The sequence below is a fragment of the Peribacillus sp. SRI_006 genome (assembly GCF_057586375.1).
Window position 1 is genome coordinate 56,740 of sequence record NZ_JBYCZT010000012.1, and the last position, 57,671, is coordinate 114,410.

The 57,671-nt window shown below is 41.1% G+C and carries 57 protein-coding genes, 2 pseudogenes and 1 riboswitch (2 of these 60 only partly in view); of the genes and pseudogenes, 12 read left to right on the top strand and 47 right to left on the bottom strand.

Annotated elements, in window-relative coordinates; all coding sequences use genetic code 11:
* The 7 genes from AC2YHV_RS18135 to AC2YHV_RS18165 all read right to left on the bottom strand — a co-directional run.
* On the bottom strand, positions 1 to 800 hold the 5' portion of the coding sequence (locus tag AC2YHV_RS18135; RefSeq protein ID WP_487373760.1) for a methionine ABC transporter ATP-binding protein. 217 nt of this gene lie to the left of the window's left edge; 800 of the gene's 1,017 nt are visible here — the first part of the coding sequence; it begins with the start codon at positions 798 to 800; the stop codon falls past the left edge of the window.
* Between the two features lie 80 nt (positions 801 to 880).
* Positions 881 to 1,054 carry a hypothetical protein gene (locus AC2YHV_RS18140; RefSeq protein WP_487373761.1) on the bottom strand — a complete coding sequence of 58 codons (174 nt, stop codon included), beginning with the start codon at positions 1,052 to 1,054 and terminating at the stop codon, positions 881 to 883.
* Positions 1,055 to 1,156: 102 nt separating this feature from the next.
* A riboswitch (SAM riboswitch) is annotated at positions 1,157 to 1,268 on the bottom strand.
* A gap of 141 nt (positions 1,269 to 1,409) precedes the next feature.
* A complete protein-coding gene (locus AC2YHV_RS18145) occupies positions 1,410 to 1,883 on the bottom strand; it encodes a GNAT family N-acetyltransferase (RefSeq protein WP_487373762.1) in 474 nt (157 codons plus the stop codon).
* A gap of 67 nt (positions 1,884 to 1,950) precedes the next feature.
* Positions 1,951 to 2,319, bottom strand: coding sequence for a nuclear transport factor 2 family protein (locus AC2YHV_RS18150; RefSeq protein ID WP_487373763.1), 369 nt, complete (start codon positions 2,317 to 2,319; stop codon positions 1,951 to 1,953).
* Between the two features lie 307 nt (positions 2,320 to 2,626).
* Positions 2,627 to 2,884, bottom strand: a complete 258-nt coding sequence (locus AC2YHV_RS18155; RefSeq protein WP_487373764.1) for a hypothetical protein — start codon at positions 2,882 to 2,884, stop codon at positions 2,627 to 2,629.
* Positions 2,885 to 2,889: 5 nt separating this feature from the next.
* A complete protein-coding gene (locus tag AC2YHV_RS18160; RefSeq protein ID WP_278089611.1) occupies positions 2,890 to 4,200 on the bottom strand; it encodes an amidohydrolase family protein in 1,311 nt (436 codons plus the stop codon).
* Between the two features lie 176 nt (positions 4,201 to 4,376).
* Positions 4,377 to 5,354, bottom strand: coding sequence for a zinc-dependent alcohol dehydrogenase family protein (locus AC2YHV_RS18165; RefSeq protein WP_487373765.1), 978 nt, complete (start codon positions 5,352 to 5,354; stop codon positions 4,377 to 4,379).
* Positions 5,355 to 5,538: 184 nt separating this feature from the next.
* Here AC2YHV_RS18165 and AC2YHV_RS18170 point away from each other — a divergent pair, with 184 nt between their 5' ends.
* Positions 5,539 to 5,877 (top strand): YmaF family protein, encoded by a 339-nt coding sequence (locus AC2YHV_RS18170; RefSeq protein ID WP_098863897.1) that lies wholly within the window; start codon positions 5,539 to 5,541, stop codon positions 5,875 to 5,877.
* 97 nt (positions 5,878 to 5,974) lie between these two features.
* Here AC2YHV_RS18170 and AC2YHV_RS18175 read toward each other — a convergent pair whose 3' ends face one another.
* The 23 genes and pseudogenes from AC2YHV_RS18175 to AC2YHV_RS18285 form a co-directional block, all read right to left on the bottom strand.
* Entirely contained in the window at positions 5,975 to 6,763 is a 789-nt protein-coding gene (locus AC2YHV_RS18175; protein WP_063575205.1) for an ABC transporter ATP-binding protein, read from the bottom strand.
* 15 nt (positions 6,764 to 6,778) lie between these two features.
* Positions 6,779 to 7,792, bottom strand: coding sequence for a FecCD family ABC transporter permease (locus tag AC2YHV_RS18180; RefSeq protein ID WP_487373767.1), 1,014 nt, complete (start codon positions 7,790 to 7,792; stop codon positions 6,779 to 6,781).
* On the bottom strand, positions 7,789 to 8,793 hold the full coding sequence (locus AC2YHV_RS18185) for a FecCD family ABC transporter permease (RefSeq protein ID WP_487373768.1): 1,005 nt from the start codon (positions 8,791 to 8,793) through the stop codon (positions 7,789 to 7,791). The genes AC2YHV_RS18180 and AC2YHV_RS18185 overlap by 4 nt, the downstream gene beginning before the upstream one ends.
* Before the next feature lie 85 nt (positions 8,794 to 8,878).
* Entirely contained in the window at positions 8,879 to 9,847 is a 969-nt protein-coding gene (locus AC2YHV_RS18190; protein ID WP_487373769.1) for an ABC transporter substrate-binding protein, read from the bottom strand.
* A gap of 514 nt (positions 9,848 to 10,361) precedes the next feature.
* Complete coding sequence (locus AC2YHV_RS18195; RefSeq protein WP_487373770.1) at positions 10,362 to 11,588, bottom strand: MFS transporter; 1,227 nt, start codon at positions 11,586 to 11,588, stop codon at positions 10,362 to 10,364.
* Positions 11,589 to 11,690: 102 nt separating this feature from the next.
* The gene (locus AC2YHV_RS18200; RefSeq protein WP_283929258.1) at positions 11,691 to 11,882 is read right to left on the bottom strand and encodes a Spo0E family sporulation regulatory protein-aspartic acid phosphatase; all 192 of its coding nucleotides are present in this window, start codon (positions 11,880 to 11,882) and stop codon (positions 11,691 to 11,693) included.
* Positions 11,883 to 12,103: 221 nt separating this feature from the next.
* Positions 12,104 to 13,471 (bottom strand): amidase, encoded by a 1,368-nt coding sequence (locus AC2YHV_RS18205; RefSeq protein ID WP_487373771.1) that lies wholly within the window; start codon positions 13,469 to 13,471, stop codon positions 12,104 to 12,106.
* 49 nt (positions 13,472 to 13,520) lie between these two features.
* The gene (locus AC2YHV_RS18210; protein WP_255294591.1) at positions 13,521 to 14,702 is read right to left on the bottom strand and encodes an MFS transporter; all 1,182 of its coding nucleotides are present in this window, start codon (positions 14,700 to 14,702) and stop codon (positions 13,521 to 13,523) included.
* Between the two features lie 595 nt (positions 14,703 to 15,297).
* A complete protein-coding gene (gene hisD, locus AC2YHV_RS18215) occupies positions 15,298 to 16,551 on the bottom strand; it encodes a histidinol dehydrogenase (RefSeq protein ID WP_487373772.1) in 1,254 nt (417 codons plus the stop codon).
* 63 nt (positions 16,552 to 16,614) lie between these two features.
* Positions 16,615 to 17,853: an ester cyclase gene (locus AC2YHV_RS18220; RefSeq protein WP_053536252.1), complete on the bottom strand. Its 1,239-nt coding sequence runs from the start codon at positions 17,851 to 17,853 to the stop codon at positions 16,615 to 16,617.
* Between the two features lie 57 nt (positions 17,854 to 17,910).
* The gene (locus tag AC2YHV_RS18225; protein ID WP_400448755.1) at positions 17,911 to 18,687 is read right to left on the bottom strand and encodes an HpcH/HpaI aldolase family protein; all 777 of its coding nucleotides are present in this window, start codon (positions 18,685 to 18,687) and stop codon (positions 17,911 to 17,913) included.
* Between the two features lie 69 nt (positions 18,688 to 18,756).
* A complete protein-coding gene (locus AC2YHV_RS18230) occupies positions 18,757 to 19,455 on the bottom strand; it encodes an alpha/beta fold hydrolase (protein ID WP_487373773.1) in 699 nt (232 codons plus the stop codon).
* Positions 19,456 to 19,457: 2 nt separating this feature from the next.
* Complete coding sequence (locus AC2YHV_RS18235) at positions 19,458 to 20,081, bottom strand: cupin domain-containing protein (RefSeq protein ID WP_098863906.1); 624 nt, start codon at positions 20,079 to 20,081, stop codon at positions 19,458 to 19,460.
* Between the two features lie 52 nt (positions 20,082 to 20,133).
* Complete coding sequence (locus tag AC2YHV_RS18240; protein WP_487373853.1) at positions 20,134 to 21,567, bottom strand: aldehyde dehydrogenase family protein; 1,434 nt, start codon at positions 21,565 to 21,567, stop codon at positions 20,134 to 20,136.
* 4 nt (positions 21,568 to 21,571) lie between these two features.
* Positions 21,572 to 22,759, bottom strand: coding sequence for an iron-containing alcohol dehydrogenase (locus AC2YHV_RS18245; protein WP_487373774.1), 1,188 nt, complete (start codon positions 22,757 to 22,759; stop codon positions 21,572 to 21,574).
* A 35-nt stretch (positions 22,760 to 22,794) separates the two neighbouring features.
* Positions 22,795 to 23,562 carry an SDR family NAD(P)-dependent oxidoreductase gene (locus AC2YHV_RS18250; RefSeq protein ID WP_223255775.1) on the bottom strand — a complete coding sequence of 256 codons (768 nt, stop codon included), beginning with the start codon at positions 23,560 to 23,562 and terminating at the stop codon, positions 22,795 to 22,797.
* A gap of 207 nt (positions 23,563 to 23,769) precedes the next feature.
* Entirely contained in the window at positions 23,770 to 24,795 is a 1,026-nt protein-coding gene (locus AC2YHV_RS18255) for a LacI family DNA-binding transcriptional regulator (protein ID WP_098863908.1), read from the bottom strand.
* Positions 24,796 to 25,568: 773 nt separating this feature from the next.
* Positions 25,569 to 26,414 (bottom strand): HAD family hydrolase, encoded by an 846-nt coding sequence (locus AC2YHV_RS18260; RefSeq protein ID WP_268937611.1) that lies wholly within the window; start codon positions 26,412 to 26,414, stop codon positions 25,569 to 25,571.
* Positions 26,415 to 26,532: 118 nt separating this feature from the next.
* A complete protein-coding gene (gene ulaA, locus AC2YHV_RS18265) occupies positions 26,533 to 27,801 on the bottom strand; it encodes a PTS ascorbate transporter subunit IIC (RefSeq protein ID WP_063575201.1) in 1,269 nt (422 codons plus the stop codon).
* 31 nt (positions 27,802 to 27,832) lie between these two features.
* Positions 27,833 to 28,099 (bottom strand): PTS sugar transporter subunit IIB, encoded by a 267-nt coding sequence (locus AC2YHV_RS18270; protein WP_053536259.1) that lies wholly within the window; start codon positions 28,097 to 28,099, stop codon positions 27,833 to 27,835.
* Positions 28,100 to 28,116: 17 nt separating this feature from the next.
* Positions 28,117 to 28,383, bottom strand: coding sequence for a PTS sugar transporter subunit IIB (locus tag AC2YHV_RS18275; RefSeq protein ID WP_048883162.1), 267 nt, complete (start codon positions 28,381 to 28,383; stop codon positions 28,117 to 28,119).
* Entirely contained in the window at positions 28,380 to 30,446 is a 2,067-nt protein-coding gene (locus AC2YHV_RS18280) for a BglG family transcription antiterminator (RefSeq protein WP_487373775.1), read from the bottom strand. The genes AC2YHV_RS18275 and AC2YHV_RS18280 overlap by 4 nt, the downstream gene beginning before the upstream one ends.
* 371 nt (positions 30,447 to 30,817) lie before the next feature.
* Positions 30,818 to 31,145: pseudogene (locus AC2YHV_RS18285) on the bottom strand (NADPH-dependent FMN reductase); the annotation flags it as partial.
* Between the two features lie 219 nt (positions 31,146 to 31,364).
* Between AC2YHV_RS18285 and AC2YHV_RS18290 the strand changes: the two are divergent.
* Both AC2YHV_RS18290 and AC2YHV_RS18295 read left to right on the top strand, forming a co-directional pair.
* A complete protein-coding gene (locus AC2YHV_RS18290; protein WP_063575198.1) occupies positions 31,365 to 32,456 on the top strand; it encodes a low temperature requirement protein A in 1,092 nt (363 codons plus the stop codon).
* Positions 32,457 to 32,553: 97 nt separating this feature from the next.
* Positions 32,554 to 32,982 (top strand): annotated as a pseudogene (locus tag AC2YHV_RS18295) (MarR family winged helix-turn-helix transcriptional regulator).
* Positions 32,983 to 33,029: 47 nt separating this feature from the next.
* On the opposite strand, the gene AC2YHV_RS18300 reads toward AC2YHV_RS18295, so the two are convergent.
* Together AC2YHV_RS18300 and AC2YHV_RS18305 are read right to left on the bottom strand one after the other, a co-directional pair.
* On the bottom strand, positions 33,030 to 34,385 hold the full coding sequence (locus AC2YHV_RS18300; protein ID WP_487373854.1) for a DHA2 family efflux MFS transporter permease subunit: 1,356 nt from the start codon (positions 34,383 to 34,385) through the stop codon (positions 33,030 to 33,032).
* A gap of 35 nt (positions 34,386 to 34,420) precedes the next feature.
* Entirely contained in the window at positions 34,421 to 34,981 is a 561-nt protein-coding gene (locus AC2YHV_RS18305) for a TetR/AcrR family transcriptional regulator (protein WP_262871398.1), read from the bottom strand.
* 190 nt (positions 34,982 to 35,171) lie between these two features.
* On the opposite strand from AC2YHV_RS18305, the gene AC2YHV_RS18310 reads away from it, so the two are divergent.
* Positions 35,172 to 35,504, top strand: coding sequence for a hypothetical protein (locus tag AC2YHV_RS18310; protein WP_487373776.1), 333 nt, complete (start codon positions 35,172 to 35,174; stop codon positions 35,502 to 35,504).
* Positions 35,491 to 36,141 carry an O-methyltransferase gene (locus tag AC2YHV_RS18315; protein WP_487373777.1) on the top strand — a complete coding sequence of 217 codons (651 nt, stop codon included), beginning with the start codon at positions 35,491 to 35,493 and terminating at the stop codon, positions 36,139 to 36,141. The genes AC2YHV_RS18310 and AC2YHV_RS18315 overlap by 14 nt, the downstream gene beginning before the upstream one ends.
* Here AC2YHV_RS18315 and AC2YHV_RS18320 read toward each other — a convergent pair.
* From AC2YHV_RS18320 to AC2YHV_RS18340, 5 genes are all read right to left on the bottom strand, one after another.
* Positions 36,122 to 36,343, bottom strand: coding sequence for a hypothetical protein (locus AC2YHV_RS18320; protein ID WP_487373778.1), 222 nt, complete (start codon positions 36,341 to 36,343; stop codon positions 36,122 to 36,124). The two genes, AC2YHV_RS18315 and AC2YHV_RS18320, sit on opposite strands and share 20 nt — an antisense overlap.
* Positions 36,344 to 36,473: 130 nt before the next feature.
* Positions 36,474 to 36,629 carry a DUF1540 domain-containing protein gene (locus AC2YHV_RS18325; RefSeq protein ID WP_082854535.1) on the bottom strand — a complete coding sequence of 52 codons (156 nt, stop codon included), beginning with the start codon at positions 36,627 to 36,629 and terminating at the stop codon, positions 36,474 to 36,476.
* Positions 36,630 to 36,773: 144 nt separating this feature from the next.
* Positions 36,774 to 38,567 (bottom strand): carbon starvation protein CstA, encoded by a 1,794-nt coding sequence (gene cstA / locus AC2YHV_RS18330; protein WP_063575196.1) that lies wholly within the window; start codon positions 38,565 to 38,567, stop codon positions 36,774 to 36,776.
* A 141-nt stretch (positions 38,568 to 38,708) separates the two neighbouring features.
* On the bottom strand, positions 38,709 to 39,455 hold the full coding sequence (locus tag AC2YHV_RS18335; protein WP_487373779.1) for a LytR/AlgR family response regulator transcription factor: 747 nt from the start codon (positions 39,453 to 39,455) through the stop codon (positions 38,709 to 38,711).
* Positions 39,452 to 41,209 (bottom strand): LytS/YhcK type 5TM receptor domain-containing protein, encoded by a 1,758-nt coding sequence (locus tag AC2YHV_RS18340; protein ID WP_487373780.1) that lies wholly within the window; start codon positions 41,207 to 41,209, stop codon positions 39,452 to 39,454. Before AC2YHV_RS18340 ends, AC2YHV_RS18335 begins: the two co-directional genes overlap by 4 nt.
* 375 nt (positions 41,210 to 41,584) lie before the next feature.
* Between AC2YHV_RS18340 and AC2YHV_RS18345 the strand changes: the two genes are divergently transcribed.
* The 3 genes from AC2YHV_RS18345 to AC2YHV_RS18355 all read left to right on the top strand — a co-directional run bounded on the left by AC2YHV_RS18345 (position 41,585) and on the right by AC2YHV_RS18355 (position 43,143).
* Positions 41,585 to 42,280, top strand: a complete 696-nt coding sequence (locus tag AC2YHV_RS18345) for a response regulator transcription factor (RefSeq protein WP_487373781.1) — start codon at positions 41,585 to 41,587, stop codon at positions 42,278 to 42,280.
* A gap of 315 nt (positions 42,281 to 42,595) precedes the next feature.
* Entirely contained in the window at positions 42,596 to 42,916 is a 321-nt protein-coding gene (locus AC2YHV_RS18350) for a YbjQ family protein (protein WP_034304199.1), read from the top strand.
* A complete protein-coding gene (locus AC2YHV_RS18355) occupies positions 42,916 to 43,143 on the top strand; it encodes a hypothetical protein (RefSeq protein WP_053536275.1) in 228 nt (75 codons plus the stop codon). The genes AC2YHV_RS18350 and AC2YHV_RS18355 overlap by 1 nt, the downstream gene beginning before the upstream one ends.
* Before the next feature lie 83 nt (positions 43,144 to 43,226).
* Here AC2YHV_RS18355 and AC2YHV_RS18360 read toward each other — a convergent pair whose 3' ends face one another.
* The 5 genes from AC2YHV_RS18360 to AC2YHV_RS18380 form a co-directional block, all read right to left on the bottom strand.
* On the bottom strand, positions 43,227 to 43,688 hold the full coding sequence (locus tag AC2YHV_RS18360) for a carboxymuconolactone decarboxylase family protein (RefSeq protein WP_054399644.1): 462 nt from the start codon (positions 43,686 to 43,688) through the stop codon (positions 43,227 to 43,229).
* A gap of 84 nt (positions 43,689 to 43,772) precedes the next feature.
* Positions 43,773 to 44,642, bottom strand: a complete 870-nt coding sequence (locus AC2YHV_RS18365) for an RNA polymerase sigma-70 factor (protein WP_487373782.1) — start codon at positions 44,640 to 44,642, stop codon at positions 43,773 to 43,775.
* Between the two features lie 246 nt (positions 44,643 to 44,888).
* Positions 44,889 to 45,593, bottom strand: coding sequence for an LptM family lipoprotein (locus AC2YHV_RS18370; protein ID WP_487373783.1), 705 nt, complete (start codon positions 45,591 to 45,593; stop codon positions 44,889 to 44,891).
* A gap of 299 nt (positions 45,594 to 45,892) precedes the next feature.
* Positions 45,893 to 46,069: a hypothetical protein gene (locus tag AC2YHV_RS18375; RefSeq protein ID WP_164468801.1), complete on the bottom strand. Its 177-nt coding sequence runs from the start codon at positions 46,067 to 46,069 to the stop codon at positions 45,893 to 45,895.
* 374 nt (positions 46,070 to 46,443) lie between these two features.
* Complete coding sequence (locus AC2YHV_RS18380) at positions 46,444 to 47,340, bottom strand: LysR family transcriptional regulator (protein WP_400448772.1); 897 nt, start codon at positions 47,338 to 47,340, stop codon at positions 46,444 to 46,446.
* A gap of 134 nt (positions 47,341 to 47,474) precedes the next feature.
* Here AC2YHV_RS18380 and AC2YHV_RS18385 point away from each other — a divergent pair, with 134 nt between their 5' ends.
* Complete coding sequence (locus AC2YHV_RS18385; protein WP_063575189.1) at positions 47,475 to 48,458, top strand: DMT family transporter; 984 nt, start codon at positions 47,475 to 47,477, stop codon at positions 48,456 to 48,458.
* Positions 48,459 to 48,468: 10 nt separating this feature from the next.
* Positions 48,469 to 48,612, top strand: coding sequence for a YrzO family protein (locus AC2YHV_RS18390; protein ID WP_134402094.1), 144 nt, complete (start codon positions 48,469 to 48,471; stop codon positions 48,610 to 48,612).
* 72 nt (positions 48,613 to 48,684) lie between these two features.
* Here AC2YHV_RS18390 and AC2YHV_RS18395 read toward each other — a convergent pair whose 3' ends face one another.
* The gene (locus AC2YHV_RS18395) at positions 48,685 to 50,589 is read right to left on the bottom strand and encodes an endonuclease MutS2 (RefSeq protein WP_487373784.1); all 1,905 of its coding nucleotides are present in this window, start codon (positions 50,587 to 50,589) and stop codon (positions 48,685 to 48,687) included.
* 718 nt (positions 50,590 to 51,307) lie between these two features.
* Between AC2YHV_RS18395 and AC2YHV_RS18400 the strand changes: the two genes are divergently transcribed.
* Both AC2YHV_RS18400 and AC2YHV_RS18405 read left to right on the top strand, forming a co-directional pair.
* A complete protein-coding gene (locus AC2YHV_RS18400) occupies positions 51,308 to 52,609 on the top strand; it encodes an aminotransferase class V-fold PLP-dependent enzyme (RefSeq protein WP_487373785.1) in 1,302 nt (433 codons plus the stop codon).
* Between the two features lie 19 nt (positions 52,610 to 52,628).
* Positions 52,629 to 53,882: a dicarboxylate/amino acid:cation symporter gene (locus AC2YHV_RS18405; protein WP_487373786.1), complete on the top strand. Its 1,254-nt coding sequence runs from the start codon at positions 52,629 to 52,631 to the stop codon at positions 53,880 to 53,882.
* 68 nt (positions 53,883 to 53,950) lie between these two features.
* On the opposite strand, the gene AC2YHV_RS18410 is transcribed toward AC2YHV_RS18405, so the two are convergent.
* The 4 genes from AC2YHV_RS18410 to AC2YHV_RS18425 form a co-directional block, all read right to left on the bottom strand.
* Positions 53,951 to 54,823, bottom strand: a complete 873-nt coding sequence (locus AC2YHV_RS18410; protein ID WP_487373787.1) for a MurR/RpiR family transcriptional regulator — start codon at positions 54,821 to 54,823, stop codon at positions 53,951 to 53,953.
* A gap of 487 nt (positions 54,824 to 55,310) precedes the next feature.
* Positions 55,311 to 55,463, bottom strand: a complete 153-nt coding sequence (locus AC2YHV_RS18415) for a hypothetical protein (RefSeq protein ID WP_153246156.1) — start codon at positions 55,461 to 55,463, stop codon at positions 55,311 to 55,313.
* Between the two features lie 187 nt (positions 55,464 to 55,650).
* Complete coding sequence (locus AC2YHV_RS18420; protein WP_487373788.1) at positions 55,651 to 57,369, bottom strand: adenine deaminase; 1,719 nt, start codon at positions 57,367 to 57,369, stop codon at positions 55,651 to 55,653.
* A 16-nt stretch (positions 57,370 to 57,385) separates the two neighbouring features.
* Positions 57,386 to 57,671, bottom strand: partial view of an ABC transporter ATP-binding protein gene (locus tag AC2YHV_RS18425; protein ID WP_048687495.1) — the 3' end only. It continues 779 nt past the right edge of the window; the window shows 286 of its 1,065 coding nt (coding positions 780-1,065); its start codon lies off the right edge, out of view — the gene reads right to left on this strand; the stop codon is at positions 57,386 to 57,388.

A 57,671-nucleotide genomic window follows, 5' to 3' on the forward strand; every position in this document is an offset into this window, starting at 1 on the left:
ATTTTCCAAATAATCGGGATGTGGGACCCTATGCTTTTTAAGAAACTTTGTGGAATTTCGTCATGTATGACCGTTCTCACGAAGTTTTTTGCAATATCCGTTTGCGGCTTGGCAAAAACTTCGAAAACCGAACCTTGTTCAACGACGCAGCCGCCCTCCATGACCGCTACCTTATTGCAAATTTCCCGAATGACAGACATCTCATGAGTGATTAGCAGGATGGTGATATTGTATTCTTTATTAATTTTTTTTAAGAGCTGCAGAACTGCACTCGTTGTTTGTGGATCCAATGCCGACGTAGCTTCATCACACAATAAGATCGATGGATTCGTAGCCAATGCCCTCGCAATGCCGATCCGCTGCTTTTGCCCGCCGGATAATTGTTCCGGATAACTCTTTGCTTTGCTCGATAGGCCAACGAACTCCAACAGCTCGCCTACACGTTTTTGAATTTCCTTAGCCGGAGTTCCCGATAAAACCAGCGGCATAGCAATATTATCAAAAACAGTCTTTGAGTTTAATAAGTTGAAATGCTGAAAGATCATCCCGATTTTTTTCTTTTCAGCCCGTAATTCCTTCGGGCTTAATTTGGTTAAATCCTTGCCACCAACAATCACCGAACCATCTGAAGGATGTTCAAGCAAATTGACCAACCTGATCAACGTACTCTTTCCGGCCCCGCTATAACCGACTACCCCGAATATATCCCCCTTTTCCACTGTCAAATCAATGCCTTTCAAAGCCTCGACAGTCTGTTTCTTTGTTTGATAAATCTTTTTAACACCTTGAAACTCAATCATCCAATCTCCCCCCATGCTGTTTATTTGTACGAATTCCTTATCCAGAGAGAAGAGCTTTGCAACGTTTCATAATGATAGGGTTAAAATTCAGGAGTGAAACTGCGAAATTCACGAGTAATTACGTGAAACTCACGAGTAACTGCGCCAAACTCACGAGTAATTCTGCAAAATTCACGAGTAAATCCACCAAACTCACGAGTAAATCTGCCAAACTCACGAGTAATTGCACCAATTCTCCAAATAACCATATACATTTTGAATAAACAAAAGAGGCCCCTTCCGTCATCAGACAGAAGAGGCCTCTTTTAGACATAAAAAAGAGTAAACTCTTAAATTAATTATCTAAGAAAAGCTCCTTCTTATCTTTCAAACTTTCGTCCGTTGGAATTAGCACAGTATTTTTACAAAAGTAAAAACCCGCTGCCGAGGTATCATAGGGCCAAGTCCCTCCACATCTCTTGATAAGAATTAACGTTATATTTAATTATGTCCTTCACTATATATTCTAATTTCGCTAAAGTCAACCTTATTTTTCATCGCCATAAATAGTTTCATAGTATAGTGAATCGATACTTTTTTGTTATATCAATATATTTTATATTTCTACTTTTATAATGATTTGCTCATTCTCCATACAGGGTATTTTTCATTTTCTTCCCTTATCTTCACCATGCCTGAATTCGTATATAAAGAAATCGCCCTTTGATTATCCGGAGAAACCCTTAAGTGATATTCGGATACATTAAATTGCCTGAAAAAGTTTTCTGCGTAGCGAACCAATTCCTTGCCAAGGCCTTTACTGCGGTATTCGGGAATAAGATAAAATAGATTCACATAGCCAATTTCAGTTCCTTCATACTCCCGAATATGAAGTTCCATTTGTCCAATCGGTTCTTGGTCCTTTTCAATGATCACCTGTCCATCTGGAAATTTGCGGACCCTTTCTTCCATTCGTTGCAGATAGGCATGTTCATCTCCAAAACCCGCATCAGTTCCAAAACTTGCAATAAAGGAATCTTTCCGGAATTTAATGATAGTATCTTTATCTTTGTCCGTATCAATGGTACGAAAGATCAACTTCATCCACCCTTATCATTTTAGTGAAATAGTTTTCAAGCAGGGAAAACTTTCTTTTTCATAAATAAAAGTCTTAAAAGGGCCCTTTTGTTTTTGTGCCTTGATGAAAAAACATCTGCCATCTTCCATTCGCACATTTCCAGATTGAACTTCTTAAGGTATGTTCCAGCTTATCTTCATCAAAAATCCGGTATGTAATTAACACGGTATCATCAGACAATGGATGCATCTCAAATTGACTTAGGGTCATGTTCACTGCTCCGGCTCCCTCTTGCCCAATAAAATCGCTTTTTGACCATATGTTACCCGAATTGCCGAACTCAAAGAAATCATCTTTCAATAATGATGAAAGCTCTTCTCGAGATGTACGAACTTCAGATTTTAACAATTTCTCCTCCAGCTGATACAAATGCTCTTTTAATAATGAAGATTCCCTGTCCATTCATCTTGTCCTCCTTTTTCAACTATTGTTGAAGTTCATGATCCATGCTGGCAAAGATTTTATATCCAGTTGGTTTGGTTATAATTGCGGTCAGCAGCACTTTTTTCTTTTTTTGTTTGGCTGTTTTTCCATACTTTGTTGCTATTTACCAAGTAATGTAGAGTGGTTGATTTCCCCTCCAGATGCTCGCTTTCCTTGGTGCGGGCGGTGAGCCTCCTCGGCGTAAACGCCTGTGGGGTCTCACCTGTCCCGCTGCTCCCGCAGGAGTCTCGCACTTCCGCTCCAATCAACCTTAAATCGTTTCGTTTTAAAAACAACAATCTTTACGAAAAGAGCCTTTCTTTTTTAACCGTTTTTGCCGTCCCCATTTTATTACTATTTTTAGCTGGCTGACTTCGTGACTGGACTCACAGCGGATTTCTAAGTAAACCATATATTCCACAATACTAGCGGCCATTCCTTTTTTACTGCCATTCGATACCTCTAAATAGTTACTCCCCCAACCCATAAAAAAAGGAGCTGCAAATGGCAGCTCCTTCTTCTGTGCATCCGGTTGTTTTCCCATCAGTGTTATCGTGATAGGGTTCCTTGCAGACGGTTGGTTTCGGCGATTACTTTTTCTTCATCGATCGTTAAGCAGCGGCCATCTTTCACGACCACTTTTCCATCAATGTATACATCACATACGTCATTTCCGCGTGCTGCATAGAGCAGGTGCGAATAGGCTTCACTCAGTGGCTGCAGGTGTTCTTTGTTATATGGGTAAATGGTGATGAAATCTGCTTTTTTACCAGCTTCCAGTGATCCTGTGTGACCCATGCCTATCGCTTCGGCGCCCATTCTTGTGGCCATGGCGAGTGCTGTTTGGGCAGGGAATTTTGTGGCATCCTTATACATTCCTTTTTGCAGTAATGCGGCTGTCCTCATTTCTTCGAACATATCGAAGTTGTTATTGGAGGCGACGCCATCCGTTGCCACTCCCACCTTAATGCCTGCATCAAGAAGGCTGACGACATCTGCTATCCCAGATCCGAGCTTCAGGTTACTGATTGGATTATGGGCAACGCGAACATCATGCTGTTTTAGGATCGCCCGCTCTTCATCATTAAGGACCACACCATGTGCCATGACGGTGGGCTGATCGAACAGGCCTAGACGGCGGAGGTGCTCGACTGGACGGGATCCGTAACGTTTTTCGATGTCGAGGATTTCAAAGTCCGTTTCCGATACGTGGATGTGCACCATCAAATCATTCTCTTTCGCAATTCGTGCACTTTCCATGATCGCTTCAGGCGTGCAGGCATATGGGCTATGTGGTGCGACCATGGTAGTCAGGCGGCCATCGGCAAATGCTTTATAGTTTTTTGAAAACTGCTCAGCCCCCATGAGGTTCGCTTTTTGGTCTTTTTCGGTACCCAAGCTGAAAATCGTATAGGAAAAGGCTCCGCGCATTCCTGTTTCGCCTATCGTCTCCATGACGGCACCGGCATCTATTCCATTAGGATTGAACATATCCGAAAATGTCGTTGTTCCTGATTTCATCATTTCCATAATGCCTAGCTGTGAACTTACAGAGGCGATTTCCGTTGTAAACTGGCTTTCGATCGGCCATATTTTCGTTTCAAGCCATGGCTTCAGCAGCATATCGTCCCCGATACCGCGTAAAAGGGTCATTACAATATGCGAATGGGCATTCACAAGGCCTGGCATGATCCATTTCCCGCCAAGGTTGACCACATGATCTGCATCTGCCAATTGCTGTTCATCATGCTGGCCAATGTAGGATATGGTATGATCTTGTACAATCATCATGCCGTTTTCAATGATTTGGTTTTCCTTGTCCATCGTAAAAAATGTAGCATTCACATATATTGTTTTCATAAGTATTTCCTCCAAAGTCGTATCAGTATCAACATGTCCTATTCCGCATTCTAAACTAGCACCTTACAGGTAATCAAGTAATTCCATATTATCAGGGGCCATTTCACTTTACCTTAGGAACCTATTGGAAGAGCACCAAGATAAATGCTTCAATTAAGTGGTTATCCATTGTGAAATCAGCTGCTTAAAAATATCTTCCCTTTATTGCTCGTGACAATAATCGCTTCCTTAACATCTTGAAGGCTGTAGTGGGAATCGGGCATCATGAACTTCAACTTTTCATCAGCAATGAACCCCATCAAAAGGTTAAATGTTTCCTGCCAAGTTCGAATGGAAGCCTGCTGATTCCAATGCCGAAGATGAAACATTTTAACATCCACTTTTGTCCTTCGTGAAATTTCCGCCCAATTCACAGGCTGTCCTGATAAAAGGCCAATCGTCAATAAGATGCCATTAGGCCGTACACAAAAAGCCAGTTCTGAACCATCGATGCCGCCCACTGAATCTATGGCCGCTTTCGCGCCGCGTCCATTCGTCATTTCAATCACAGTATCATGCAATGATGATCGGGATGTATCGATCACATATGAAGCACCAAGTTTAAGCAGTTCTTCCGTATACTTATCGTTTCTCGTTACAGCAATCAGCTTAAATCCAAGAATCTTGGATAACTGGGCGAGTATACGGCCAATGGAAGATCCGCAAGCATTTACGAGTAATACATCATCCGGTTTCAAAGTTAATACTTCTGTACAGATTAGCCATGCGGTTACCGGATTTATATATAATTGCGCTGCTATATGGTCTTCAATCGAATCCGGAATGACGATGGCCAGCTCCGCTGATGTTTTAACAAAATCCTGCCAGGTCCCTTCACCGCGCAAGGGCAGAACACGCTTGCCTATCAGCTCTTTCGAAACTGCTGGACCCACTTCTTCAACAATGCCGACCCCTTCATAACCAGGTATGGAAGGCAAGGGGATTCGGTGGGAATAGGCACCGCGAATGGGCAGCAAGTCAGACGGATTAATGGGACGTGTGATCATCCGGACGAGGACTTCCCCCTCGAAAGGTCTTTGAATACATTTATTTTCAACCTTTAAAACCGTTTGCGGATCCCCAAACTCATAGAATTTAATACATTTGGCTTCCAAAATAATAGACTCCTTTAATATATAAGTCTTTCCATTTTAACATTTAACTGTGGAATTATTATATTATGATTCTGGTTTTCCACGTTTTAATCCCTCCTTCATAAATTTGTCGTTAAGAATCTTCTTGTTGTTCCAAGCATATGTTTTATAAAAGTTTTTTTATTATGTACAAGGGGTGAAGAGATTGAATAAGGTAGGAAAAAATGATTTTGTATCTGGGTTTGTACCACATCACAATCATGGATCTGTTGATTATACTTCCATAGCGGACGGCCATGTCCATCAATGTTTAGATGTAACATCCCCGCCAATTTCAGCACAAGAGGGAGGACATATTCATTATACTGAAGGATATGTGTTATTTGAGGATGGACATTCCCATTATTATAAGGCATATTCGGGACCGCCCATTCCGGTTGGAAATGGAATGCATGTTCATTACTATGATTTTTATACAACGGAAGATGATGGGCATAGACATAGAATTACAGGGGTCGATCAACCTGCCCCAGGAAATAAATAAGAACAAAAAAACATCAGGGGGATGGGAAATCCCCCTGATGTTTTTTTGCCTTCGATAGACTCTAAATGCATCTCTAACTTTATTAGAAATAGTTTTTCTAATCCTGAGATAAACCTATGGGAATGCATAGAGGCGTTTGATCAACAGGGTTTTCAATAATGCAGCATTCCAGTCTGAAAACGTCCTTGATCATCTCTTTTGTGAATACCGTTTCAGGCGGTCCCTCTTTATAGATTTTTCCCTGCTTGATGCTAATCAGATGATCGGCATACTGTGCCGCTTGATTCAAATCATGCAGAACCATGACAATCGTGCGTCCATACGTTTCGTTTAAATCGCGCAGTAATTCCAATATTTCAATTTGGTGCGCTAAATCCAGATAGGTTGTCGGTTCATCTAACAGTAAAAGGTCGGTTTCTTGTACCAAGGCCATCGAAATCCATGCTCTTTGCCTTTGTCCTCCAGATAAGGCATCCAATGTCCGATCAGCGAACTCCGTCATTTTTGTTGCTGATAAGGCACGTTCGACAATCCTATGATCTTCTGGGGTTTGTCTGGAAAATAAGCCTTTGTGCGGATGCCTGCCATAATAGCATAGTTCTTTAACGGTTATATCTTCCGGAGCTTCCGGAGCTTGGGGTAAGATGGCCAATTTCTTGGCCACTTCTTTGGAAGATTGCTGATGAATGGACTTTCCATCTAAATAGATCGTGCCTTGCTGCGGCATCAATAATCTAGCTAGGGACCGCAGAATCGTAGATTTGCCACAACCATTGGAACCAATGATTATACTGATCTTACCTTCAGGAATTTCCAAATCGATATTATCAATGATTTGAGTTGCCCCATAAGAGAGCGAAAGATGCTCTGCTGATAATGTTGTCATGATATTCAGCCTTCCTTATGTTATTTTTCTTTCACGGCGCAATAGATATAAAAAATATGGTACACCAATCACCGCAGTGATAATACCGGCGGGGATTTCTATTGGAGGGAACAATCCTCTTCCCAGGCTATCGGCAACAAGTAGAAAGATAGAACCCAAAAGAGCTGAAGCGGGAAGTAAAACCTTGAATTTTGACCCTACCACTCTCCTCGCAATATGGGGAGCGATCAAACCAATGAACCCGATTGAACCAACCGCAGCTACACAGACTCCGATCAATATGACTGAAACGCTTAACAATATATAACGCAGTAATTTTGACCTTTCACCGAGACCTGTGGCCATATCGTCTCCAAGGCTCAGTACATCCATTTTTGAAGTTAATGCAATCAATACCGGTACAAGCATAAGACATGGTAGCAAAATGAATACTTGATCCCATCCTCTTCCCCAAAGACTGCCAGTCAACCACAGCAGTGTCGTGTTTACATCATCCGGGAACTTGACCATGAAATACTCTATGCCAGCTTGACATATGGCCCCTAAAGCGATTCCGACCAAAGCTATCGTATTTGGTTGAGCTCCTTTTTTATAAACAAATATCATCAAAATGGCAGCCATGACCGCCGCTCCGATAAATGCTGAAAGAGGCAGTATGATAATGGGCGATTGCGGAAATAAAACAATGACGATAACTGCTGCCAATCCTGCCCCTTTTGTTACCCCAATCACATCTGGAGAAGCCAGCGGATTTCGAAGGACCCCTTGAAGAATGGCTCCGGCTGTTGCCAATCCGGCCCCCACTATCACGGCAATCAGAATGCGCGGTATGCGATAGTTGTGCAGAATGAATGTCTGACTTTGCATGCCATTTCCAAGGAAATTTTGGAGAATTTCTAAAGGTGAAATATAAATGGCCCCTAAGCCCAGGCTCACCATTGCTAAAATCAGCACGGTAACCGAGAGCAACAGGATAATGGAATAAGGGGGCAAAGTTGATTTCAACCCAAATGTCCGTTTTAGTTTCATTGCTTAATATTCCTCCCTCTCTTCGCTAAATAAAGGAAGAATGGCGCACCGATCATAGCGGTTACGATGCCTACCGGCGACTCAAAAGGATAAGCGATGAAACGTGCGAGAATATCTGCGTACACTAAGAGTAAAGCGCCGAATAATGCAGAAAAAGGGATGATCCTTCGATAATCCCCGCCCACCAGCCTCCTAACGATATGAGGAATGATCAATCCCACAAATCCCACTGGGCCTGCGACGGCAACCGAAGATCCTGCCAAAATGATCACCAATATTCCTGCTAAAATACGGATTCGGTACACCCGCTGCCCAAGTCCCTGCGCCATATTTTCTCCTAAGACAAGGATGGAAACAGATCGAGAGAACATGGCAGCAACAAGCAGCCCGAAGATAGACCAAGGAAGAATCATGTTCACGTGGGCCCATGTTTTTCCATTAATTGACCCGACTAACCAATAGAGCACATCTTTCGCTTGTTCATTAAAGATGATCATGCCTTGCGTTAAAGAAGATAAAAAAAAGTGAACAGCCATTCCAGCCAATGCCAGCTTCACTTGGGTCATTCCTCCTCCCGAAGCAAAAGAATAGACTGCCATCCCTCCCACTGCTGCACCAATGAATGCAACGCAAACTAGAGACACGGAAGAAAGGTTAGGAAAGAAAACAAAAGCTGACACAATAAAAAATGATGCACCGGCATTAACACCAAACACTTGTGGAGAAGCTAATGAATTCCGGGTAATAGCCTGCATGAGAGCACCCGCTACCGCTAAATTGGCACCGACCAATGCTCCAACTAAAGCTCGTGGCAATCGAAGAGTCCTTATAATAGTCTGTTCCTTGGACGAGTCGGCCTCAAAAAAGGACTTCAAAACCATTGATGCATCAATATCGGACGCTCCCACAGAAATACTCGTCAGGATGCCTAAAATTAACAAAACGATCCCAGCTATAGCCGTACATAATACTTTCAGTTTACTTCTACCTACAGTTTCCATTTTCTATACAACACACTTCCTGACAAAATTTAAACCTAATGGAAAGCGAAGTAAGAATGGGATCTCTTACTTCGCTTTTGTTCGTCTATTCTTCTCCAAGCATGTTTAAAGTGTCTTTAGCAATGGCCTCCGCTGATACAACACCGCGGTATCTCGTCCATAAGTCTCGATCAACACTATACACTTGTCCGTTTTTTACAGCTTTCAAGTCTTTCCAAAGTGGATTGTCTTTCCACTCATCAGTAAGTAACTTACCCTCATTGTTCGCTAAAAGCAACACATCCGGATCGATCTCGACAAGCTGCTCAAGGTTCATCTCGGCATGTGGCTGTTTCTGCTGAATGGCATTTTTCAATCCCATGCGCTCAAGCAATTCTCCATCATAAGAAGATGAAGTATGGGCTTGGAATGAAGTATCTCGTACAACTGCTGGTAAAACCGTCATATTTGAATCAACAGTAAGCTTTGATTTAAGTTCCTTAATCGTTTTTTCATGCTCACTCAATCTTTTTTCTGCAGCATCTTCCTTATTCACTGCCTTTGCAATCGTTTTAAAAGAATCCAGGTTTTCTTGATAGGTAGATTCCCGGCTTTTTAAGACGATAGTAGGAGCAATCTTCTGCAAATCTTTATAAATCCCTTTATGCCGCTCAGCATCTGCAATGATTAAATCCGGCTGTAAAGAACTGATCACCTCTAAATTAGGCTGCTCGCGTGTTCCTACAGAAGTATAATCCATCTCTTGCCCTACAAGTTTTGTAATCATCTCTTTTTTGTTGTCATCCGAAATCCCGATAGGTTTTATCCCTAGGGCATTTAAAGAATCAACGAAAGATAACTCAAGCGTAACGATTTTTTTAGGAGTATCTTTCATTTCCGTTTCTCCCATTTCATGCTTAATCGTCCTTATTTCTTGATTACTTGTTTTGGCAGAAGTCTTCTCTGCTTCTGTTGTTTTTTGAGAATTATTACATCCTGATAACATCACCATAATAGCAAGTAACAGGATGAATGCTCCTCCCCCAAACGTTCTTACTTTTCTAAATTCCCTCATATTTTGCACCCTTCCCGTCACCTATACCTTCTTCACGAGTTAATCATAATTGAAAATGATTATCATTATCCTGCTGTTATGATAAAGTCATAGATTGATACCGTCAATATTAATGAAATTTTGTGAATAAAAATCATTATGGCCATTAAGACAATCTGCATGCATTTTATTGATAACGTGAAGTAAATTGGACCCTATGAAAGTCTTAGATTATCAAGGTTTACCAGCGTCGATTGGAACGTAGGGCACTCGCTTTCCGCGGGCGGTCCGCGAGCCTCCTCGGCATGCGCCTGCGGGGTCTCCCCTTGACGCGCTTTTCCCGCAGGAGTCTCGCACCTTCCGTTCCAATTATTAATTTTTAGGTAAAACATTTTTTGTGTACAAAACCAAATATTAATTAATATTAATTTGACGCTCAGCCTTAAATGACATAGTCGTTTTATTAAATATAGCATCCGACTCAAACTAAAAAAGAGCAAACCCGTTAAGGGTCTGCTCTTTCCTGTTTCAAAAATCATTTTCTATTAATCAGCATCTCTTCAAGAGGAAATTCTTCATTGGAAGCTTCTTTTTTTGAGCGTTTTATGGAGGTTTTGATAAGTATGGTTGAAGCAATTGATAATGCCCCCATGATCAGGTAACCTGTGGATCTCGAAAACACTTCAATCAAGATGCCAATTAGGACGGGTCCCAAAAACATTCCAGCCGAATATAAACTTTGGAACAGGCCCATTCTCGTAGATTGTTTAATCTCCGGGATATTTTCAACAGCCCAGGAAGTGACGACCGTAAAGATCAGCCCGTAACCGAAACCTTGGAATGCTTGCAATAGGAAAAGCATCGTTAAATTTTCAGCATAAGGAATCAATATGATGATGACCCCTTGTAATACCGCTCCCAAAATCGCCGTATTCATTAAACCGATTTTTTTATAAAAAAGGGCTCCGCATAATCCTGCGGCTAAGCCATATATGATCAGGTGTGTGTTCGCCAGCATGCCAATCAATAGCGGATTTGCTCCAAGGTCGGTTGCAACTAAAGGTGTGAACGTATCCCTTGTTCCGATGGTGACCATCAAAGCAATCGTTGCCAAAACGGATATGACCCAGATTTTTTTATCGGTGATTTGCTCGACAAGTATTTTCTTATCATATTTTACTTTTACCCCTTTAATGCTTAGGTCTTTTGTGAAAAATGTTAAAACGAGTGCAAGTATGGCGGCGGCCACCGCTACTAAAAAGCTATACCGATAGCCATAACTATTGGCCACTAATGCACCGATGGTTGTCCCTAGAATGGAGCCAACCGGCGATGCAACACCCAATATCGCCACTGCTTTTGCAGCTTCCTTCACACCAAAATAAGAGGCAAACATAACATTGTAAATAACCCAGGTGGAACCTGTTAACCCGTCCGAAATTTTCCCAAGGTACAATGTGGTTGCATTCGGTATGAAAAAGGCTAGCGTCCACATTACAATGGTTATCAGCAACCCGATTTGGATAAACAATCTTCGTTTATGCAGCATATCCGAAAATACGCCTATCGGAAGTCGTGTCAATAAGGCCACAATTCCTGAAATGCCGATTATACTGCCTATAATAACTGAATCGAACCCAAGATCTTTAGCATAAGAGGAGATAAATGGATCAAATGCGGTAATCGTGACAAAGAACAACAAGCTAATGATAAAGAATAAGATGGTTTCTTTCCGATTATTAATTTTATTCGTTTTGTCCATATATTCCACCCTTTCATTCCCCTCCCTTTCGTCCCACTGGACAGAAAGGCGATGCTATTAGTATTTACACTAATTCTCCTAACTTGCTTCAAGGAAACACTATCAAATCATTGTTTGATGGCGAGGATTGATTTCCTCTATGATATTTTGCATCCTTAAAATATCCTCATTCAAATGCTGGCTGATCTTTATAACCTCCGGATGAGAGGTTCCTTTATTCTTCGTCAATACATACATATCCTGGCGGTGCCCATCTATCATCTTACTTAATTCTAATACTGTCTTTAAGATCATTGATCTTGTATCCTTTCCTATTAAAACAAGTATCATTAAGGGTAGTTCTGTGGTAAATTCAAATATCGAAATATTTTTTATATAGCGTGATAAAATATACGAGTTTCATAATAAGTTGGGAGAACTAGCAAATAATAAATGTACCATTACTACTTACTCCCAGTTTTTCAACTCACCAATAGAAGATCAGAGCAATCGGTCCTGGAGCCAAAACCATTTAATCATTGCATTTTAAAATGCCTCTCAGAGTAAAAACTTGTCAAGGCATATTGCTCATAAGCATACCCAGCACGAAATAAGAGGTCTTCTCTATTGTGATTGGCGATTAACTGTAATCCGAGAGGAACTCCAGGTTCTGTAAGCCCAAAAGGGATCGATAACGCCGGATGCCCTGTGATGTTAAAAAGGCTGGTGTAACGAATCATACAATCCCCGAGAGATTCATTTTGTCCCCCAATGGTGACTTCTTCTGTCTGTAGGTCAGCTGTGGCAATAGGCATCGCTGGGGTAATCATTACATCAACGTCCAAAAAGATTTCTGACACCCTACGAGTCCATTCCGCCCTTTTTTGCAAAGCATTTAAATAGTCATAGGCTGAAATAAGGCGACTTTTTTCAAATGTTTTTTGCGCGCCTTCACTGTAGAGGTGAATAGCCGACTGAATACGTTCTTTGTGAACAACCCCAACTTCTGACGTCCCAAGTGTCGTTGCAATACTTACTACATCCGATAAAAAAGAAGTATCTACTTCTACTATAGCAGCTCCTAAATCGATCATATGCTGTACAGCTTTTTCATACATTTTCTTGACTTCGTCATCCATATTTTCATTGAAATAATGTGTCGGCAGGCCGATTCTCATTCCTGACAGTCCATTCAACCCTGTCGTTGTGTAAGGGATGCCTGTAAGGGTTTGCATGATTATCGCCGTATCCTCAATGTTACCTGCAATCGGTCCTGCATGATCAAGAGTCCACGATAATGGGGTCATACCCTTCATGCTAACTAAGTTATAAGTAGGTTTTAAGCCCACGACACCACAACAAGCTGCTGGTACACGAATTGATCCGGCAGTATCTGTACCGATGGAACCTAAGCAGAGGTTTGCTGCTACAGCAGCAGCTGAACCACCACTGGATCCACCTGCAGTCTTATTCTTATTCCACGGGTTTATGACATCACCAAAAAAAGGATTCTCAGAGGTTATGCCAAATGCATATTCATACATATTATTTTTACCAAGTAAAATACTGCCCTCCCGTTCTAACATTGTGACGACTTCAGCATTTTCAGTCGGGATTCGCTTTTCATCAATTATTGAGCCGCTAGTTGTTAAGATACCTTCAGTATCAATAGAATCTTTATACGAAATAGGTACCCCTAACAAACTTCCTCTTACTTCTCCTGAATTAATCATCATTTCCGCCTTTTTTGCCTGATAAAATGCCTTTTCCTCTGTTACGGTAATGTAAGAATGCATTTTTGGATTTAATTTATTTATTCTTCCCATATACAATTTAGTGATTTCAGTAGGGGAAAACAGTTTATTTTTATACCCCTCCATCAGTTCTTTTATTGTTAAAATCAATTTGCATGACCCCTCTATCTGTGCTTTATAATCAATAGGCCGAATAGTTCTAACTAACCTGATCCCTCACGTTTGGAACGCTTTCATTTGCTTTTGTTCTAATAAAAAGTTTTATCAATATACCTGAAATAGCCGAAAGGATTCCTATTATTATAAAGCTAAAACTCCTTGAGAATGCCTCTGTCAATATCCCCATCAAAACCGGACCAAAAAACATTCCAAACGAAAACACGCTTTGAAAAAATCCCATCCTCGTGGATTGCTTATGTTCTGGAATATCCATAATACTTAATGACATTAAAACAGTAAAATTCAATGCAAATGCGATACCGGAAAGCGCTTGCAAACAAAAGAGCAATGGTAAGTTTGGTGCAAATGGTGTCAAAATAGCAACAACGCATTGTAAAAATGCTCCTGCAATAGCTGTGTTCACTAAGCCCAACTTTTTATAAAAAAATCCTCCACATAATGCAGCAGCAATCCCTCCGGCAATTAAAAACGTATTCGATAGCCAACTTAGAGCAATCGCATCAGCCCCTAAATCTCTTGCCACAAGAGGTGTAAATGTAACTCTCATTCCAAAAGAAGCCATCAGCGTTATGATTGCTAGCAGAGATAAAAGCCATAAGTTTTTATCGGTAATTTGTTCCTTAACGATTCTTTTTATATCATCTTTTTCCCTTTTCACTGTAACTTTTTTCTCTTTCAAAAGGAACGTTAAAACAAAGGCGATAGAAGCAGCAAAAACGGCAACAAGAAAAGAATATGAATATCCGTAACTGTTTGCGACAATTCCACCTATTACCGAACCCACTAAAGCCCCAATGTAATCTGCCAAAGTTAAAAAAGCAACAGCTTTTGCAGAATTATGGACACCGAAATAAGAGGCAAACATTACAGTATATAGAACCCATGTAGCCCCCGTTATACCATCCAAAAATTTCGCGAGATACAAGGTAGTGGCGTTTGGTTCTATAAAAGCGATTATCCAACCAATGATTGTAATTAAAAGCCCAACTTGAATAATCAATCTTCTTTTGTTCAGCATATCCGAGAATACGCCAAGCGGGAAACGGAAGAACATGGATGCTAGCCCCGTCACTCCCATCACACTGCCTATCACTGCAGGTGAGATCCCTAAATCTTTGGCGTATGATGAAATAAATGGATCAAAGGCTGAAATGCTAATAAAGAAGAGAACGGTTATGATGAAAAATAATATAATATTCAACCGAAATTGGACTTTGTTCATTAGGTCACCTCATTGTTATTTTTCACTTACCTCTTGCCAAAAAAAGGAGCAGTTGAATCAGCTCGAAAATTCGTGATGCCTGAAGACCTTTATCGAATGCCCTTAAGTAAACCCCTGAGATGCCACAACCAAAATATCCAACAAAGAGTTAATATTATGGAATAAATTTATTACCGTCCTTTGGGCTGTGATATAAAATTATGATGCAGGGTAAAACGAGGATATTATCCTCTAATACACTTTTTAAAATTCTAATTGTATTAGCGTATAAAGTCCTCGCTTTGACCTCAGTAACCTACACTTCACTTAAGTTAAATAGACTAAAGGAATTCAATTTTTCACAATATCATAGGCATTCATTTGCTTTTCACTAAATCAATAGAATAATATTCTACGGCCGACTGTAGACAAAATCGATGAAAAACGAGTTTATCTACATTTTTTTGAACGTTGATCTCTTCTCCAGGCGCGCGCTTTTCCGGCAGGAGTCTCGCATACCCGCTCCAATCAACTTTGTTTTAACTTTTAGATAGACCCCTTTATCTTCTGTCTCCTAATTTTTATATGCTCAACATCATGTCAACCTGACTGTGGCCGATAATTTATGGCCTTCCAAGCCTTCGATTTCGGATTGATCTTCCGCATGGGATGCCAGAAATTGAATGCCTTGACCTGTGATTTCCTGATGTGTCATGACCTTCACATAACTTCCTGCCCAAAGTCCCCCTGTATATCTTGCTGCTTTTTGAGTCGGCAATGTATGGTTCGTTCCAGAGACTTTGTCAGAGAAGACGACGGAACTGCCTTCATCAAGGAATAGTGATCCATAATTAGTTAGCTTATCCATCAATTCACGGCTATTTTTGATATGCAAATGCAGATGTTCAATGGCATAATCATTGCAAATATCCAGTCCTTCTTGTAATGAATCTGCATAAATGATTTCCCCTCTTTCTTCCCATGATTCGTGTGCAGGGGAAGATGGTGAGAAGGTTTTCAAAAAGCCTTCGATTGCTTTCTCTGTTTCTTCGGCAATCGTTCTGGACGTTGTGACAAGAATGGCCCGTGCGTACGGATCGTGTTCGGCCTGGGCAAGTAAATCGGCCGCTATTTTCTGAGGTGAAGCCGAATCATCAGCAAAAACCATCACTTCACTTGGCCCGGCAATAAGGTCTATGCCCACTTTACCGAACACTTGACGTTTTGCTTCTGCTACAAACCGGTTTCCTGGTCCAGCGATGATATCCACTTCCGGGATGGATTCGGTTCCATATGCCATGGCAGCGATGGCCTGCGCCCCGCCAATTGCAAAAATGTCTGTAGCACCGGAGCGGATCAAGCCATATAAAACGGCCGGATGGATACCGCCTTCATAATTGGCCGGGCTTGCTGCAACGATTCTTTTTGCTCCTGCTACCTTTGCCGGTGCAACGACCATGGGTCCTGATGATAATAACGGGAATCTCCCCCCTGGAACATAAGCCCCCACCTTTTCGATCGGTACGATTCTATGCCCCATCTTAATACCCTCGCCAAAATCCTTTTCGAACGGAGTGAGGCAGCTCAACTGTGCTTTAGCAAAATCAGATACTCTTTCCACGACTCGATCGATCAGCACCTTTACCTCTTCTGGAAGAGTCCTGATACAATGCTCGATCTCCTCTTCACTAACCCGGACCGGACGATCGGAATCACCGAACTTTTTTTCATATTCCCGTACGGCATCATCCCCGCCTGCTTTTACATGTTCAATAATCGACTTCACCGTTTGTTCCACGTCATGTGAAGAGGTCTGTTCAACTACGTCCGCTTTTTTCATATATTCCATCCTATTTTCCCCCTAATCGTTGTTTAATGAAGAGACGGCTGCAGCACAGCCGTCAACTGGCAATCATGATACGCCGGTAAAATTCCCATCATCCATTGTGGATTCACCATCTTGTTGTGATTCGTTTTCATCTGGCAAATAGATTTGACGCAACACTTCCATTCCATCAAACAATAGCCATTCCTCCGAGATTTTTTCATTACGGATTTTATAGTGGCTGATGCCGGCAATATCAATGGCTTTTCCGCTAGGGGCTCCGAAGTATCCCGTTCCTTCGTGCACTCCTTGTATTCTCCAGCGAACCGCTACATCCCAATCACTGTCAGAGCCGCGCCTATTGCAAGTTACCCTCTCAAGAATCACCTTCCCATTCGGTATGGAGGCAAAGAGGCTCATGAACATTCCTTGAATTTCACTTACTCCGATTACATCCTTGTTGCAGACATAATGAACGACTGCATTTTCCTCATAATATTCCCGAACAAAGTTAAATGAGCGCCGGGCCCAAATTCGATTGAATACAAGCTGCATGAACTCCCCTATCTCGAACTCATCAGAGGATGGCGTGAATAGTTTAGGTGGTAGCCCCGTTTCTGCTGTCTCTTTAAATCCAAACTGTATAGCAGGAGCAAGCTTCTGCGTACTTTTGGCCATTTTTTTAGCAAACTCGACCGGATCCAAGCCAAGTTGCAGGACAAGATGATATGTATCCATCACAAGCCATTCTTCGTAAATCTTATTATTTAAGATCATACAATCAGCGCTTGTTCTGAACATCACTTTCTTTCCAGTGGCAGGACCGTATAAACTATCTCCAAGGTTCGTTGCAACAGAACGGCCCCGGTGTGAAGTGAAAAATCCTGCTTCATCATCCCCTGACCAGATTACACTCCAACCAAGCCCCTTCCGATCCGGAAAAGCATGCAGTGTTTGCAGCGTACCTGAGATGACTTCGTTAACCCCATGGCTATTGATCAACCCTTTATGAACGGATATGCTTGTGCTATACGTATCGTAAATAAGTCCGATGTCTTTCTCTTTCCAGATTTGCCGTGTGATTTTCACAATATAATCTACGATGTTGTTGTATTCCGGGTCAAAGCCGTTCATTCTCTGTTTCTTTTGATTCGTTTCTTCTATATTAATGTAATCATAATCATCTTTTGTATCGAGCATATTAACGTCTTCAGCATCCGCATAGAAGATGAAGTTCGGTGTTTTCTTGACCGGTTGGCTTGCATTCATTGTTGTTTTTTCTTCTTTTGGAGCCACTTGCACTGAACCTGTCTTTTTTTCTGCCATTATTACCATCCTTTTCGTATAAAGTAGTTTCGTCAAAATGCTGTACTTCTTGTAAAGTCATTTAACAGATTGAGTGGCCTTGCCTGCAGAGACAACATCATTTAACGCAGACGTAATCACATTATTCAATATGACCCCGACATATTGGGCGCCTTTGTCAAAAGCCCCATTAGCGGCAGCGCTGTTACTGGCAACGGTACCAATTGGCATATCAAGCTCTTTCCCTTTTATGAACAGTTCATCGATGACCTTTTGCACTTCAGGATGACTTGCGCCTTCCAGTTGGTATCCCATGTTCACCGAGAGGTCTGTAGAACCGATAAATGCCAAATCAATACCAGGAACTGTTGCAATGTCTTCAAAATTGTTTGCTGCAGCGAGTGTCTCAATATGCACAATTATCATAACATTTTCATTACTCTCATCTAAATAGGGTTTTCCGCCATCTTTTCCGTAGCGCGCCGGTCTGGTGGAATACGATACTCCTCTATTTCCATATGGAGGGAATTTAGCCCGATTAACTACCTCAAGTGCCTCTTCCTTTGTATTGACCATTGGCACTTGTACACCTTTTGCTCCGCGATCTAAAGCCTTTTGAATACTGGAAGGGTCATATGAAACCCGGACGATCGGGACAACCCCAACAGAATCCGCCGTACGGATAATGTTTTCAAGCTCTGATGCACTGAATGCACCATGCTCGTCATCTATTACGACGAAATCAAAGCCGGCATAACCGAGCATTTCGACTAATGGCGGGGAATTTATCCCTAAAAATGCACCAAGAACTTGTTCCCCGCGTTTGATTTTGTCCTTTATGGCATTATTCTTCATCGTCTTCCCTCTCTTTCTGCAGACTGTATCTCGTTCCATGCTGCAAAATCACGTCCAGTTCCCGGCACTTCAATTACCAGACAACCATTTCCTCATTGCAGCGCTCACTTTTTCAGGCTGTTCTAACGTACTTAAATGACCCGAATGACTAATGATTTCAAGACTCGCCGCCGGGATGTTCTCTTTTAGAAATTCAGACATATGAACAGGACATACCCTGTCTTCCTTTCCTGCCAAAATCATGGTCGGGCATTCAATAGCAGCAAGGATGGGACGTTGGTCAGAGCGCGTCATCACGGCTTTTAACTGATTGATATACCCTTCTTTGCCGACCTTTTCAGCCATATCGATGATCTTTGAAACTAATGCTTCATCATTTCTCCGTTCCGGATGGATTAACACCGCGAGAAGATAATTGCGTGTAATATCGAGAAATTGGCCATTATTCGCCATTTCGATGAACCTCTCCCAGCCTGTTATTTGTTCAGGTTGGGGAGGGTTGGGATTCGTATCAAGTAACGCTAGCTTTATGACCCGTTCCGGTGCTATTCGCATGATTTCCAGAGAAATGATGCCACCCAGGGATAAGCCTGCAAGTGCAAACTTATCAGGTGCCTCTTCCAATACCGACTTTGCGATTCCTTCTATAGTATCAGCCTTCGATACATCACAGACTTTCACATCCGCTAGATCTGAGAGGTTCACCAATTCCCATAGACGCTCATCACAAAGCGTACCCGGAAGCAAAATGAGCGTTACTTTACCCATGTTTATTTTTCACCCATTTTCAATTTATCGGCAATTTCCTTTTCAAGTTCTTCAAAGTTATCGGGTTTAATCATTTTGCCTAAATCATTGGCAAAGAATCCATATTCAGCTGCATCCTTGATCACCTTTGGCGACCAGTAAGGGTCTTTTCCATCAAATACTTTATGTTGTTCAAGAACGGCGAAGATCCAAGCATCTTCTTCACTGATGTTTTCGAATCCTCTCCATAAGCCTGGCGGTAATGAAATTAAGTCCCATTGATCGATGATCGTTTCGCCATCAATTTCATCAGGACCCTTCCCCCAGTAGAAACGCCATTTTCCTGAGAGAGGAAGAAAGGATTCAATGTAATCATGCGTATGGTAAGCAGGACCGTTTCCTTTCTGGGCTTTCACCATTCCGATTTGAAAACCATGCGGCTCGGTAATTTCAGGTGTGAAATTATCATTTTCGCTTGCTGTATCCCCAATTAATGTATAGTTGAGACGTTGATGACCCGGAATGATACTATCAATGAACATTAACGGTATTCCTTTTGATTTCATTTGATCAAAACGGACGATCCAATTGTTTTCCATTTCCTCATTCGTTACCGCTTTTTTTACTTTAGGTTCTTGTACTGACATTTTAATTTCCCCTTCCGTGTTCGTTAATTTTTTATTTTCATGATCGCGCTATTTAGAGAGTAAAGACGGCTAGTTTTAATTCAGTCATTTCCTCGACTGAATACTTAATCCCTTCCCTGCCAGTCCCGCTGTTTTTCACTCCGCCATATGGCATGTGATCCACCCTGAATGATGGGATGTCATTCACGATGACACCTCCGACCTCAAGCCGTTCAACAGCATCAAAAGCTTTTGGCATCGAAGTCGTATAGACGCCTGCTTGGAGGCCGTATAAAGAATCATTCACAAGGTCGATGGCTTCATCCCATGTTTTATAGGAATTGACTGAAACGATGGGGGCAAATGCTTCCTGGCAGCTTACTTCCTGTGTTGACCCCGCATTTTTGATAATGGTTGGATGAAGGATTGCACCTGTTCTTTGACCGCCATATGCGATTTCCGTTCCAGCGTTTCTAGCCGATTCGATCCACCCTTCCACTCGTTTTGCTTCATTTATACTGATCAACGCGGAAAGATCTGTATCTTCTGATTCCGGATCCCCAAATTTTAGCTGCTTCGTCTTTTCGGTAAACTTTTGCAAAAATGAATCATATAAATCTTCCTGTACATAAATTCGCTGGACAGAGATGCAAACCTGACCTGAATAGGCAAAGGAACCTTCGACACAGCGCTGTGCAACGGCATCCAAGTCAGCAGCACTGTCGATGATGACAGCAGAATTGGAACCAAGCTCCAATGTCACCTTTTTCAAGCCAGCTCTTTCTTTGATCCCCAAACCGACTTCGACACTTCCTGTAAATGTGACCATTTTAATTCTCGGATCAGTGACCAATACGTCGCCGACGACACTTCCTTTACCTGTGACAACATTCAGGGCGCCTTTAGGTAAACCTGCTTCTTCAAAAATTTCGGCTGCGGCCAATGCACTAAGCGGAGTCTGTGATGCCGGTTTTAAAATGACCGAGTTGCCTGCAGCAAACGCGGGACCAAGCTTATGTGCCGCTAAATTAAATGGAAAGTTAAATGGTGTGATGGCAGCAATGACGCCGAGCGGTTCACGCTTTGTATAAGCAAAGCGGCCTTTGCCATTTTTAGCGGCATCCATCGGAATCGTTTCACCATGAATCCGTTTTGCCTCTTCTGCTGCAAACTTGTATGTTTCAATCGTGCGTAAAATTTCGCCCCTTGCCGCCTTTAATGGCTTAGCATTTTCCTTAGCGAGTATTAATGCACATTCCTCAAGTCTTTCCTTGAAAATTTCGGCTGCACGTTCCAGGATATTGGAGCGCTCAAGGGCTGTTAGCTTTTTCATTTCTTTTGCACCTTGTTCCGCACATTTTATCGCTTTTAGTACCGTCTCCTTTTCTGCCAAAGGCACTTGCGCGATCAATCTGCCGGAATAAGGGGACCGAAGATCGTAATGATCATTACCATCCAGCCACTCGCCGCCGATGTATAATCTCTTTTTATCGGAATTTGTCTTGATCAAGTCAGTTTCCCACCCTTCCTTTAAAGGCGCTTTGATAGATTCCGAGAATCTTTTGTTCATTTAGCTTATAAGGAGTGTTCGATAGCAAGCGATCAATTTTGGCCGCCTGTTCCGCCAGCATCGGTAATGATTCCTCTTCAATCCCAAGTTCTGATAACGATGTAGGTAAATCAAGATCCTCCAGAAGCTGATACATATAATCAACAACTTCCTTCAATGCTTCGCTTGGCTGTGATTTGAAATCACCCAACTGTAAGAAGGACGCTACCTCCATCATTTCTTTCGTGCATGTCTTCCCAATCACTTCGAAAACGAATGGCATTAAAAGGGCATTTGCGACACCATGCTCAATATGGTATTTACCGCCTAGCGGATAGGCCAGTGCATGAACCGCCCCAACCCCTGCATTTGCTAGAGCCACACCCGCTAATGAACTTACCCAGCTCATTCCTGTCCGTGCATCCAAATCATTTCCGTTATGGACAGCTCTCGTAATGTTCGAAGGAAATAATTTCATTGCTTTCTCTGAATAAACTTTCGTAAGCGGTGTAGCCTTGATGGCAATATAAGATTCAATGGCATGTGTAAAGGCGTCCACCCCTGATGCCGCAGTAACTCGTGCCGGGCAGGAAATGGTCAATTCCGGATCGATGATCGCTACATCCGGAAGGAATACCGGGCTTACGATCCCTCTTTTTACTTGCTGCTCCTCATCACCGAAAATGGCATTCATCGTCACTTCCGAACCTGTTCCTGAAGTTGTCGGCAAAAGAATGCATTTAACCGTTCTCGTTTTCACCACTTTTTCACCGTTAAGATAACTTGTTATATCGTCTTTCCCACATAAAGCTGCTGTTGCTTTGGCTACATCCAGCGCACTTCCCCCGCCGATTCCGATGATTACATCACATTTCTCGGCATCTAGCGTTAGTACGGCCTCCTTCAATAGCTGAAACGTCGGCTCTCCCGATATCTCCGTATATGTAATGGTTGGTACGGATAGAGGCTTAATATGATCCAACACTTTTTGAACAACGCCAACTTTTTCCAGACCCTTGTCACTTACAATCGCAACCTTCTTGGCTCCCAGCTCTTCAATTTCCTTTACTAACGTCGTAAATGCCCCAACACCAACCCGGAAAACTGTCGGCATTCGAAAATCTTGGATTATATTTTGAGCTATAGACATCATTCACCCTCCTTTTGAATACGTATTCAAAAAACTCACCAGACGGTCCAACCGCCATCGACCACCAATGTTTGACCTGTCATCATATCTGAACAATCTGATGCCAGGTAAACCACGCCGCCAAATAAATCCTCCGTTTTAGCAAGTCTGCCAAGCGGAATCCTGCTCAATACTTCATCTTTGAACGTTTCATCTTCAAACATCTGCTTGGTCATCGGTGTTTCAATGAAGGTTGGAGCAATGGCATTGACATTGACTTGATGCGGTGCCCATTCTATCGCGAGCGCTTTCGTCAACTGTGTAATTCCTCCTTTACTGGAGGAGTATGCAGCCCGTTTGTAATAACCGACGAATGCCATTTGCGAAGACATGTTTATGATCTTGCCTTTTTTTTGGTCGATCATATACTTCCCTGCCGCTTGGCTCGTAAAAAATACACTTTTTAAATTAATGTCCAGGACGGTGTCCCACTCTTGCGATGTCAACACTTCAGCTGGCTTTGCCACGTTTATTCCTGCATTATTTATTAAAATATCAATCTTACCGAAGTGTTTGTATATCCCTTCCATTACTTGTGCCGTTTCTTCAACCTTTGTTAAGTCGAATGAAACGGGTAAAACATTTACACCGGTTTGCCCGATTTCATGTGCTGCTTCTTCAAGTTGCTGTTTATTGCGGGCAACTATTGCTATATCGGCACCGGCCTGCGCAAGCAAATGGGCTAAGTCTTTACCGATTCCTTTACTTGCACCTGTTATGATGGCCACTTTACCGCTTAAATTAAATAAATGATTTATATCCAATCTATCACCTATCTTTACCTCATAGAGGCGATTTTTCATTTTGCATGATTTTGAATACGTATTCAAAATCATGCAAAATACTTGTTAGCGATTACAAATTAAAATATAAACAACTTTCTGACTTTTGTAAATAGTAAAATTTTAAAAATTCCTGATTTTTATGAAAGTGAATACACATAAGGTCCGATCCAAAACCGGCCATTCCCCTTAATCTTGTACGGGGGCTGGCCCTGTTGTTTTACGGACCATCAGTTCAGGCTTAAGGAAAATTTGTATGGATGAAGATGATGTTTCTTTATTTTCGATGAGAAAGATTAATTTTTCCAGAGCTGTTAAAGACATTTGATCCATTTGTTGGGATATTGTGGTCAGACCTATGAATTCATTTGCGGACAATCTTATATTATCAAACCCAACAACCGATAAATCAGCAGGGATTTTCAAATTCAGGCTTGAAGCTGCATCTAGGACTGCGAGAGCCATCTGATCGGATGCGGCTATGATTGCAGTCGGCCTGTCCTTCTTTTTCAGCAGTTTTTTTGTAAATGAATAAATCTTGTCATAGGAAAATTCGCTATTGAAAATCAAGCCTTCATCAATTTCATACCCGTTCTCCATCATCTCTTCTTTATAACCAACCGTTCGTTCATATGTTGCCAAGTATTTGGATGGGCCGGATATTTTCGCTATTTTTTTATGTCCTAATTTTATTAGATGCTGAACAGCGAGCCTGGCACCTTTATTATTGTCCATTACGATAAAATTAACGTCCTTGATATCGAGGAAACTATTATATAATAATACGGGAAATCCATTATCATGTAACTTCTTAATTTTTTCAGTATAATTTTTACTCACGCTTGTAAGGATGATTCCCTCTACCCTTTTGCCAATCAGCAAATTAATGGCTTGTTCCAAGTTTTCATCTTTATGCCCCGTGTTGTAAACGATGACATCATATTTTAATTCTTGTGCCCTTTCTATGATGACTTCTGCCGTTTCGGCAAAGAATGGATTTGAAATGCTCCCCAATATCAACCCTATTGATTTGGTTCTTTTTTCAACAAGGCTTCTGGCTATTTCATCCCTTGTAAATCCCAGTTCATTAATGACAGCAAGAACCTTGTCACGCGTATTTTTCTTAATATAGGGGTAATCATTCAGCACCCTGGAAACGGTTGATTGTGAAACACCCGCTATTTTGGCCACATCTTCTGTCGTCACTCTCTTCATGCTTCATAAATCCTTTCTACGTCTAGTAATTGTTATCCTAGGAAACTAAAATAACGTATTTATATCAATATAAACATTATGATTTCCCTTTAATATATCATAATATTTAAAATTTTACTTCCAGTTATGGAACTGTTTTGGGTTTTGGATTGCGTCAGGTTGTATTTTTCGGAAAATATGAGGATTTAAAGTAAGCGTTTGTTGCTCATCTTATTCTATAGGAAAAAGAGCCGATCTTTATAGATGGGCTCTTGAGATAAGCTCGATATTAATTGAGTTTGCAAAAATCGTTGATTGGAACGTAGGGCACTCGCTTTCCGCGGGCGGTCCGGAAGCCTCCTCGGCGCCTTTGCGCCTGTGGGGTCTTCCCTGGACACGCTTTTCCCGCAGGAGTCTCGTACCTTCCGTTCCAATCAACTTTGCCTTTAAAACTTAGATGAATCTCTTTTTGTCTATAAACTGCTGTAACTTCTAGACTGTAGACAAATTAAAACACGTTCCAGTTGATGTCAGAAATCCGCTCCCTTTCCGCCGGCTGTCTGCCAAGCCTCATCAAAGAAAGCGTCTGTGGGGTCTCGGCTAGCCAGTTATTCGGCAGGAGTGTCGCAAATTTCTTCAATCCTTTGAGGGTTTCAAACAGTTTAAAACCATTAAGGAATCTTGTTTAATATCAAGGTCCGGAATGATACCATTCCGAACCCGTTTTGTAGACATAATTAAGTTGTCAAAATTCATACGTTGTTTGGAACGTAAGACACTCGCTCTTCCAGGTTTCAGTGAAACTTTGCCTTTAAAAAGCGATACAGTCCATCTTCTCGATATGAATACTCCGTCACTTCATCGGCTTGTTCTTTGACAAGGTCAGTGGCGTTTTTCATGGCAACGCAATGTCCGGCGAGTTTAAATAGCGGGAGGTCATTTTCGCCATCGCCTACTGCCAGGATTTCTTCGGGTGCTAGCTGAAAGTGTTTCAGCAGCAGTTGAACGCCTGTTGCTTTTGTGATGCCTTCCACGGTCACTTCTACATTATGATGGGTGGAGGAAGCTGTGGTAAAGGCATTGTACTGCTTGATTTTCCCCAACTCCGCTTTCCATTTTCGAATCGTATTCATTTCATTGCTGAAAAAGTAGATTTTGGCGACGCTCTTTATATCCAGTTGTTCTGACCATCTTATTTTGTCTTCGACTGCATCCTGTCTTGATAGCCACTCATTTTCATCGACTGTTTCAGGTTTTGGTTTCAAACCTTGTTTAACCATATAGTCTTTATCTTTAAGTAATGCCATCCGTGTTCCTTCGTTCGGATGAACTTCGTAAAAAATCTCTTCCGCTCCTGCTTTGGCGACCAATTCTTCGACAAGTTCCGTCGACAGGGCGTGTTCGACAATCTGTTCCTTTCCGATGAATACGGACATTCCATTGGCGGTCACCATTCCGTCGGCCTCCATGCCGGCCGGCAAAACGTCCCTCACCTCTTCCAGCGTTCTTCCTGTTGCAATGAAAATCAGCTTACCGCTTTCCCTAAGTTCGCCTATGTATTGTTCCAGCGTCTCATTCACAGTATTTCTTTCGTTCAATGTCGTGCCATCCAAATCAAGCACAATTGCTTTGTTGGCCATGCCAATCACCTCAAAAATCAGAATGATGATAAAATGCCAACAGCCCATTATCTATAAGATCTTAGGCTGTTGGTTTCATTCATATATTTTTATTTCTGTACCTTATCAGTATAACAGTTTAGGATAATCCTAAAAGTTTCATGACACTCAGGATCAAGAGACCTACCACACCGAAGTCCGAATCACCAAATGTGGTGCCTTCAAACCCTACATCCCCCAAGAAGACCAGGAGTATTGCCGGCAGGAAACTGATGATGAGTCCGTTGGCAAACGATCCAAGCATCGCTCCGCGTCTGCCTCCCGTGGCATTTCCGAAAACACCTGCTGCAGCTCCGGTGAAGAAATGCGGTACGAGCCCAGGAACGATTACTTTCAATCCAAGTGCCGGAAGGAGGAACATGGATAGTAGTCCAGCCAGGAAACTGAATAGAAACCCGATGATCACTGCATTTGGAGCGAATGGAAAGATGGTCGGACAGTCCAATGCAGGTTTTGTATTCGGCGCCACTTTATCGGCAATCCCTTTGAATGCAGGGACGATTTCAGCAATTAACATCCGTACTCCTGCAAGGATGATGTAGACTCCCGCAGCAAATGTTATCGCCTGGATGAAAGAGAATACGATGAAGTTCGAACCGCCGGATAATTCCGTTTCAATATAGTTCTGCCCGGCAAACAATGCGACGATCACGAAGAACATCGTCATCGTAAGCGATACAGCGACCGATGTGTCCCTCAGGAATCCTAAAGACTTGGGAACCTTGATTTGCTCTGTCGTTTTTTCCTTATTTCCAAACCATTTTCCCACATTCGCGGATACGAAATATCCGATAGTCCCGAAATGGCCGATGGCAAAATCATCGCTGCCGGTAATCTTCCGTACGTATGGCTGAAGGAGGGCTGGGAACAACACCATGCATACTCCTAATAGAATGGAGCCGACCAAGATAAGCGGAAATCCGCTGAGCCCGCCGACGGATAGGGTGACTGCAAGTAAACAAGCCATGAATAAGGTATGGTGTCCCGTTAAAAATATATATTTAAATGGCGTGAAACGAGCAAGCAAAACATTGACAACCATCCCAAATACCATGATAAGTGCAGTCGAAGTCCCAAAATCACTTTGGGCGGCTGCGACAATGGCTTCGTTATTCGGTATGACGCCTTGTACGTTGAATGCATGATCGAACATTTTACTGAATATATCAAGGGCGCCAATGAGCACTGCCGCTCCCGCTCCGATGATAATGAAGCCCATGACGGTTTTTAGCGTTCCGGATACGACATCCGCACTGGATTTCCGCTGTAACAGCAGTCCAATGAGGGCAAACAGCCCCACAAGTATGGAAGGTGTACCCAAGATGTCATTCATGATAAGTTCCAGCATTGCCTCTCCCCCTCTTCTTTATGTTTTCTTCTTATAGATGTGAAGTCAATTTCGATGTGATTTCAGGAATGCTCATCATGTTTTCCAGTGTGACGATTGTCCGGGTTCCATCATCCAGCTGACCGACAATATCCGCCGCTCCCAGGAAAATATCAGCCTGAACCGTTTTTGCGGATGCCAGATCCGTATGGTCCACCTCGGCTGTCTTCCCCATTTCCGTCAATGCTTTCTTCACATTCATCTCCATGATGAAACTGCTTCCCAATCCATTTCCGCATACTACCATGATTTTCTTCATATCAATCTCTCCTTTTTTTATCCTACATGCATTTCCAATTTAGATTTGATTTCAGGGATGCTCATCATGTTCTCCAGTGTGACGATCGTCCGGGTTCCATCATCCAGCTGGCCGACAATATCCGCTGCCCCCAGGAAAATGTCAGCTTGAACCGTTTTTGCGGATGCCAGATCCGTATGGTCCACCTCGGCCGTCTTCCCCATTTCCGTCAATGCTTTCTTCACATTCATCTCCATGATGAAGCTGCTTCCCAATCCGTTTCCGCATACCACCATGATTTTCATTCCGCTTCCTCCTTCGAATATTTATGAACGTACTCCATAAGGACCGATTTATCTGAAGTGCTTACTATTTCTTCTATATTGGCCGGATCATTCAATAATTGAGTGAGCTGGATCAATGCCCGCAGATGCGAATCGTTATCTACGGCCGCCAAAATGATAATCAGGCGAACCGGTTTATCCGGAGCAAAGTCCACGGCTTCGTCCAATTTCAGCAAACTCATGGATAAAGACCTGACCCCCTGCTCCGGGCGTGCATGGGGAATCGCCACTCCAGGCGTTATCACTACATATGGTCCATTCGTTTCTATGGCCTCGATCATGGCATCCACATATCGTTCTTCGACGGTACCTAAGTCCACGAGAGGCTTGGCCGCGACTTGAATCGCTTCTTTCCAATCGGAAACTTGCTGCTGTAATTGGATCGTTTGCATATTGAGCAGTTCTTCTAACACGGGCTTCTCTGCCTCCTTTAAAGAAAATTGGGTTATTTTTGGTGTATGGGTATACACATTCGACTTCAAGGCCTTTTCAAGCTGATCCTGCTCATGGATGGTTGCATACTGGGAAATGATCTTTAATAAAGCTGCAACATCCACACTTTCCGTCGTATATCCATACAATTCCTGCATGACCTGCTGGCGCAATGTATGTTTGTCCTGCATTTCCAAAATCGGCGGTACAACGAATAATGCCGCTTTTGTTCTCATATGCACCGTCGAGAAAACAAGATCATATGACAGCGGGTATTCAGCCGCATTTCTAACGGACAAAACATCCAGGAACAAAATATCAGGAAATAACTCCCTCAATGTATAAATGAGGATATTGCTGATGCCGATACCATTCGGGCATACGACAATCGCCCGTTTTCGATCATCCAATGTTGTGCCTTGCCTGCGCAGCCATCCGCCAAAATAAATCGTGAAATAGGCCACTTCTTCTTCCGATACTGGACAGCCAACCTCTTTCTCCAACACCCACAGGGATTTTTTTGTCAAATGATGCAGTTCGGGATAGACCTTCTGCACCCGTCCCGTCATCGGATTCATTTGCGGGAGACCATACCGCAGGCGATAATATGCCGGTTTAAAATGAACGTATAATTGCTGGCATAGCTGCTCTTTGTCTTTCAGGTGAACAAATGCCAGCCTCTCGAACTCTTCCACGATTTCCTGCAAAAGGTGTTGAATGACTTCATCATCCTTAAGAGGGGAAATATCCTTCGTTCGATTCATGCTCAATAAATGTAAGGCTGCATATAAGTTTTCCGTTTCGCTCCATACTGATTGAAAGGCATCCGTCCCGGTCATCTCCTCGACCAGTTTGTATTCTTCCGTCGCAACAAACGGCGCCCAGCTCTGGTCGGCCTGTAACTCTTCCCCTTTTCCTATGAGCTGATCTGTACATAGAAATAAATAGCTCAGTTCATGAAGCCGTTCATCCGTAAAGGTGATGCCCAATTTACGTTCGGCCCTTTCAAGCTGCAACCGGATCGAGCCGATTTGCTTTTCATGATTTCCCCATATGCACTCCATGATCCATTCACTATTGGGACTGTTCAGTACATCATGCACGAGACGTTCAATGATATATCTCTTTGTTCGGCTGTCCCCAATCACCACGTAGCCATCTTGTTTGGAATACTGGATCTTGAGCGATATGTCCCTGTTTTTCTCTTTAAGTCTTTTTAAATCCTTCAGCACCGTATTTCGCGAAACCCCGGTGATCGTCTGGAAATGATAGACGGATAATTCTTCTTGGCTTAACAGGATCATGAGGTAAAAAACCTTTTCCCTATCTGTCTCTGAAAATATATAATTGCGTTTTGTCAGTTTTACATTCAATTCTTCATCCCTGATTGTTTCAGAAAAGGAGTAGCCCATTTCACGATTATATTGAATCGGTTGATATCCATGAAATTGGAGCCAGTCATTCGCTTTGCTCAATCCATATTGAATCTGCCTTCTCGTCAGACCTGTTTGGGCTTCAAGTTCTTTCATTTTTGAAATGGGCGAATGCTGTAATAGTTTTAGTAAATTGGCGCTTCTTTCATCTAAAAACATTCTCAATCCCTCTCCTTGCTTCTACGATATCTCACTTCTTATTAAAAATGTAGCGTTTCTCAGTCCGAATGTTGTCATGGTTACTGCACAATAATATACTCTTTAAACATTTGTGCACAATACTGCATGTAATCAGTTTTCAATACAGGCTATATTTGGAAGGTCTGTACATATGCAGTTTGGAGGCAAGTGAGGTCATGAGGACAAGGTATAAAGGGGATTCGGGGATGAAAGTTGAGGGGGGGGAATGAGGCGTTTTAAAGGGCTTCATCTAATCAAAATGAAAGGGAAATCAACGTTCATATTTTACAAAACCCAAAAAGAAGTAGCTTGATTTCAGAAATCCGCTCCCTTTCCGCCGACTGTCTGCCAAGGCCAACTGGTTTTTTGGTAAGAACGGCGGACTCACGAGGTCTTGATGCCCAGTCCAATGCATTTTTTAATACGTCTGGCATTCCAGAATTGTACTCAGGACTTACGATAATGATACCGTCGACGTCCTGGATGGCGGATTTTAAATGATGTCACTGTTTCTGGAACCCCACTAATTTCTAGGTCTTTGTTAAACAACGGAAGATCATTAATTTCGATCCAGCGAAATTGATACGAATCAACTATATCTATCAATATTTGCGCAATGATTCGATTATAAGGATTTTCCCGTAAACTGCCGCAAATAAGGCCGATGGTTCTGGTCATCTACTTCCCTCCCTGTTTATCTCATGCAGTACCACAATATACCAAAAGTAAAAAAGTGACGTTATTCCTAATTACACGCTTGTATGTACTAAATTTGGCTTAACTTAATATTGGAAAAAAAGAACTTCATATCTTACCCCAAAGTTATATTGGACCCCTTCCATTTTCCGAATGTTTCCAACATACTATAACCTATAAGGCGTTGGGAGGAGTACAGAAATGGATGAAAAGAAAGTTACATGGTTAGAGCTCTTTTATGATTTGTTATTTGTGGCGGCCGTTGCTGGCGCAACTCATGTTTTACTGCATGTTGAAGATGGATATATCCATCCAGAGTATTTATTAAAGTTCGTGCTGATTTTTATTCCTATCTGGTGGGCTTGGGTAGGGCAAACCATATTTATTAACCGGTTTGGAAAGGATGTATTTCATCAACGGCTATTTTTGATATTGCAAATGTTTTTTGTCCTGATCATGACATCAAGCTTATCTGCAGATTTTGATCCTTATTACCTTTCTTTTTTAATTGGTTATATTGGTTTAAGAGCCGTTACGGCTATCCAATATCTCGTTGTACAGCGGATAGAAGAGGGATTTCGAAAAAAGGCAGCACTCTTTTTGGGAAGGTATTTTTGGATTGGAATCGCCATTTCAATATTATCCGTCCTTTTTGATTCTTGGCTTCGGTATGCTGTGTTGTATTTGGGCATCCTGGTCGATATCATTGTCCCGATCCTTGGAAGAAAGTGCTTGGAAAAGGTTCCTACAAATACGGCCCACCTGTTGGAGCGCTTTGGCCTATTTACCATCATTCTCTTTGGGGAAGCTCTTGTAAGCACGCTTGCGGTCATTCAACCTAAACAAGGAAATTGGGATTCGATAGCCTTTTCCATCATTTCATTTGCCCTGATAATAGCCATGTGGTGGCAATATTTCGATAATATGGACAAGAAAGTCGACAAGTCTGTACAATCTTCCGGCCAAATCATCATTTACGGTCATCTGTTTATTTTAATGTCTATAAGCATGATTGCAGCAGCCATCAGGTTATTGTTTTTACATGAGGTCCATTATTCATTTATCCTCTATTTTGTTTTTGGTTCCGTATTGCTCTATTTCATGTCAGCAACGTTTGTTTTCCACCAATATAGACATAAGCACCAGCGGTTGCAAATATATCATTTAGGGTTATTTTTAGGGATTTTAGCCGTCTTTTTTATTTTTAATTTGTTTGTCGGTGTACCGAATATTGTGATAATAGCCGAATTAACATTGTTCTTTATCATCTATGCTAAACTAACGACTACATAATAAAGGGATCAAAGAAACGAGTATTTAACGATAATACTGACACACAATTGGTTTATTCATAAACAGATTGGAACAAAGAAAGTATGAGGTGACCTTCATGCATCCCTCCACATCTTATAATGAGGAAAGACTAGGTTTAATGTTATGGTTCCGGATTACACGGATATATAACCAGAGTATCCGGGAATCCAATCAACATTTATAGAAATGGAATCTATCGGCAGCCCAATTCGATATCTTGGTTCAAGTGGGTTCCCATGAACGATTGTCTCAGCAGGAACTGGCAAACAAGCTTTTTGTGACGAAAGGCAATATCACTCAACTATTAAGGAAAATGGAAGAGTTGGGTTTGATTAAACGGGAACAGGAATGGAAAACGAAGTACCTGTCATTGACTGAGGAAGGTAAAGAGTTTTTTCATGAAGTCGTTCCAAAACAAGAGCATTTTCAGGCATCACAGTTTGCCAACTTGAATGAAACGGAAAAACAGCAGCTTTTGGATTTTCTTAGTAAGGTTCAAAAATAATAAAAACAGATCACCCGTTTGAATGGTGATCTGTTTTTCTATCTTTGTTACTTCGGTTTTTTCATGAACAATGAAAGCAACACATTCACGATGGCGAAAATCAAACTAATTTTAAATACAAGTGATGAACCAGAGGCAGCAGCTGCTGGTAAATCATTTGCTACATCAGTCAAATAGCCATTTTGCTTCGCAGAGAATAGCGAAACCATGACCGCTATGCCAATTGCCCCTGATACTTGTTGAGATGTTTGCGTAATCGCAATGCCATCCGGATAGAATTGTTTTGGCAATGCATTCAATGTATTCGTTTGTACGGAAGCAAGTACCATGCCAATGCCAAGCATCATCACGATATGCGTAACAACCATGATCCATAGTGCTGTGTCCGTTCCATACATTGCATATAGCCCATAGCCAATGACGACCAGAATCGTTCCTGGTGTAATTACGGCACGTGGTCCATATTTATCGAATAGCCGGCCGATGATCGGGGCAAAAACACAGTTTAATAGACTGCCAGGCAGCATGATAAGCCCAGTGGCGAACGCAGATACCAATAGCGCCATTTGCATATACATGGGTAACACAACCAGCATCGATAACATGTTAAGGAACGTAATCATGTTCATCGCAAGGCCCAGCACAAATAACGGGTATTTGAATGCTTTTAAATTCAACATTGGGTTTTCCATCTTCGTTTGACGGATTGCAAAGAGAATCAGGGCGATCAATCCAACGATGATCATGCCAATTACCGTCATACTCGTCCAACCATGATCCCCGCCTACACTTACACCGTATACAACTCCACCAAAGCCAATCGTCGATAACACAACTGACAAAATATCGATTGATACTTTCCTGGTTTCATTGACATTCGGAATATAGATATAGCCGAAGATAAGCGAGAATAACAAGAATGGAATCGTAAACCAGAATATCCAAGGCCATGATAACGTATCTAAAATCATCCCTGCCAATGTAGGACCGAATGCTGGACCCGCCAAGATGACTAAGCCCATCACACCCATTGCCCCGCCGCGTTTATTCGGTGGAAAAATCGTGAAAATGACACTTTGCGTCAATGGCAAAATGATAGCCAGTCCAGCTGCCTGAATGACACGGGCCGTCAATAACACGCTAAAAACCGGTGCTACTGCAGCAATGACCGTTCCGATAATCGAAAAGAATAAAGACGCCATGAACATTTGGCGTGTTGTGAATTTTTGCATTAAAATTCCTGTTACCGGCACTAAAATACCAAGCGTTAAAAAGTAGCCTGTTGCAAGCCACTGTATTGTCGTCGCATCCACGCCAAAAATGTGGCTCAATTCACCTAAGGCGATGTTCAATGCGGTTTCACTAAAAAGCCCAACAAAGCCTGCTACCAAAAGAGCAGCCATTATCGGTCCTGTTTTAATATGTTTATTATCCACTGTTAAAACTCCTTCAAAATATTAGGTAACAATTGCGAAATTACTTTTAGCGGCTTTGCCGATGTTTCGGCCAAACAAAGCATCATTGCCCCTTCTATAGTGGCTGTCATCATCAATGCCATATTGGAAGCTGACTCTTTTGGATATCCATCTTCCAATAGCTTTTTAAAATAAATCCCCTGAATTTTCGCATAGAGATCGGCGCAAGCCTTTCGTACGGGATCACTTAATGTGGCCATTTCACTTACCATGCTGCTAAATGTGTAACCCGTAATCGTCCCTTCCCTTTCTAAATTGACGATCAGCTTTTCAATCATGTAATTTGTCGCTTCAAACGTTGTCGGATATCGTTCAAAAATATCCACGATATCCATCGTAATAACTTCATTCAAAGAATGAAGGCAAGCGATTAATAATTCCTCTTTTCCATTAGGAAAATGGTGATAAAGCGAACCTTTCGTAACATTGCATACTTTTAAGATTTCGCTTAGTCCAACACCTTTATATCCTTTTTGTTGGAAAAGAATCGTTGCATTGTCGATTATCAACGATTTTGTATCCATATCCGTAGCACACCCCCGCCATACCAACCGGTCTATTTGTAACTATAACAAAAAAAAATCTTTGAATGTAAGTACTTTTTTGCCCCTCTAAATAACGAATTCACAATTTAGACAAACTTTTAATTTAATTTTTCTATTCGATTGCCATTTGACATTTTGTATACATATGTATACGGAAAGAGGTTTTCCTATGAGAAATGAAAAATCCAAAAAAGATGTACATCACAGAGGAAAAGTCCATGCTGCACACCATCGTGGCCCAAAAACGTTTCGCCGCGGAAGAGCCATCGCTTTTTTAGACATGATGAACCTTAAACGTTCAACCATTAAGGAACAGTTAGATCAACCAGAATTTCAATCCATTCAGCAAATCTTAGTCGGTGAATTAAAAGCGATTGATATGTTAATCAACGAATTCATTCAATTATTCGAAATACAAGAAAATGAAGAAGCAGCCGAAAAGGGCAGTGAAGAAAAGGAAACTTCCAATGAGAAAGGAATGGAAATGAATGAAACAAATTAACAGTTATATCGATTCATTATTTTATACTGAAGATGATCTTTTGGAAGAAGTCATTGCGTCCATACAAGAAAACGGAATGCCGTCCATTTCGGTATCTCCCTCATCTGGAAAACTTCTTACCATGCTTATATCCATTTCAGGAGCTAAAAATGTGTTGGAAATAGGCGCTCTTGGAGGCTATAGCGGGATTTGCCTTGCCAGGGGATTCGGCAGCGAAGGTAAATTAACCTCCCTTGAGTTACAGGAGGAATACGCAAAGTTAGCTTATCGCAATCTATCCAAAGCTGGCTTTGGCGATCAAGTATCCTATATGACCGGAGCAGCCCTGCTAAGCCTTGAAAAACTCGCTCGTAATAACAAGAAATTTGATTTCTTCTTTATAGATGCTGATAAGGACAATTATGAAAATTACCTGCAATATTGCATTAAACTGGCAGAGCCAGGCGCTTTAATCGTCATGGATAACGTACTTGCAAGGGGCAGTGTCGCAGATCCGGATGCTGAACCTAAACGTCACACTGCCTTTATGAAGGCATTCAATGAAATCGTGGCCAAACACCCTCAACTGGAATCCATGCTAATCCCAATCGGTGACGGGCTGACCCTTTCAAAAGTAATCAATCAAACTCACGAGTAAATAGTGCAAATTCACGAGTAAACGGCCCAAATTCACGAGTAAACTGCTCAAATTCACGAGTAAACTGCTCAAACTCACGAGTAAACTGACCAAATTCACGAGTAAACTGCTCAAATTCACGAGTAAACGGCGAATTCACGGGGATATCGAACAAACTTCTGATTTTATCGATCAAACTTTCAAATTTATCGCTCAAACTCACGATATTGTCACCCAAATATCCTTTTCATGAAGAAAAATAAAATGAATTTCTATATTCTTGAATGAAAATGATTTTTATTATCAATAATAAAATGAAAGAGGGTAACCAGTTGATGGTTACCCCCGATGTTTTAAATTTCTGGATCAAATGTTTTGCAATCCGTTTCTTTGCTATTTGATGCATGGTTCCCTTTATGGCTGACAACATAAATAGCATCTGCACTGCATTTGTTTCCAGAATCCCAATATTTACAATTATTCACTTCACATAGAACATCTTTTGCCATCTTATCACACCTCCTCATTTGCTATCATTAACAAAGTTGGGGTGATTGATACTTTCCTTTTTCAGGTTTTGGTGTCTTGATTTTAATTGTGGGCATCATAACGAACAAAAATCCGGGCAGTTTCCGCCCGGATTTTTTATATGCTTATGCTGATCTTTTCAATAGTTCTGCTTGAGGGATTTTCCAAAGCTCCCGCCATTTTTTCAAGGCGGCAACCAGGATGATCAAGCCCAGGATTAACATGGTGATCGATAATATTCCGTTCAAGATGCTGAATCCTGCAGAGTCCGGGTTCAGGTATACGTTTTTCACCATCCAGTACCCTGCGACATTGACTGTTACATATAAGTAGGCAAGGGGTACGAGGCATGTCCAGATATACCAGCGTTTGTCTGCGATTTTCAGTACGACGGTCGCACCGATGATGAGTCCAATCGAAGCCATGAGCTGGTTGGATACGCCAAAGAGTGCCCAGATCGAACCGATGTCCCCAGAGTAAAGCAGGTATCCCCAGATAAAGCAGGCTAATGCACTGGCGAAGATGTTCCCCGGCAGCCAGTCGACTCGTTTTAATGGTTTATAGAACTCCCCGAAGAAGTCCTGGATTAAGTAACGGGCAACACGTGTCCCTGAATCGATTGCAGTCAATATGAACACCGCTTCGAACATGATGACGAATTGGAAGAAAAACGAAGCCAGTTTGTCAAAGAAGGGGATTTCGGTGAAAATATAGGTCATGCCGACAGCAAGTGTAACTGCCCCGCCTGTCCGTCCCTCCAAATTAATGCCGATTTCTTCACTGAGTTCGTCAAGGTGTACGGTTTCCATACCTAATGTTTGAAATACTTCAGGTGTGGAGTTAATCGCAAAATAATCTCCTGGCTGCAGTGAAACCGCAGCAATCAATGCCATGATGGCAACGACACATTCCACAAGCATCGCTCCGAAACCAACGGATTTGATATCACTCCATCGGTTTAACATTTTTGGAGTTGTACCGGATCCGACAAATGCATGGAATCCTGAAATCGCGCCACAGGCGATGGTGATTGAAATGAATGGCCAAACAGGACCGGCTACAATCGGGCCCCCGCCATTAATGAATTCGGTAAACGCAGGAAACTGGATTTCTGGATTCACTACGAAAACGCCGATAATCAATGCGGCAAATACACCGATTTTCATAAATGTACTCAGGTAATCACGAGGTGCCAGCAGCAGCCAAACAGGCAAGGCGGCAGCGAAGAAAGCATAGATCGGCAAAATGATGGCAAGTGTGCTCGCCTCAAGTGTCAATAAGTCGCCAAGTGCCGTTCCTTGAATGTTCGGCCCAAGTAAAATTGCGGCCATGATGAGCCCGAACCCGACGATGGTCGCCCCTTTCAGGTTGCCGGTTTTTTTATGGTAAAGCCCTACACCCATGGCGATCGGAATGGTGATCCCGACAGCGAACGTCCCCCATGGATTGTTTTCCAGAGCATGCAGAACGACCATTGAAAGTCCTGCCATCGTGATCGTGATGATAAAAAGCATCGCGAGTCCTGTACAGAAGCCTGCTACAGGTCCAAGTTCTTCTTTCGCAACTTCCGAAAGGGATTTGCCGTCTTTACGCATCGACGCGAAAAGCACGACGGCATCATGGACGGCTCCGCCGATTACAGCCCCGATCAGAAGCCATAATAAACTTGGCAAATACCCGAATTGTGCAGCAAGGATGGGTCCCACCAAAGGACCAGCCGCTGCAATGGCTGCAAAATGGTGGCCGAATGCCACCCATTTATTTGTTGGAACATAATCTTTTCCATCTTCTAATTTATGGGCCGGTGTCGGCTTGGAATCATCAAGTTTTAATACTTTGAGTGCTATGAATGTCCCGTATAAACGGTAGGCAATCATTAATATACAAATGGAGCCTATGACAATTGTAACCGCATTCATATTTGAACCCCCTCTATTACTTACATCGTAAAAAAATGATATCACAATGAAAGCGAATTCAATGGGTTTTCAAGTTATAATGCAAATATCGAGGGATGGACTGCATTATGATGAAGGTAAAATGCAGAATTATGAAAATTTTTAAAAACCGATCAGCTGCTTTAGCTCCTTCACATACGTCCGGCTTACCGGGATGTTTGATCCGTCACTCATAATGAGATTGTAAGTCGAGTTGAACCAAGGCTGTATTTCGGATATATGGATGACATTCACGATAAAACTGCGATGCACCCGTAAAAATGAGTGCTTATCGAGCTTCTTTTCAAGCACGATGAGAGGGTCGCCGATTTTATATTCATTTTTCCCGGTTTTAATGACCGTCTTTCCTTCCACGAGACCTATGAACAAAATATGGTCCCGGTCGATCAAAACGATCCGATCATCTATTTCTACAGCCAATTTACCTGTCTGTTCCACCGCCATTCGGCTGGCGGGCGCCGCTGTTCCGGATTCTTCTTTCCCGATTTGACGCTGCTTCATGAGCTTATCCAATGTTTGACGTATCCTTTTTTCATTAAAGGGCTTCAATAAATAATCAAATGCATATAACTCGAAGGCTTGGAGGGCAAACTCATCATAAGCGGTCGCAAAAATGAGCGAAGGTGCGGGGTCAAGTTCCGCCAATTGCTTAGCCAACTGCAAACCATTGCCATCTGCAAGCTCAATGTCCAAAAAGACAAGTTCAGGTTTAAGGCGGGAGATATCCCTCAAGGCATCTTCTATCCCCTCGGCCTCACCCACGACCTCAACTTGCCTGCTTCTCTTCAATAGATATTTCAATTCATCTCTAGCCAGTGGTTCATCCTCTACGATAAATGCTTTCATCATCGTTGCCATACTCCTTTCTCGTTGAGTGGTATTGATATGTTCACTTTGGTTCCGTGTCCCGCTTCACTTTCGATCGAGAGACTGGCCTGACCTTTATAGATCCCTTCCAGCCGTTCACTGATATTATGAAGGGCCGTTCCTGTTCCCTTAGCCGATTCTACAGCACGCTTGCCCAATTCATCTATTCTCCCGCCCGGAATCCCTTTTCCGTCATCCTCGACAACAATATGCATCGCATCGTCTTTAAAGTATGCGCGGATGATGATTTGACCTTTGTTTTTCACATGTGGAAATGCATGGTGGACAGCATTCTCAACAAGTGGCTGCAATGTGAATGGAGGGATGAGAACTTCCTTAAGCCTTGGCTCAATGCGATAATCGATATGATATTTATCTGGAAAACGCGCCTGCTCCAGTGATAAATATGCGTTAACATGCTCTAATTCCTTTTCTAGCGGCACCAGTATATGTCGGGCCCCTTGTAAATTAGAGCGAAAGAAGGCACTGAGCTCCTGCAATAAACTTCTTGCCTTCTCGACATCCGTCCGGCATAGAACGGATATCGTATTGATTGCATTGAATAAAAAATGAGGATGGACCTGTGCTTGCAATGCTTTTATTTCAGCATCTTTCAATAATTTCGTTTGCATTTCCGCTTTAGCGAGTTCCAATTGAGTGGAGAATAGTTTGGCCAATCCTTCAGCTAACTCTTGTTCCACTTGGCTTAATTTATCCGGATGCTTGAAATACATCTTCAAAGTCCCGACCGTTTTCTGTTGGACCTGCAACGGCAGGACTACGGCCGCTTGCAATGGACATTGATCATGAAAGCAATAAATGTCCTTTTTTGTTTTGGCCACGATGATTTTCCCATGTTCAAGGGCTTGCTTCGTTAAGCCTGTCGCTATCCCCACCTTAGGAACATGGTGATCTGACGCAGCTCCAACATGGGCAAGCACGCTATGTTCATTGGTAATGGCCACGGCATCGGCTTCAGTCAGCCCCAAGATGATTTGGGCTATTCTCTTGCATGAAGTTTGATTCAGGCCTTGCCGGAAAAAGGGCAAAGTCTGATCCGCAATCAGGAACGCAAGATTGGTTTGTACGGCCCGAGTCCGGTCTTCGTCCCTTGTGATCGACTGAATGATGAGCATGAAAAGTAAAGTCCCGAATCCATTGATGATGATCATGGGAATCCCGATTACTTGTACGAGCTCCCACGCCCTTTCAAAGGGTTTGGCCGTCACCAGGATGATGCCCATTTGGATCGCTTCCAATGCCATGCAAATGGGCAGGGCAAACCAAGGGGTGATCGTCCCATGCTTTCGCCGCCTTTTCCCCAAAAGACCCGATAAAATCCCAGCCAAAATCGCAGCGACCGCACAAGCCCCCGCCGTAAAGCCCCCGAGAAAATAACGGTGAAGCCCCGCAATCAAACCTACTCCCAACCCAACAAAGGGTCCTCCCAGCAGACCGCCGATAGCCACGCCCATAATTCTTGTGTTGGCAATCGCGTTATCGGGAGCAATCTCAGCATGCCAATCACCATCCGGCATGGCATGGTTTCCGATTTCGATTCCCGTATAGTTACTTATGATGCCGAATGCTCCAAAAAGTGCGATAAGCATGATTTTCTTCGACATTTCATGTTCATGGCCTATCATTTGCCGAAAGGGTTTCATATAAGAAAGCAGGAAGGCAGCAATCACGATGATCCCCACTTTTTCAAACAGCGACGGTAATAAATCAACCAAAGCATTCATCCCTTTTCTGGCTTTTTCATTTATCTTACACCAGCCATGAAATCCTTGTCGAATTTTGTTTTTACGATTTCAAGAACATGGAAAAAATGAGGGACCATATCGGAGAAAAAGCTAGAATATAATTCAATCTAAAAAAAGCCTATAAATCCCAAGGCTTTTTCAATAGAATGAAATAACTTGTCATCAATTCCTTAAAGCTTTTGTCACGCTTACTTCTGTTCTACCTGATTGGAAGGTTTATGATCGGTATCATTTCTGAAATAGCAGTAGTCATTTTTGGAACCCTACACGCCCAAAAATAGTTTATTGTTAAACGAGGAAAGTAAACAGGTTATATCATTTTAGGAACGAGTATGAGGTATGAATATGGAATTGAGAAATCAAATCATTTATATCAGTAAAAAAGTATTGAATAGCATTAAGAATTTCGAATTTAATTTTGAAACTACTATATTTATCTTTGATAAAGAGCTAAATGTTTTATACGCAAAAAGTAATGATGAAAATAAGGATTTATGTAAATTGGTTATAGAAGAATCTGTTGAAAATAATGCATTTATTTTAAGTTCATTGCAAAATACTACTGTAAAAACTAAAAATCAAATTTCCGGAAAGAATTTTAGTGTTATATCTTCCCCCTTCCATGAAATTAAAAATAAGGAATTGCAAGGCTATGTAGGTATATTCACAACGGATGATAGTGAAAATTTCAAAATGATTTCTGAAATGCTCGCTAATCAAATCTCCTACGAGTTACATGTCTACCGTGAGAAATTATTAATTGAAGAAATAATAAAAACAGATAGATCGTCTTTATTCACCAGGGAACCGCATAATGTTGATTTGCGAATCATCCAGAATATAACGCAAGGTCTCAAAGATAAAGAAATAGCTGATAATCTCCATATTAGCGTTTCTACAGTTCGTAACCATATAAATAAACTGTTTGAAGAATTAGACGTGGCCTCCAGATCACAATTAATCAGTTTGCATTATGAAAATAAATTGCATGAAATTCTTCATGAAGTGAAGATGGAAAACCGCAATTTAAAGTACTTTTAGAAATAAAAAGCGAAATTCATTTTGAAGGTATGCAATGAGCATCATAAATCTACACATATATAACAATCAAAAAACAGCAGTAAAAACACTGATGAATTTAATCCCATTTCTTTTCTGCGAAATGGGATTTTTTATGCTTACCCGAAATATGTTACCCATTGTTAAGAGGGGTAACGCTTATATTATGTTAAAATTTAAAGGAATGATTATTGCGCTTGATAAAAAAGGAACTACATGTAATATATAAGCTCATTTGTTTATGCTTTCAGTTCAGGAAAATTTCATAATAAAGTAAATAAGTCGGAGGCGATTAATGTGTTGGTAGTTACCACAGAAAAAATTGAAGGATACAAAATTGTAGAGGTAAAAGGGCCTGCCTTCGGTCTAATTGTAAGAAGCAGAGGGATTGGCGGCGATATCATGGCAGGGTTAAAGTCCCTGGTAGGCGGAGAGATCAAGCAATATACAGCGATGCTTGAAGATTCAAGAAAAGAAGCTATGGACCGTATGATAAAAAATGCCAATGAAATGGGTGCAAACGCAATTATAATGATGAGATATGATTCTGGGGAAATCGGTACGAATATGAGCGAAATCGTTGCATATGGAACCGCCGTCATTGTGGAGAAAATATAATGAAATTCATCATAGGGTACTATATATTGCAAATTATTATAGCTATCTTATGCATTTTACTTGGATACTTTATCTATGATAAACGGTTTAAACGCAATCACGGTGTAAAAGTTCCTGATGGATTTCAATCGACAGATGAAATAAATATAGACCCCGTGACAGGAGAAAAAACAAGGGTATATTATAATCCTGATACGGGTGAACGCTTTTATAAAAAAGAAAAATAATTTAAAAGCCACGTTTTATGAAAAACGTGGCTTTTTGTTTTTTCTACCCCCTTGTAACCATACAAGAGGGTTTAATAACAACATTATTTTTCCATTACAGGCTTATAGTGCCCTGGTATGTTTTGGGCTGAAATGGCCAATCGGTTCCAGCCGTTGATGGTGATGATTATGGTAACGAGATCGATATATTGTTTTTCATCAAAATGCAGGCGGACCCTCTCATACAGTTCATCAGGTACACCGTTTGCGGAAATGGCCGTGACCGCTTCCGTCAATTCCAGCGCTGCCCTTTCCGAATCAGAATAGAATGGTGTTTCACGCCAAGCACTCAAACAGTAAATTCTTTGTTCCGTTTCACCCATTGCCCGGGCATCCTTCGTATGCATATCCAAGCAGTACGCACAGCCATTGATTTGGGAAGCGCGAATTTTTATCAATTCGATTAATGCGCTATCGATTTCCGTTGTTTTCTTGTACTCCTCCAAACCCATCATTAATTTGACCACTTCACGATTTGTCTTCATGTAGTTAATCCGTTGTTCCATGTCTATCTCCTCCATTAAATCTTTTTAGGTTCCACTTATAAGACAAAATAGAGGTTTGATTTGTGACATTCAAAAAAAGACCCCTCAATCTATATCAGGAATATGATTTAATTTATCAGGATTGGTAACAATGAAGATTTTGCGGATATTTTTTTGTTTTGGATCTAATTCAAAGCAGATGACTTTGGTAGGCTTTCCTTCTTTCATTTGCAAAATTCCCTCCTGGCCATTGACCATCACCGGAAGAAGTTCTCCTATGAAGCCTCCTTTAGCGGAAATGCCTTTAAGAAAGGCGGATACGCGCTGTCTGGTTACAATTGGGTTTAATGCAGAAAGCACTTTTCCTCCGCCGTCAGTAACAAGGACAACATCTTCTGTAAGAAGGTCCAAAAACTCCTCAAAGTTTCCTGTCGCAGATGCTTTTATGAATTTTTTTGCCAAAAGATCGACATGTTTCGTATCCTCCGGATGGACTGGCCTATCATTCTGTAATTTCCGCTTCGCCCGGCTGTAGATCTTTCTACAGTTCACTTCATTCTTTTCCAGCATCTCGGCGATATCTTCATAGCTGTAAGTGAATGCTTCCCTAAGCACGAAAACCGCTCTTTCAACAGGTGAAAGCTGTTCCAGCAAAACGAGGAAGGCATATGCAACCGTTTCATCCGTTACGACCTTATCTAGAGGCTGATCTGTTTCGTTTACCCGAGGTTCTGGCAGCCAAGGACCTGTGTAAACCTCTCTTCTCTTACGGGCTGACTTTAAAAAATTCAGACAGCGATTTGTCGTCATTTTCGCAAGATATGCTTTCATGTCCTTAATTTCGTCGGTATCAAGCTTAAGCTGCAGGAATAAATCATGAACGATATCTTCTGCATCGGTAACCGATCCGAGCATCCGGTATGCGATGGAAAAAAGAAAAGGTCGATATGTCTTATATAATGTATCCAAATCCACTTGATTCACCTATTTTCTATCAAATTCGTTTTTCGAAAACCTATCACTAATTATTCTCTAACCCAATCATTTATCCTTCTTCACCTAAATAGACCAGACTATCCTATCATACAAAAAAGAGCAGCAAAAGAGCTGCTCTTGGACTGTAGACAAACTAGCTCCCTACCGTTCAACAGGATTCCTTATTGGACAAATATATTACCACTCTCTGTTAAAATGGTGTACCCAATTTCGGATACTCATTGATCAAGTTGCTTCATACCATACGATATCATCAAACATTTTTACAACCCGCGGTATGAAGCCTTCTTCATAATCTTCCGGGTATTGAACGATCGAATAGTAAACACGGTCGCCATGTTGAAAAACGGACACTGTACCCAATATGGAGTAATTACTGCCATTCTGACTAATGTCAAATTCGACCTCAGACCAATCAAATCGGTTAGGCGAATTATCAGATCGCTGTTTTATCTCAAAGCCGTTGCTTATCACAACTTCCCTCGCAAACCTTGCCTGTTCTTCTATTGTCGCATTCGCACCCTCACTTTTGGAAAAAATCTGAACTTTGGCATCCTCATTTCTCTTGCCTGCAAAATTCGCAAAAACAATCATTGCATCTCCTTCACCAGAACTAGCCTCTTCAACGCCCATGTCATCCACGATGTAGGTTGAGAATCCCAATGCCTGACTATGATGAAGCGTGAATTGGAATGGTTCTTCCATACCTTCCAATATAATTGTATCCGTTTTCGTATTTGGCAGACCTTTTGTCGGGTCTTCAACCGATTCACCTGGAGGATCTTCATCTTGCCCGTCGATTTGCTTAGGATTATCATTTGGCTTTTCTGAAATTGGCGGAGATTCCTTATTTCCCTCCTGGACTCCTTTACAAGCACTAAGCCCTGTTACCAAAAAAACGGCTGCCAAAATCAACAATATCTTTTTCATTGGAACCCTCTTTTCTTGTGTTTTAACAAATTATTATACGGTCCCATATGGAAAAAAGTTACACTATTCTTCATCGAAATATCAGACTTTATCGACTAAAAAAGATCGATACTCCACTCGTTCCGAAAAAGAAAATATGAGATGATTCACTTTGATGCGTCTATATCTTTATTTAACTAAACTATTCAATCGATAGTTTGAGTAGGAGTGCTTGAATGTATGATAATGTAAAGAATCGCACGTTCAAAAGGCCGCCAATTGGCGGCCTTCACTTCCCTTGCCTTATATGTACGTTTTGGTTAAGATCCAATGCTATGTTCTACTGCAGTATCCCAATTAGGAAAATAATACAATGCATTCTTCATTAACTCCGGATCTGACTTCTTTACCTCTTTCTTTCGAGGTAGCTTCCCTTCTTTTTCTACTAAGTCGGAAATTTGATTCACGACTTCTTCAACACTCATATTCACTTCCATCTCTGTTCCCTCCTTCTTGTTCCTATTTATATTTTTTCCCAATTGATGAAAAGTAATACAATTTTTCTTAAACTAAACTACCAGTTTAGTTTAAGATGGTTACTTGAATGTATGATAATTGAAAGGATCCTACAAACAAAAAGCCAACGAAATCGTCGGCTTTTTGTCTAAATAATTCCCAAAATACTTTCTAGAAGTAACATGATTAATATACGACAAGCATAAGGAGCCGAAGCAATAATAAATATGCCATACCATGCTATATCGCTGTCCCAGTTTCGCCATGTTTTTTATGTTTTACTTTTTATGAATAGTTTCGCAGCCTATTCAGCAATCCTCTATCATTCTATGCAAAGCGATTTGCTGCTCACCCTTCATATCAGCTCAGGAGCTGTTTCTGGATTTTGCTTGAATCGGTCTTCATGATGAGCTTCAATCGTGTGCAGAAAGCTTTTTATGGAGTTTGTCATATAAGCATCTTTACGGTGAATGAAGACTGTCGAGATATTGCGGTATTCTTCCGGAATTGGATGCACGTGGACTTTTTCATTGGCTGTTAGGTGATTTACCGCCGATTGTGGTACGAGGGTAATGCCAAGGCCGAGTGTTACGCTGGTTAAGATCGTTTCCAATACATTGAACTCCATGATTCTTTTGGGCATCACCTCTTCTTCCCTCAGCCATTGTTCCAATTTGGAGCGATAGCCACACCCCTGACTGAATACTAAAAATGGTTCTGTTATGATTTCTTCAAGGTTAAATGTTTCATTTCTTGTAACTAATACAAGTTTTTCTGTACAGACATCGTATGGCTGAATGAGCGGATGTTTGATCGGTCCTGTAACAAAAGCGCCATCCAGCCTGTGTTCAATGACATCTTTGATTAAGTCTTCCGTTAACCCCGCCTTTATGGATAAATCGACATTTGGATACTGTTTATGATAGGAGGCTAGAATCTTGGGAAGATCGCTGACCGTTTCAACTGTACCTATGTTCAATATCCCTGTAGGTGTTTCACTATCCAGGAATACTTGCTTGAGTTCTTCTACATCAAGCAAAATTTTGTTTACATACTCCAGCATCTTTCTGGACTCCGCAGTTAGTGACATGCCACGTTTATGCCTATTGAATAAAGGCGTCCGTAACTCCTGCTCTAAATGCTTAATCCTCGCCGTTACATTGGATTGGACGTAATTCAACTCAACAGCCGCCTTACTTACGCTGCCATATTTAGCGACGCACTGGAATATTTGCAAATCCCTCATTTCCATAAAAGTGCCCCCCTTTCTCAACTATCATTAATAATGATGATTATATTCATTTTAAGTCATTTTACATGATAATGACTTTATCATAAGGTGTGTATAGGAATTAAATCAATCATTATTTTTGAGGGGAAGCTTTTATGAAAAAAAATCAAGTTTTAATCGGTGCACTTTTATGTTTGACTGCCAGCATTTCTTGGGGAGCGATGTTTCCAGTTGCAGAAAGGGCCTTAATGTATATTGATCCTTTTTATTTCGCTTTTTTGCGATATTTAGCTGTTAGCGTCATTTTAGGGATATTGCTTTTAATGAAAGAGGGTAAGAAGTCTTTTAGCCTGGAAGGGCAAGGAAAGAAGTTATTGTTTTTTGGGACGATGGCGTTCACTGTCTACAACTTTCTCATTTTCGCAGGTCAAGACTTACTGGGGCATAACGGGGTGATTGTTGCTTCCATCATGGAATCATTAATGCCCATGATTTCAATTTTAATTCTGTGGGTTTTCAAAAGTGCCAGACCCATGAAGTATACAATCGCCAGCATGTTCCTTGCCTTGATAGGGGCCATTCTTGTCATTACCAATGGCAGCTTATCATTCGTATTTTTATTGAAAGATAATGTCATCCCTATCGTTTTCATTCTTATCGGGGTTATAGGGTGGGTTATTTATACGATGGGCGGCAACCAATTTAACGGATGGTCAACACTTCGCTATTCGACTTTAACGTGCATTTTAGGAACATCCGTATCAGCCATCATAACATTCCTCGCAACGGCAATGGGCCTGTCCGTCCCTACGGCAGAGGTTATCCAATCCATTTATGGCGAGATGATTTTCATGATTATTTTCCCTGGTGCCATAGCCCTTTTAAGCTGGAATTTAGGCATTAAACTATTAACACCGATCAATGGAATCCTATTTATCAATTTAGTTCCAATCACCACGTTGGCCATCGTTTTCATCCAAGGAGGATCACTATCATCCTACGAATTACTCGGAACTTTTTTAGTGATATATGCTTTGATTCAAAACAATTATTATCAAAGAAAAAACTTGCCTTTCCGGGTTGAGAAAATGAATCCAAGTGAGAAGAAACACTTAATTAAAGGTACACAACATCAATAGGAGGGCAACAATGGATTTACTAACGCTTATGCTAATCCTTGGATTGGCTGTACTTTGGGAATTGGCAACGATTAATAAGAATGTGAAAAAGATGAATGAGCAAAATGCAGAATTGATCAATCTGTATAATGAAAGAAGGAAAAGAATTCAATAAAGTGGACTTTTGGCAATACAACGCAAAAAAGCCTCTCATTTAGAGAGGCTTTTTTGCATTTTGATGATCGTACTATTCACCAAGCTTCTTCCTGATATCCGCTGCTACATTCTTTAGCGCCTTTTTCGATCCCCGCTCTAAGTCATGGTTCAATTTCCTTTCTTTGTAGCTGACAAATAAAGAATCGAGATCATAGCCTTCAGGATATAAATCGACGGCCTTTATTTCAAGCTCGAGCTTATTGGCATGAACCTCCTTGAAGGTATCTTCGAAAAGTACGACGACATTATTGAAGGAGTCCTTTTTCTTATAAACGATCGCGTATCCATTCAGTTCGCTAACCTTCACTTTGTCGCCGACTTCATATTCATAAGATGATTCTTTAGGAACGGCCGCTGGCTTCGCTTTTTTGATTTTACTTTCCTGGACACGCTCCAAGTCGTAGTCTTTATTTTCGATATAGAGCTTTGCCTTTTGCAGAACCTTTTCACGGACATTCATTTTTTTGGCTATCCAAAGGGCATTGCTTTCCCCGGATTGACCGATCAACAGTTTGTATTTTGGCTCAAGTGTTTCGCTGTTGAATTGCATGGCGGCATTCATGAAATCACTGTGTATTTCCGAGTAGCGTTTGATTTCGCCATAATGGGTCGTCGCAACGGTTATGCACCCCCTTTGATAAAATTCCTCAAGGATGCTAATCGCCAATGCGGCTCCTTCATTCGGTTCCGTTCCGCTCCCGATTTCATCGAACAGCAGCAAGGAGTTATTGGTTATTGCCCCCATGATTTCCGAGATGTTTTTCATATGCGATGAAAACGTGCTCAGTGCATTTTCCATGCTTTGATTATCACCGATATCGACGAATACCTGGTCAAAGACGGCAAGCTCCGTCCCCTCTTTCCCGGCAACATGCAGTCCTGACATGACAGCCAATGTAAGGATGCCGATCGTTTTCAGGACGACAGTTTTTCCCCCGGCATTAGGGCCTGTGATAATCAAGCTGCGATAGTCCTTACCAATTTCAAAATCCAAAGGTACGCTGTCTTGCGGCAATAGCGGATGCTTACAGCCCGTTAATTTAATATAACCGTGATCATTGATTTTCGGTTCGATGGCATCCATGCTTTTACTGAACTTGGCTTTTGCGAAGATCATGTCATATTGACTGATCAACTCGATGTTTATCTTGATCGGTTTCAGCTGTTCGAAAACCGTTCCGGATAATGTGGCCAAAAGCTGATACTCTTCCATCGATTCCTCCGCCTTTAAGCTTGCCAATTCTACATTCAATTTCGTAACAGAGGCAGGTTCAATGAACACGGTTGCCCCTTTTGCCGATACTTCCACGATCGTTCCGGCCACTTGATTTTTATAGGAGGCTTTGATCGGGATGGTGTAGCGATCATCCTTTTTACTGATGAAAAATTCCTGAATGAACTCTTTATTGGCTCCGCTCTTCAAGAACTTATTCAGCCGTTCCTCTATTTTACCTTCTGTCTTGATGATTTGGTTCCTGATCCGTTTCAGGTCCTTGCTTGCTTCGGAAACGACAGCATTTCCCTTTATGGTGAATTGGATTTCTTCTTCAATGCTCCTGAATTCAGTCATGGAGCGGGCGTAGGAATGCAGTGTCGGTGCAAAGAACTCTTTATCGGTCATGAATTTCTTAATATTCCTGCATCCTCTTAAGAAGTCTGCTATCGCCACTAATTCTGACGGCTCCAAAATCATTCCTTTTTCCAGTTTGTCGATATGGAGGCCAATATGTGAAATGCCCTTTAAGGGAATATGGCTTTCCGCATTCAGTAAGTTCCTTGCCTCCGTGGTCTCGTTCAAACGACTTTTAACGACCTTCAAGGTGCCGCTCGGCTTAAGCCGATCCAATAACGCTTTTCCTAAACCGCTTACGCAATGGTTTTTGACCATTTCCTTGAGTTGGGTATATTGTAATTTTTCATAAGTCATTGTATTCATCTAATGATCCTCCTTGAATGAGTGAGTGATTAAAAAATTCCCGAATCCAAAAAATGCCCGCAATGGTCCCCCTACCTTTACAAATGAACAAGCCATTTGAGTAGAAAGCTCCTGCGGGCATCGGCCTTATCCATGGATAAGTGCCTGAAATCGATAACAAATAGGGCAGCTCGAATAGACCTGCGTACACAAAAAAGCATGATAGGACAAATCCCACCATGCTTTTCGCCGTAACACCTGCATGTTACACGAATTATGGAAAAGGAAGCAGTCTTAAGGTAGGTATTCACAATGCAGAATTGCACTGTGAAAAAAGGCATACTTAATCCACTGACAAATCAGTGATTAAATACCTTATTCAACTAAATTAGTTGATACCTACTCCCGACATAAAACACCACACCTTTTCTTAGATTGGAATTAACATACCATATCAGTAAGAAAGAGTCAATTCGTTTTTTTGCCATTTTCCAAAGTTTGATCTTTTTTATGTGTCACTTTGACCGATAATTTGTGATATGTAGAGTGTTATTTTGCACATTCTAATTAAAAAAACAACTAATTCCTTAAGTATTTTTCCTAATTTTCCTAATTGTCTAAATTTTTAAATATTTTATTGTAATCAAAAAACAACTATGATAAAGTCAAAATGAAGAAAATTCTTCATTTTATTTTTTTTACGAAGAATAAGAAGCACTTAAGCAGAGGAGGATCAATTATGAACGTTTACAATTTTGGCAAACTAATGAATGAGAAACTATTAGCCGAAATACGTGAAAAATTTGCTTTTGTTGACCACGATCCAGACTATGGGGAAAGACTGTTTTTTGATAATTCAGGCGGTTCTTTAAGATTAAGAGAGGCTATTAATATTAAGGAAAAAATTGATTCATTACCTGATTGTCCGGAAAGGTATCATCAAAGAGCAATAGATTTTAATAACATTATGGACAGATGTACTGAAGATGTATTAAATGTGATGTTTGGGGCAAAATCCGATTCCCTAATTACCGATTTAACGGCATCTCAATCAATGTTTAAAATGGTTTCAACTGTTATTGAGAATGTCGAAGGAACCAATGCAGTCACTACTAATATCGAACATCCTTCTGCTTATGACGCAGTAAAATTCTATTGTAAAAAGAACAATAAAGAATTTAGGGTCGCTGAAGCAAATGTTCATACAGGATTTGTTGAGCCTGAATCCATAGCCGAAAAAATTGATAAAAATACTATTTTGTTAAGTGTAATAGCGTCAAGTAATATTTCAGGAAATATTATGGATCTCGAGAAGATTATAAAAGCAGCTAGGGGGAAAAATCCAGAGTTATATATTATTGTCGATGCCGTGCAGCATATGCCACATGGAACTCTGAATGTAAAAAAACTTGGTATAGATGGAGCAAACTTTGCACCATATAAGTTTATGGCAACAAGAGGAATTGGATTTGCCTATATTTCTGATAGACTATCGAAACTTCCACATCAAAAACTATATGCAAAAGATGACAGTGTTTGGGAACTTGGTTCCCCTACTCCCGCTTTATTTGCATCCATGTCGGCAGTTATCGATTATGTATGCTGGTTAGGTTCATATGAAAGTATAGAAGACATGTCTAGAAGAGATTTGTATCTTAAGGGTATGGAAAAAATAGTCTTACATGAAAGAGCACTGCTGCATCGACTACTTGAAGGAAGTGATAAAATTGAAGGATTGAGACACATGGATAAGGTAAAAGTTTTTGCAGATTATCCAGATTTAACGAAAAGAGACCTCATCGTTGCAATTGGAATTGAGGGGAGAGATTATGAGCAACTTAGAAAAGATTATCAGGATAGAGGAGTTACCGTATATGAACGTGTCAATACAAGTGTTTATTCCAAACGTATACTAGAAGCGATCGGCATAACAGGTGCTATAAGAGTTTCACCCTTCCATTGTCATACAGTAGATGATATCGATAAATTTTTATCTGTAACAAAAGAATTATCTGTCACTAGAGAATTGGCAAATTCATAATTTATGGGGAGGGCTATTAATGAAGAAAAAATTAGGGCTCGGTACAAAAGTTTTTATTGGATTTGTAATCGGTATTATACTAGGTTTAATTTTTAAAGAAAAAATATTAATCGTTAAACCTATTGGAGATATCTTTTTAACACTAATTAAAATGATTGTTGTTCCACTTATATTCTTCTCCATAACTTCTGGGATATTTAGTATTGGTGATGTCCAAAAATTAAAGAGAATCGGAACAAAAACTTTAGTCTATTATATTGGAACGACTTTATTAGCCGGTGGTATAGGTCTTCTAGTTGCACACTTATTTAAACCTGGAAAAGGAATAGATATAGCTAATATAGAAACCTCATCTGAATATGAAGCTTCTGAAATTCCTACTTTTGGAGAAACGATATTAGGTTTATTTCCTTCAAACCCTGTACAGGCTCTTGCAGAAGGGAATCTGATGCAAATTATTATCTTCTCCTTGTTCTTAGGTATCTCCATCGTATTAATCGGAAACAAATCCGAAACTCTTAAGAAGTTTTTTAATGAGGGTACCGAAGTGATGTATAAGATGACAGGTATCATAATGGCATTTTCTCCCATAGGTGTAGCTGCGTTAATGGCTTGTACCATTGGTGAATACGGCTTGAAGATATTTGGACCTTTGGGCAAATTTATTTTAGTTGACTATATAGGCTTGATCTCTGTAATCATTTTGATGTACCTATTTATGTTAAAATTCATAGCTAAATTTCCAATATCTAAGTTTTTTAAATCAATCGGTAAAATTTGGATAGTGACTGCAAGTACAACAAGTAGCTCCGGAACTTTACCCGTTACCATTTCAGTCACCAAAGAAGACTATAAAGTAAAAGAGGAACTAGCACAGTTTACACTTCCTATTGGAGCAACTATGAACATGAATGGTGCCGTTGTGTATTATGCTGCTGCAGTCATATTTGTATCCCAAATATATGGAATTGTAATGCCATTAAGTCAACAATTACTTATTATTTTAATGACCACATTAATTTCCGTTGGATCCCCTGGCATTCCTGGCGGTGGTATTGTTATGACAATAATGTTGCTAACTACATTAGGACTCCCGATGGAAATCGTTGGAATGATCGCTGGTATTTATAGAATAATTGATATGGGGCACACTACCTTAAATGTTACAGGTGACGTAGTAAGCACATTATGCATAGCACGTAGTGAAAATATGTTTGAAGATGAGTATCTTAAACCTACAGAAAAAATTGTTAATAAAACGAATGCATTATAAAATAATAATTTACTAAATTATTCATAGAAAAGGGTTGTAAAAAGTATATTTTTTACAACCCTTTTTTATTAATACATCCCAAACTGACTGATATGTTTATTAATTCTTTCTAACTTTTCTTCACTTTGAATAACTGTTGCCCTACTTACATGTGTACATATTAATTCTGCTAAAAATAATACCGGAGTATATGAATTGAAGAAAGCATTACTATCCACTGAAACTAAAAGTAAAACATCAGCAAAATGTGCTATGGGCGCTGTGGCTTTATCAGTAATTATGACAACCTTTGCATTGGCCTCTTTTGCCATTTTGGCTGCTTCAATGTCTACTTCAGAATATCTTGGAAATGAAAAAATAATGACACAATCATCCTTGCTACATGAAGCTAAGGTATCAAACGGTGTAAATGAATTAGTACTATTAATAACTATATTATCTATAACCTGATTAAGGAATACTCCCATTATCTCCGTTAAACCAGTTCTAGCTCTACTACCTAGAATATAAACTCTTCTAGCATCAATGATATAATTTATTGCCTTGTTAAATTCTGCAGATGAGTTTTTCTCTGAAATAGAGAAAATATTTTGTTCAAGTATTTTTAAATTGTCATTTAATAAATCTGATTGTTTAACTTTATCATAACTCAGCTTTAATCTTACAGAAGGTATGGTAACATCATCAGATATTGCCAAACTTCCTTCATAACACTGCTCTCTTAGATACTTTTGAAAATCACTATATCCAGAGAAGTCCAATTTCTTAGAGAATCGGATAATGGTCGCATTGCTAACATTTAATCTTTTAGCCAATTCTATTGAAGTTACAAGACACGCATCTGTTAAATTATTCAATATATATTCTGCTATTTCTTCTTCTTTTTTTGTTAACTTGGAGTTACTTATAATTGATTTTAAGGACTTTTGTGATGAATCCATCTAATATACCTCCATATTCCTCTATTGGTTATTATATAAGAAAATAGAATTATTTAAAGCATGAAGCATTTGTATCAAAAGCTGTTCCCATGATTAACAACCAACTAAAGCCACTTTAGTCAAACCATTATTTTCCGTAAGTGATTTGTAAAGGTATTCTCACAAAAAAGTTCTTAATTTTTCGTAAGCTATTCTTAAACAATGTACAATCAATTTGAGTATAAAACAAAAAAATCACTTTGACTTCTATTCCTTTAACCCATTGGAATGTGAAGCCCTAGCGAAGCATCCTATGGGTATGCAATGGATTATTCTATTCAAAAAAGAAAAAAATGCAGCCAAGCCCATGGTACTCCCCTTTTCATTGTCTGAATATTTACTTTAAAATCGGGGTATGTTATCCTTATATTGACATAAACTAAAAACAGCCTCATGCACTAACATGAGGCTGACAACTAGCAAGAGTGGTTGGTCACAACTAACTTAATTAATCGTCAGAAGAAGAACCATTGCCATCTTGGGAGGATGAGTGGTTCTTTTTCCGTTTCTTGGCGAACATAGACAGGATAAGACTGGTTGCTACAGCAACAAATATCTCTTTACCCATATCTGTAATCAAGTTCAATAAGAAATGAATCAAGCGGTCACCTCCTTTCCAATCTATCATTAGATGGAAAAGCAAAGCGTGACCTACCACTCTATCCTCAGTTGTTCCTCTATTTTATCATATTTTACCTTTAATGGTAATTATATGAAAGTAAACAAATCCAGCTAACATTTGATGCATTAAGAAAGGGGATTATCCATTGGATAATCCCCTTTTCGGTTTAAGCTTCATCACTCATCATGAGAGGGACTGTTTTCCCTTCGTTCACGTTGATCAATCCATGGTCGGTTATTTTCAGAGCCGGGCTGACAGGAAGCGATAAGGTGCTTAATGACATGATGACATTATAATGTTCGTAGCCTAACGACTTAAGTGCATCTGTCAGGTGCTGAACTTGCTTTGATACGATGTCCATCGGCTCTTCGGAAAGAATCCCTCCTACCGGCAGGGGAATCGTCGATAGGACCTTGCCATCGTGGACGCAGCAGACACCGCCTTGCTTCCTTATTACTTCGTTAGCGGCAATCATCATATCCTGCTTATTATGGCCTATCACCAGAAGATTATGGTTATCATGCGAATAGGTTGTGGCGACAGCTCCACGCTTCAATACATCGCCGGTGATCAGCCCGTGCGCCCGATTACCGTTTTTCCCGTATCGTTCGAATGTGGCGATTAAACCATAAGGGCTTTCTTCCCAGCTTAATTGACCATTCTTCCCTTCGATACGATCATGGGTTTCAGAAGTGAAAGTAGAACCGTTCTGCACGTTTATGATCCGGCACTTGCTGCTTTCAAGACCCTCCGGGATCGTGATGTTAAAATCGTTTTCGGTAAGTTCCGCAAGCTTCACACTTTGATAGAAATGCTCAGGAAATTGTTCTTCCTTCATTTCTTGGACATATGGCCGTGCAGATTCATAAACTAGCTCACCTTTTTTGTATACTTGTTCAATTTCAAATGTTTCCAAGTCCGATAGCAGCAGGAAGTCTGCTGTTTTCCCAGGTGCAATGGCGCCGCGGTCATGCATCCGCATCCGCTGTGCAGGTGTATAGGTGCATGCATAAATGGCTTTTTCCGGAGTCATCCCCATTTGAACGGCTTTCTTTAAAAGGACGTTCAGATGTCCTCTGTTTTGGAAAGAGTCGGTCATGACATCATCGGTGACAAAGCAGAAATGTTCATCCACCTGATTTTCCTTCAAGTAATCTATCACTTCTTCAGTCATTGATTTCTCTTGAATCTCAATGAACATGCCGGCAGCGATCCTCGCATCCATCCCTTCCACGGTCTGGTGTGTATGATCTGAATTCACTCCGGCATTAATAATCTTTTGCAAGTCCAAGTCGAGCAGCTTTGGAACGTGCCCTTCTATGATCAGATCTGGATAACGGGAACGGATATGGGACAAGATCTTATTCGTTTTGCAATCCGGGTCGGTTATGACCTCATAGTAATTCATGATCTCGCCGAGACATATAATGTCCTCGGTTTGCATCAATTCGTCTATATCATCTATTTCGATCGAACCGCCTGTTGTTTCCATCGATGTGGCTGGAACGGAACTCGGGATGGCATAAAACATATCCGCTACGCAATCTTGACTTGCTTTGATCATTTCCTTCACACCGGAAATGCCGAAAACATTGGCCATTTCATGCGGTTCCGGCACGATTGTCGTCACGCCATTTTTGATTAGCCCGTAGGAAAAAGTCGCAGGCGTCACCATCGTACTTTCAATGTGGAGATGGATATCGATCAGACCTGGAACCATATACTTCCCTTGTCCATCGACGATTCGATCCGGCTCGAAGGCATCCAATTCACGTTCTCCAATATAATAGAACTTTCCATCCTTGATGGCTGCATTCCCTTTAATGAATCTTTTAAAATAGCTGTTAAACACGTTGATATCCCTTATAAGCATATCCATTCGCATAACTTACCCTCCTAAGCTAGTCAACAAGCACCATCTGGTTTCTCGGAATTTCAAGGATGATTTCCTGACCCGTCCGGTAGGATTCCGCCATTTCCTTGTTCACAGTGAAATCCCCTATTGGAGTTTCAACGACATATTGGTAGCTTCTTCCAAGATACGTACTTACCTTGACCCGGCCAGGTAAACTATTTTCCTGAACAGCTCCTGTGTTATCTTTTTCTCTGATCAACAGATCGTCCGGCCTGATGGCGCCTATTTTCCCCGTTGAATTGCTCATCTGCGGATCCTTGTGCAGCACAAAT

Coding starts and splice junctions, on each gene's coding strand:
- AC2YHV_RS18140 (WP_487373761.1), bottom strand. CDS start 1,054: ATGTATATGGTTATTTGGAGAATTGGTGCAATTACTCGTGAGTTTGGC.
- AC2YHV_RS18145 (WP_487373762.1), bottom strand. CDS start 1,883: ATGAAGTTGATCTTTCGTACCATTGATACGGACAAAGATAAAGATACT.
- AC2YHV_RS18150 (WP_487373763.1), bottom strand. CDS start 2,319: ATGGACAGGGAATCTTCATTATTAAAAGAGCATTTGTATCAGCTGGAG.
- AC2YHV_RS18155 (WP_487373764.1), bottom strand. CDS start 2,884: ATGGGAAAACAACCGGATGCACAGAAGAAGGAGCTGCCATTTGCAGCT.
- AC2YHV_RS18160 (WP_278089611.1), bottom strand. CDS start 4,200: ATGAAAACAATATATGTGAATGCTACATTTTTTACGATGGACAAGGAA.
- AC2YHV_RS18175 (WP_063575205.1), bottom strand. CDS start 6,763: ATGACAACATTATCAGCAGAGCATCTTTCGCTCTCTTATGGGGCAACT.
- AC2YHV_RS18180 (WP_487373767.1), bottom strand. CDS start 7,792: ATGAAACTAAAACGGACATTTGGGTTGAAATCAACTTTGCCCCCTTAT.
- AC2YHV_RS18185 (WP_487373768.1), bottom strand. CDS start 8,793: ATGGAAACTGTAGGTAGAAGTAAACTGAAAGTATTATGTACGGCTATA.
- AC2YHV_RS18190 (WP_487373769.1), bottom strand. CDS start 9,847: ATGAGGGAATTTAGAAAAGTAAGAACGTTTGGGGGAGGAGCATTCATC.
- AC2YHV_RS18195 (WP_487373770.1), bottom strand. CDS start 11,588: ATGGACAAAACGAATAAAATTAATAATCGGAAAGAAACCATCTTATTC.
- AC2YHV_RS18200 (WP_283929258.1), bottom strand. CDS start 11,882: ATGATCTTAAAGACAGTATTAGAATTAAGTAAGATGATAGATGGGCAC.
- hisD (WP_487373772.1), bottom strand. CDS start 16,551: ATGGAATATATGAAAAAAGCGGACGTAGTTGAACAGACCTCTTCACAT.
- AC2YHV_RS18220 (WP_053536252.1), bottom strand. CDS start 17,853: ATGGCAGAAAAAAAGACAGGTTCAGTGCAAGTGGCTCCAAAAGAAGAA.
- AC2YHV_RS18225 (WP_400448755.1), bottom strand. CDS start 18,687: ATGAAGAATAATGCCATAAAGGACAAAATCAAACGCGGGGAACAAGTT.
- AC2YHV_RS18230 (WP_487373773.1), bottom strand. CDS start 19,455: ATGGGTAAAGTAACGCTCATTTTGCTTCCGGGTACGCTTTGTGATGAG.
- AC2YHV_RS18235 (WP_098863906.1), bottom strand. CDS start 20,081: ATGTCAGTACAAGAACCTAAAGTAAAAAAAGCGGTAACGAATGAGGAA.
- AC2YHV_RS18245 (WP_487373774.1), bottom strand. CDS start 22,759: ATGTCTATAGCTCAAAATATAATCCAAGATTTTCGAATGCCGACAGTT.
- AC2YHV_RS18255 (WP_098863908.1), bottom strand. CDS start 24,795: ATGAAGAGAGTGACGACAGAAGATGTGGCCAAAATAGCGGGTGTTTCA.
- AC2YHV_RS18260 (WP_268937611.1), bottom strand. CDS start 26,414: ATGGCCAACAAAGCAATTGTGCTTGATTTGGATGGCACGACATTGAAC.
- ulaA (WP_063575201.1), bottom strand. CDS start 27,801: ATGCTGGAACTTATCATGAATGACATCTTGGGTACACCTTCCATACTT.
- AC2YHV_RS18270 (WP_053536259.1), bottom strand. CDS start 28,099: ATGAAGAAAATCATGGTAGTATGCGGAAATGGATTGGGAAGCAGTTTC.
- AC2YHV_RS18275 (WP_048883162.1), bottom strand. CDS start 28,383: ATGAAAATCATGGTGGTATGCGGAAACGGATTGGGAAGCAGCTTCATC.
- AC2YHV_RS18280 (WP_487373775.1), bottom strand. CDS start 30,446: ATGTTTTTAGATGAAAGAAGCGCCAATTTACTAAAACTATTACAGCAT.
- AC2YHV_RS18290 (WP_063575198.1), top strand. CDS start 31,365: ATGGATGAAAAGAAAGTTACATGGTTAGAGCTCTTTTATGATTTGTTA.
- AC2YHV_RS18300 (WP_487373854.1), bottom strand. CDS start 34,385: ATGGCTGCTCTTTTGGTAGCAGGCTTTGTTGGGCTTTTTAGTGAAACC.
- AC2YHV_RS18305 (WP_262871398.1), bottom strand. CDS start 34,981: ATGGATACAAAATCGTTGATAATCGACAATGCAACGATTCTTTTCCAA.
- AC2YHV_RS18310 (WP_487373776.1), top strand. CDS start 35,172: ATGAGAAATGAAAAATCCAAAAAAGATGTACATCACAGAGGAAAAGTC.
- AC2YHV_RS18315 (WP_487373777.1), top strand. CDS start 35,491: ATGAAACAAATTAACAGTTATATCGATTCATTATTTTATACTGAAGAT.
- AC2YHV_RS18325 (WP_082854535.1), bottom strand. CDS start 36,629: ATGGCAAAAGATGTTCTATGTGAAGTGAATAATTGTAAATATTGGGAT.
- cstA (WP_063575196.1), bottom strand. CDS start 38,567: ATGAATGCGGTTACAATTGTCATAGGCTCCATTTGTATATTAATGATT.
- AC2YHV_RS18335 (WP_487373779.1), bottom strand. CDS start 39,455: ATGATGAAAGCATTTATCGTAGAGGATGAACCACTGGCTAGAGATGAA.
- AC2YHV_RS18345 (WP_487373781.1), top strand. CDS start 41,585: ATGGAATTGAGAAATCAAATCATTTATATCAGTAAAAAAGTATTGAAT.
- AC2YHV_RS18355 (WP_053536275.1), top strand. CDS start 42,916: ATGAAATTCATCATAGGGTACTATATATTGCAAATTATTATAGCTATC.
- AC2YHV_RS18360 (WP_054399644.1), bottom strand. CDS start 43,688: ATGGAACAACGGATTAACTACATGAAGACAAATCGTGAAGTGGTCAAA.
- AC2YHV_RS18370 (WP_487373783.1), bottom strand. CDS start 45,593: ATGAAAAAGATATTGTTGATTTTGGCAGCCGTTTTTTTGGTAACAGGG.
- AC2YHV_RS18375 (WP_164468801.1), bottom strand. CDS start 46,069: ATGGAAGTGAATATGAGTGTTGAAGAAGTCGTGAATCAAATTTCCGAC.
- AC2YHV_RS18380 (WP_400448772.1), bottom strand. CDS start 47,340: ATGGAAATGAGGGATTTGCAAATATTCCAGTGCGTCGCTAAATATGGC.
- AC2YHV_RS18385 (WP_063575189.1), top strand. CDS start 47,475: ATGAAAAAAAATCAAGTTTTAATCGGTGCACTTTTATGTTTGACTGCC.
- AC2YHV_RS18390 (WP_134402094.1), top strand. CDS start 48,469: ATGGATTTACTAACGCTTATGCTAATCCTTGGATTGGCTGTACTTTGG.
- AC2YHV_RS18395 (WP_487373784.1), bottom strand. CDS start 50,589: ATGAATACAATGACTTATGAAAAATTACAATATACCCAACTCAAGGAA.
- AC2YHV_RS18400 (WP_487373785.1), top strand. CDS start 51,308: ATGAACGTTTACAATTTTGGCAAACTAATGAATGAGAAACTATTAGCC.
- AC2YHV_RS18405 (WP_487373786.1), top strand. CDS start 52,629: ATGAAGAAAAAATTAGGGCTCGGTACAAAAGTTTTTATTGGATTTGTA.
- AC2YHV_RS18410 (WP_487373787.1), bottom strand. CDS start 54,823: ATGGATTCATCACAAAAGTCCTTAAAATCAATTATAAGTAACTCCAAG.
- AC2YHV_RS18420 (WP_487373788.1), bottom strand. CDS start 57,369: ATGCGAATGGATATGCTTATAAGGGATATCAACGTGTTTAACAGCTAT.